This is a genomic window from Modestobacter versicolor, from assembly GCF_041028285.1.
GTDB classification, from domain to species: domain Bacteria; phylum Actinomycetota; class Actinomycetes; order Mycobacteriales; family Geodermatophilaceae; genus Modestobacter; species Modestobacter versicolor_A.
Window position 1 is genome coordinate 1 of record NZ_JABGDB010000010.1, and the last position, 57,436, is coordinate 57,436.

The window sequence follows — 57,436 nt, forward strand, 5'->3', positions numbered from 1 at the left end:
TAAGCCTTTCAGCGCCGATGGTACTGCCCGGGGGACCGGGTGGGAGAGTAGGACGCCGCCGGACATAACTCCCAGGAACGGGGTCACAGCATTCGCTGTGACCCCGTTTCTGCATTCCCGGGACAATCCCGCCGCGCTTTCGCGCGCCTTCCCACGCACGCGGTTTCGCGCGTCTTCCCACGCGTGGTTTCGCGCGTCTTCCCACGCGCGCGGTTTCGCGCGTCTTCCCACGCGCGTCTTCCCGCGCGCGGTTTCGCGCGTCTTCCCGCGCGTGGTTTCGCGCGTCTTTCCACGCGCCGTGCTGCGCTGTCGCCCGCGACGTTGGTCGGGGACCGCTCAGCGGCGCCGGTCGGGCGGGGCGGTGGTCGCCCCGACGTTGTCGGCCAGCCACTGGTTCAGCTTCGTCACCTGACGCCAGGCATCCCGCACCCGTTCCAGTGCGGTGCGCGTCTGCAGCCAGTCGGCCGGCTCCCACTGCTGCGACGCGTGCAGCACCTTGTGCTGCAGCAGGGACAGCCGCGGGTGGTCGGCGGCGTAGCCGCGGGGCGTCCGCACCAGCCGGTCGCCGTCGATGGACCACCCGCGCCGGCGCAGCCCGTCCACCTCGGCGGCCAGCCGCGGTCCCTGGAGGTCGTCGTCCACGGCGCGGCGGTAGCGTTCCACCTGGTCGGGCTGCAGCCGCCAGCAGCCACCGGACACCCGCAGCCCGTCCGCCGACACCTGGACGTACACCGACCCCAGCCCGCGCCCGTCGAGGTGGAGCACCGCTCCCTGGTGGGTCTTGTACGGCGTCTTGTCGTGGGAGAAGCGCACGTCGCGGTAGGGCCGGAACAGCTTCGGGGTGCCGAACTCCGGCGCGAGCTCGTCGGCGAGCGCCTGCACGGGGCCGCGGACGTGCGCCTCGTAGAGCGCCCGGTGCTCGGCCCAGTACGTCTTGCTGTTGTCCGCCTCGAGCCCCTCGTAGAAGACCAGGCCCTCGTCGGGGAAGCCGGCGAACGTCACTGCACTCCTCGGTCCCCGTCGATCAGCGTCTGCCAGCGGAGCTGCCGCAGCGGCGGGCCGCCGGTGTCCAGCGCACGCACCCAGCCGTCGGGCGCCCAGCCGGACCCCTCCAGGAAGCGCGCGGACACCGTGTCCTCCTCGGGGAGCCACATCTGCAACCGGACGACGCGCGCAGCGACGGCGAGGTCGACCACGGCGGCCAGCAGCCGGCTGCCGTGCCCCCGCCGTCCCCAGCGCGGTTCCACCAGCAGCGTGGCCAGCTCCGACGTCGGCCCCTCCGGCAGCGGCTCCTCGCCGGCGGCCAGCTCGGCCGGCCCGTAGGCGGCGAAGCCGGCGACCACGCCCCCGTCCAGGGCGACGAGCACGCCGTGACCCGGCGTCGGCGGGCTGGTCACCGCGGTGCGCCACGCGTCGACCGCAGCCGGGGCGTCCCAGTCGTCCAGCACGGCGGCCGGCAGCAGGGCCCGGTACGCGGTCTGCCACGTCACCAGCTGCACGTCGGCGATCGCCTCGGCGTCGTCCGGTCGGGCCGGCCGCACCGACACCTCCGCGCGGCCGGGCAGTCCGGGGCGGGGGGAGGTCACCGGGGCAGCGTAGGTGGCGCCGGCCGGAGCGCGGACCGTCGTACCCCCACGGCAGGATCGGTGCCGTGACCACGCCCGTCGAACGGCTGCCCGCCGGCCTGGCCCGGCGCATCGCCCTGGGCGCGCAGGGCTTCGCCGAACCGCGGCCCACCGGCGAGGTGGGCACCCGCCAGCTCCGCCGCACCGCCGACCGGCTCGGCGTCGTGCAGATCGACTCGGTCAACGTGCTGTCCCGGTCGCACTACGTGCCGTACTTCAGCCGCCTGGGCCCCTACCCCCGCGAGGCGCTCGACGCGCTGTCCGGACGCCGGCACGAGCTGTTCGAGTACTGGGCGCACGAGGCGTCCTTCCTGCCCGTCCGGCTGCACCCGCACCTGCGCTGGCGGATGGCCGCGGCCGAGCAGCACGCCTGGGGCAACATGGTCCGGCTGCAGCGAGAGCGGCCCGGGTACGTGAGCGAGGTGCTCGACCGCGTCCGCGAGGGCGGCCCCCTGCGGGCCAGCCAGCTGCTCGAGGCGCGCCCGGACCGGCCGGGGTCGATGTGGAACTGGCACGCCGGCAAGGTGGCCCTGGAGTGGCTGTTCTTCACCGGTGCGCTCACCGCCCGGGCCCGGACCGCCGGGTTCGAGCGGGTCTACGACCTCACCGAGCGGGTGCTGCCGCCCGCGGTGGTGCACGCGCCCACCCCGGAGCGGCCCGACGCCGTCCGGGAGCTGGTGCGCACCGCCGCCCGGGCGCTGGGGGTCGCCACCGAGACCGACCTGCGCGACTACTTCCGGCTGCCCCCCGCCGACGCCCGGACGGCGATCGCGGAGCTGGTGGAGGGCGGCGAGCTGCAGCCGGTCCAGGTGGACGGCTGGGACCGGCCGGCGTGGCTGGACCCGCAGGCCCGGCGTCCCCGGTGGGTCCGGGCCCGCGCGCTGCTCACCCCGTTCGACTCGCTCGTGTGGGAGCGCCCCCGGGTCGAGCGCATCTTCGGCTTTCGCTACCGCATCGAGATCTACACGCCGGCGGCCAAGCGGGTGCACGGCTACTACGTGCTGCCGTTCCTGCTCGGCGACCGGCTGGTCGGCCGGGTCGACCTCAAGGCCGACCGGCAGGCCGGCGTCCTGCGGGCCCAGGCGGCCCACGCCGAGCCCGGGGTGGACGTCGGGGAGGTCGCCGACGCCCTCGCCGCCGAGCTCCGGCTGATGGCCGACTGGATGGCGCTGGACCAGGTGTCGGTGACCGGCGCCGGCGACCTGGCGCCGGACCTGGCCGTCGCGGTGGCGGCCCGGTCGACGTCCGCCGTCGGCTGACTGCCGGCCGGGTGGGACGGGTGCGCCCCGTGGTGCCGGATGCGCCCGGACGGTCGGCCGGCGGGGGCCGCCGACGTAGGCTCCACCCCGTGCCCGCCATCGCCCCGCTGAAGGTGCAGGTCGTCGCGCAGACACAGTTCTCCCCGCCGGCCGACGTCCCGTGGGAGACCGACGCCGAGGGCGGCCAGGCGCTCGCCGAGTTCGCCGGCCGGGCCTGCTACCAGTCCTGGGACAAGCCCAACCCGGCGACCGCGACCAACGAGGACTACCTCCGGCACATCCGCGAGGTCGGCCACCTCTCGGTCCTCGAGCACGGCACCGTGACGATGTACCTGTCCGGGATCTCCCGCTCGCTCACCCACGAGCTGATCCGGCACCGGCACTTCTCCTACAGCCAGCTCTCCCAGCGCTACGTCCCCGAGACCGACGCCGCCGTCGTCGAGCCGGCCGTCATCGCCGAGGACCCGGAGCTGCACCGGCGGTTCCTGGCCGCCACCGACGCCGCGCTCGCCGCCTACGAGGACCTCCTGCAGGGGCTGGAGCAGCGCTTCGCCGACGTCCCCAACGCCACGCTGCGCCGCAAGCAGGCCCGGCAGGCCGCCCGGTCGGTGCTGCCCAACGCGATCGAGACGCGCATCGTCGTCACCGGCAACTACCGCGCCTGGCGGCACTTCGTGGCCATGCGCGCCAGCGAGCACGCCGACGTCGAGATCCGCGAGCTCGCGGTCGCCTGCCTGCTCGAGCTGCAGCAGGTCGCCCCGCACGTGTTCGACGACTTCCGGACCAGCCGGCTCGCCGACGGCACCACCGTCGCCGCCAGCCCGCTGGTCGCCGAGGGCTGACCGCCCACCCCCACCCACCCCGCTACCGCGACGAGGAGTCGACATGGCCGAGGTCGCCGTCCAGGAACACGCCGTCCGGGAGGACGCCGTGCCGCCGATCGACACCCAGTACGAGGACCTGCTGCGCCGGGTCCTGGAGACCGGCAGCCCCAAGGCCGACCGCACCGGCACCGGCACGCTGAGCCTGTTCGGCGAGCGGCTGCGCTACGACCTGTCGACCGCATTCCCGCTGGTGACCACCAAGAAGGTGCACTTCAAGTCGGTGGCCTACGAGCTGCTGTGGTTCCTGCGCGGCGAGGGCAACGTCGACTGGCTGCACGAGCACGGCGTCTCGATCTGGGACGAGTGGGCCGCCGAGGACGGCAGCCTCGGCCCGGTCTACGGCGTCCAGTGGCGGTCGTGGCCCACCGCCGACGGCGGCACGGTCGACCAGATCAGCCAGGTGCTCGAGACGCTGCGGACCGACCCCGACTCCCGCCGGATGGTGGTCTCGGCCTGGAACGTCGCCGCCCTGCCGGAGATGGCGCTGGCCCCGTGCCACGCGCTGTTCCAGTTCTACGTCAACGACGGCAAGCTCTCCTGCCAGCTCTACCAGCGCAGCGCCGACCTCTTCCTCGGCGTGCCGTTCAACATCGCCAGCTACGCCCTGCTCACCCAGCTGGTGGCCCAGCAGGTCGGCCTCGAGCCGGGGGACTTCGTCTGGGTGGGCGGCGACTGCCACCTTTACACCAACCACCTGCCGCAGGTGCGCGAGCAGCTCTCCCGCGAGGTGCTGCCCTTCCCGCGGCTGACCGTCGACCCGGCGCCCTCGCTGTTCGAGCAGACCTACGAGGACCTGCACCTGGTCGACTACCGGCACCACCCGGCGATCCGCGGCGCGGTGGCGGTCTGACCGTGCGCGGCACCCTCCGGATGGTCTGGGCGCAGGCCGCCGACGGCGTCATCGGCGCCGACGGCACGCTGCCCTGGCACCTGCCCGAGGACCTGCGGCTGTTCCGCGCGCTGACCACCGGCGGCACGGTGGTGATGGGACGGCGGACGTGGGAGTCGCTGCCGCCGCGGTACCGGCCGCTGCCCGGCCGGCGCAACGTGGTGCTCAGCTCCACCCTCGACCCCGCCGTCGCCGGCGTGCAGGTCGCCCGCTCGGTGGCCGACGTGCTGGCCCTGGACGGCGACGTGTGGGTGATCGGCGGGGGCGGCGTGTACGCGGCGTTCCTGCCGCACGCCGACGAGGTCGTCGTCACCGAGGTCGACACCCGGGTGGCCGGTGACACCTGGGCGCCGGAGCTGGACGGGGCCTGGCTGCGCGGCGTCCGGGTGCCCGAGGAGGGCTGGGCCGAGTCGGCGGGCGGGCTCCGGTTCCGGGTGACGCAGTGGCGTCGCGGCGGCACGGACGGCGGTCCGGTGCCCGGGATCCTGGCCGCCCAGCTGGCGGACCGGGACGGCGCCGGGCGGTGCGGCGGCAGTGTCGGCGCGGGCCGGTAGATTCCTGCCCATGACCACCGACCCCGCGCGGCCGTTCGGGCGCGTGCTCACGGCCATGGTCACCCCGCTCGCCCAGGACGGCACGATCGACCTGGCCGGCGCCCAGCAGCTCGCCTCGCACCTCGTCGACCGCCAGGCGCACGACGGGCTCGTCGTCTTCGGCACGACGGGGGAGTCGCCGACCATCAGCGACGGCGAGCAGCACGCCGTGCTGGAGGCGGTCCTCGACGCGGTGGGGGACCGGGCCACCGTGGTGGCCGGTGTCGGCACCAACGACACCGCGCACTCGATCGAGAAGGCGCAGAGCGCCGCCCGGCTCGGCGTGCACGGGCTGATGGTGGTCACCCCGTACTACAACAAGCCCCCGCAGGCCGGGCTGCTGCGGCACTTCACCGCCGTCGCCGACTCCACCGACCTGCCGGTGATGCTCTACGACATCCCGCCGCGCTCCGTCGTCCCGATCGAGGTCGAGACGCTGGTGCGGGCCGCGGAGCACCCCAACATCGTCGCGGTCAAGGACGCCAAGGCCGACCTCGGCGCGGTGGCCTGGACCATGGCCCGCACCGACCTGGCGTACTACTCCGGCGAGGACATGCTGAACCTGCCGCTGCTGGCGCTCGGCGCCGTCGGCGTGGTCAGTGTCGTCGGCCACCTCGTCGGCCCTCGGCTCGCCGAGCTCGTGGCCGCCGTCGAGTCCGGCGACCTGGTCAAGGCACGCGCGGTGAACGAGACCCTGCTGCCCGTCTACACCGGGGTGTTCCGCACCCAGGGCACGATCATGATCAAGGCGGCGCTGAGGGAACTGGGGCTGCCTGCCGGCCCGGTCCGCCCGCCGCTCGTCGACGCCACCCCCGAACAGCTGGAGCAACTGCGCATGGACCTGTCCGCCGGAGGCGTCACCCTGTGACCGCCACCCTGCAGCCGCACCTCGACCTCAAGGCGCCCCCGCCGCTGCCCAAGGGCGCGCTGCGCGTGATGGCCCTCGGCGGGCTCGGGGAGATCGGCCGCAACATGGCCGTCCTGGAGTTCGACGGCCAGCTGATGGTCATCGACTGCGGCGTGCTCTTCCCCGAGGCCGAGCAGCCCGGCGTCGACCTGATCCTGCCCGACTTCGGGGTCATCGAGCACCGGCTGCACGAGATCACCGCCGTCGTCCTCACCCACGGGCACGAGGACCACATCGGCGCGATCCCGTACCTGCTGCGGCTGCGTAAGGACATCCCGCTCGTCGGCTCCCGCTTCACCCTGGCGCTGGTCAAGGCCAAGCTGCGGGAGCACCGCATCGACCCGGTGCTGGTGGAGGTCGCCGCCGGCGACGACCACCTGGCCGGGCCGTTCCACTGCGAGTTCATCAGCGTCAACCACTCGATCCCGGACGCGCTGGCCGTCGCCGTGCACACCCCGGCCGGGACGCTGGTCCACACCGGCGACTTCAAGATGGACCAGCTGCCGCTGGACGGCGTCCTCACTGACCTGGGCGCCTTCGCCCGGCTCGGCGTCGAGGGCATCGACCTGCTGCTCAGCGACTCCACCAACGCCGAGGTGCCCGGCTTCGTCACCTCCGAGCGCAACATCGGCCCGGTGCTGGACTCCGTCTTCGAGCGGGCCGGGCAGCGACTGATCGTCTCCAGCTTCGCCAGCCACGTGCACCGGATCCAGCAGGTGCTCGACTGCGCGGTCAAGCACAAGCGCAAGGTCGCCCTGGTCGGCCGCTCGATGGTGCGGAACATGGGCGTCGCCCAGGACCTCGGGCTGCTGCGCGTGGCCCCCGGGCTGATGGTGAAGCTCGACGAGGCGACCGCGATGCCGCCGGAGCAGGTGGTGCTGATCAGCACCGGCTCGCAGGGCGAGCCGCTGTCGGCGCTGGGCCGGATGGCCCGTGGTGACCACCACCAGGTCACCATCGAGGCCGGCGACACGATCATCCTGGCGTCGTCTCTGGTGCCCGGCAACGAGACCGCCGTCTACAAGGTCATCAACGGCCTGGCCCGGCTGGGCGCCACGGTGATCCACAAGGAGACGGCGATGGTCCACGTCTCCGGGCACGCGCCGGCCGGCGAGCTGCGCACCCTGATCAACGTGGCCAAGCCGCGCTACCTGATGCCGGTCCACGGCGAGTGGCGGCACCTGCGGGCGCACGCCGCGCTGGCCGAGCAGACCGGGATGACCGGCGACCGCATCCTGCTCGCCGAGGACGGCGTGGTCGTCGACCTGGTCGACGGCAAGGCCTCGATCGTGGGCAGCGTGCCGATCGGCAACGTCTACGTCGACGGGCTCAACGTCGGCGACGTCGGCGAGGAGTCGCTGCAGGCCCGGCGGATCCTCGGCGACGAGGGCTTCGTCGCCCTGACCGTGGTCATCGAGCCGTCGACCCGGACGATCGTGCGCCCGGTGCACCTGTCGACCCGCGGCTTCTCCGACGACCCGAGCGCCTTCAACGAGGTGCTCGCGCTGGTGGAGAAGGAGCTCAAGCGGGCCATGGAGGACGAGCAGGTGGACGCCCACCGGCTCTCCCAGGTGATCCGCCGGACGGTCGGCAAGTGGGTGTCGGACAAGTACCGCCGCCGCCCGATGATCATCCCGACGGTCCTCGAGGTCTGAGCAGCCTTCGATCAGGTGCCCTGATCGAACGCCGTCCTCCCGCACCAGCGTTGGTGCGGGAGGACGGCCGTTGATCAGGGCACCTGATCAACGCTCGACCTGGATCGGCTCGATGGCCTCGGCGGGTGGCAGGTCGAAGCCGAGCACCTGGGCGTAGAACGACAGCTCGCCGTCCAGCGCCGCGCGGATGTTCTCGGCCTTGCGGAAGCCGTGCTGCTCGCCGGCGAACAGCCGGTAGGCGTGCGGCACGCCCTTCGCCCGCAGCGCGGCGACCATCATCTCCGCCTGCTCCATGGGCACCACCCGGTCCTCGTCGCCCTGGAACACCGCCAGCGGGGTGTCGAGCGCGTCGGTGTGGTGGATCGGGGAGCGCTCGGCGTAGACGGCCTCGCCCGACGGCCACGGCGCGATCAGCCCGTCCAGGTACCGGGACTCGAACTTGTGCGTGTCGGCGGCCAGCGCGGCGAGGTCGGCGACGCCGTAGTGGCTGGCCCCGGCGGCGAAGACCCCCGGCCGGAAGGTGAGCGCCGCCAGCGTCGTGTACCCGCCGGCCGAGCCGCCGCGGATCGCCAGCCGGGCGGGGTCGACGCGGCCCTGCTCGGCCAGCCAGCGGGCGCAGGCGACCACGTCGTCCAGGTCGGCGACGCCCCACTGACCCTTCAGCGCCTCACGGAAGCGCCGCCCGTAGCCGGTCGAACCGCGGTAGTCGACGTCGGCCACGGCGAAGCCGCGGGAGGTCCAGTACTGGATGCCCAGGTCCAGCGTGGACCGGGCCGCCGAGGTCGGTCCGCCGTGCACCAGCACCAGCAGCGGCGGGCGCTCGTCGGCGGGACCGCCCACCTGCGGGTTGGTCGGCGGGTAGACCAGCGCGTGCGCCTCGCGGACGCCGCTGGGTCCGGGCGCGGTGGGGAAGGTGACGTGCTCGGGGCGGGAGAACCAGGCCGGGTCCAGCCCGAGGTCGCGCGCCGGGCGCAGCACCTCCGTGGCGCCGTCCAGGTCGACCCGCAGGACGACGGGCTCGGACGCCGGCCCGCCGGCCACGCACACGACCCCGCCCGCATTGCTGCGCAGCTGGCCGAATGCCGACCACGGCAGGTCGAACTCGCGTGCCGTGCTGTCGGTGTCCAGCACGGCGAGCCGGTCGGCGCCGTCCCGGCCGTAGGCCAGCACCACCCGGCCGTCGTCGAGCAGGTCGAACCGGCTCTGCCCGAACACCCACTGGGGCCCGGCGATGTCGCTGCCGGCGTCGAAGACCAGCTCCACCTCGCCGTGCGGACGGCGTCGGTACAGCGACCAGACGTCGGTGCGGTCGCAGAGCCACCACAGCGACAGGTCCGCGCCCCACACCGGCTGGACCACCGACTCGCCCGGCCCGCCGGCCAGCACGTGCTCGGCACCGTCGGAGCCCCGGACGACGAGCTGTGCGGAGTCCCACGGCATGTCCGGGTGCTGCCACTGCAGCCAGCACAGCGTCACGCCGTCGGGCGCGCGCCGGGGGTCGGAGACGAAGTCGGGGCCGCTCACCAGCACCTCGGTCGTGCCGTCGGCGGCGACCCGCACCACCTCGGAGACGACCTCCGCCGACGACCCGGACGCGGTGTGGGTCTCCCGGACCGCCAGCACGCCGTCGCCGTCGGCGGACAGGTCGGCGAACCGGACGCCGGCCGGGACCGCCGGCTCGGGTGAGACCGCCACCGGCTCGGCGCTGCCCGCGGCCACCCGGTACAGCCGCTGGTCGGCGTGGTCGGTGAACCACACGGTGCCCCCGGCGACGGTCCAGGCGCCGCCGCCGTACTCGTGCACCCGGGTGCGGGCGTTCCACGGCGGCGGCAGCAGGTCCGTCGTCGTCCCGTCCGACCGGCGGCGCACCAGCGCGGTGCGGCCGCCCTCGCTCGGCCGGCCCTCGGCCCACCACACGTCGGCGTCGGGGCCGGCGCCGTCGACGACCACCTCGCCGAGCCGGGCCGCCGCCCGCACCACCAGCTCGGAGGTGATCGGCGTCGGCCAGCTGCCGTGGGGGAGGGTCTGCGGGGAGTCGGTCACCCGTCGCACGCTAGCCAGCCCGGCGGGCGCGGGCACGGCGCAGTTCCAGGCGGGGCCGGACACGCGGCCCCGAATGGACCACCCGGGCGGCCGACCGGATTACCGTCTGACGCATGCCTGCTCGCGCGACGACGTCGAACCGGGCGCCGGCGCGCGGTGGCGGCTCTCCGCGCCCGCGCACCGGCGCCACCGCCAAGAAGCGCCCCCCGGCGAAGCGCAGCGGCTCGACCGCCGCCCGCCGTCCGGCCGCGAAGAAGAAGCAGGGCACCCTCGCCGGCAGCCTGTGGCGCGGTGCGTCGAGCACCTGGGGGCTGTTCGCCCGCGGCGCCGGCGGGCTCGCCCGCTCGGTCGCCCGGCCCGAGGAAGCCGAGCCGCTGGGCCCCGAGCACCGCCGCGACGGGGTCGGCCTCGCCGTCCTCGGGCTGGCCATCGTGCTCGGCGCCGCCACCTGGACCAACGGCATCGGCCCGGTCGGCGCCGGGCTGAGCGACGCGGTGCGCTTCCTCATCGGGTCGCTGACCATGGCGCTGCCGGTCGTCCTCCTCCTGGTCGCCCTGCGGCTGCTGCGGCACCCGCCGCACCCGGAGGCCCGCGGCCGGCTGATGATCGGCTGGGTCAGCGTCGTCGCCGCCGTCGTCGGGGTCGCCCACGTCGCCGGTCCGGACGCCGCCCCGGCCGACCGCTCCGGTGCCGGAGGCGTGCTCGGCTGGGCGGTCGGCATGCCGCTCACGGCCGGCGTGGGCGCGGTCGTCGCCGTCCTGCTGCTGGTGCTGCTGGCCTTCTTCGGCCTCCTGGTCGTCACCGCCACCCCGGTGCACCAGGTGCCCGAGCGGCTGCGCGCGTGGGCCGACCGGCAGCTCGGTCGCGACGGCGAGGACGACGACTACGACGAGCTCTACGACGACGAGGAGGACGAGGAGCCCGCGCCGAAGACCCGCCGGGGCCGGAAGTCCGCCGTCGCCGAGGTGCAGGACACCCTTGACACCGGCCGCATCGACCTGGCCGCGATGGACGAGGCGCCGCTGGCCGTGGTGGCCGAGCCGGCCCCCGAGCCGGTGCCGGTGCGCCGTCCGATCATCGACCGCACCGCCCCGCCGGAGGACCTGCCGCCGATCGAGGAGCCCGAGCAGCTCCGCATCCAGCCGGTCGAAGGCACCTACACGCTCCCCTCGCTCAGCGTGCTGCGGCCGGGCACCCCGCCGCGGGCCAAGTCCAAGGCCAACGACGTCGCCATCGAGGCGATTACCGGCGTGCTCGAGCAGTTCAACATCGACGCCGCCGTCACCAGCTACACCCGCGGTCCGACGGTCACCCGGTACGAGATCGAGCTGGGCAACGCGGTCAAGGTCGAGAAGATCACCGCGCTCACCAAGAACCTCGCCTATGCGGTCGCCAACGACAACATCCGCATCCTGGCCCCGATCCCGGGCAAGTCCGCGGTCGGCGTCGAGGTGCCCAACACCGACCGCGAGACCGTCAGCCTCGGCGACGTCATGCGCTCGCAGGTGGCCAAGCAGGACCCGCACCCGATGCTGGTCGGCCTCGGCAAGGACATCGAGGGCGGGTTCGTCTGCGCGAACCTGGCGAAGATGCCGCACCTGCTGGTGGCCGGTGCCACCGGCGCCGGCAAGTCCAGCTGCATCAACTCGCTGCTGACCTCGCTGCTGCTGCGCGCCACCCCGGACCAGCTGCGGATGATCCTGGTCGACCCGAAGATGGTCGAGCTCACGCCCTACGACGGCATCCCGCACCTGATCACGCCGATCATCACCGACCCCAAGAAGGCCGCCACCGCGCTGGCCTGGCTGGTGGAGGAGATGGAGCAGCGCTACCAGGACATGCGGTCGACCGGCGTCCGGCACATCGACGACTTCAACCGCAAGGTCGAGCGCGGCGAGATCACCACCCCGCCCGGCAGCGAGCGGGTCTACCAGCCCTACCCCTACATCCTCACCATCGTCGACGAGCTCGCCGACCTGATGATGGTCGCGCCGCGGGACGTCGAGGAGTCGATCGTCCGGATCACCCAGAAGGCGCGCGCCGCCGGAATCCACCTGGTGCTGGCGACCCAGCGGCCCTCGGTCGACGTCGTCACCGGCCTGATCAAGGCCAACGTGCCGTCGCGGCTGGCGTTCTCCACCTCCAGCCTCACCGACAGCCGGGTCATCCTCGACCAGCCCGGCGCGGAGAAGCTGATCGGCATGGGCGACGCGCTCTTCCTGCCGATCGGCGCGGGGAAGCCGATCCGCGTCCAGGGCGCCTACGTCTCCGACGCCGAGATCGAGGCGGTCGTCGAGTTCGTCAAGCGGCAGGGCGAGCCCGAGTACCGCGAGGAGGTCTTCACCGCCGCGGCGGGGGAGAAGAAGGAGATCGACGAGGACATCGGCGCCGACCTGGAGCTGCTCGTCCAGGCCGTCGAGCTCGTCGTCACCAGCCAGTTCGGGTCGACGTCGATGCTGCAGCGCAAGCTGCGGGTGGGCTTCGCCAAGGCCGGCCGGCTGATGGACCTGATGGAGAGCCGCGGCATCGTCGGGCCCTCCGAGGGGTCCAAGGCGCGCGACGTGCTGATCAAGCCCGACGAGCTCGAGTCGGTCATGTTCACGCTGCGCGGAGGAGCGCTGGGCTGACGTCGGGGACCCGGCGCCCGCACGCCCGCGACGGGACCCTGCACGGGGGCCGTGCCTCCGGCCGGACGGCGCCTAGGATGGACCAGTGCCAGCTCTGCCCAGTCCCGTGACCAGTGTCGAAGGGCAGCCCCCCGTCCCCGCGCCCCGCCGGGTGTCGGTGGTGACCCTCGGCTGCGCCCGCAACGAGGTCGACTCGGAGGAGCTCGCCGGCCGGCTCGCCGGTGACGGCTACGTGCTCGTCGAGGACGGCGAGGACGCCGACGCGATCCTGGTCAACACCTGCGGGTTCATCGAGAGCGCCAAGAAGGACTCGGTCGACGCGATCCTGGCCGCCACCGACTCCGGCGCCGAGGTGATCGCCGTCGGCTGCATGGCCGAGCGGTACGGCGCCGAGCTGGCCGGTGCGCTGCCCGAGGCCACCGTGCTCGGGTTCGACGACTACGCCGCGATCGGCGACCGGCTGGACGACGTCCTCACCGGCCGGCCGCTGGTGCCGCACACCCCGCAGGACCGGCGAACGCTGCTGCCGATCAGCCCGGTGCAGCGCACCGCGGCGGTGCAGGCCCCCGACGCCGTGGCGATCCCCGGGCACGACTGGCTCAAGCGCAAGCGGCTGGCCTCCGGCCCGTCGGCGGCGCTGAAGATCGCCTCGGGTTGCGACCGGCGCTGCGCGTTCTGCGCCATCCCCGCCTTCCGCGGCGCCTTCGTGTCCCGCCCCGCGGGCGAGGTGCTCGGCGAGGCGCAGTGGCTGGCCGCCCAGGGCGTCACCGAGATCGTGCTGGTCAGCGAGAACTCCACCTCCTACGGCAAGGACACCGGCGACCTGCGCTCGCTGGAAAAGCTGCTCACCGCACTGGCCGAGGTCGAGGGCGTCGTCCGGGTGCGGGTGGCCTACCTGCAGCCGGCCGAGCTGCGCCCCGGCCTGCTCGAGGTCATCGCCGCGACCCCGGGGATCGCGCCTTACTTCGACCTGTCCTTCCAGCACTCCTCGCCGACCCTGCTCCGCCGGATGCGGCGCTTCGGCGGCACCGACGACTTCCTCGGCATCATCGAGCGGGCCCGCGCCCTGGCGCCGGGCGCCGGCTTCCGCACCAACGTCATCCTCGGCTTCCCCGGTGAGACCGAGGAGGACGTCGCCGAGCTCGAGCGCTTCCTGGTCGAGGGCCGGCTGGACGCCGTGGGCGTGTTCGGCTACTCCGACGAGGAGGGCACCGAGGCGCTAGGGCTGCCCGGCAAGCTGAGCCAGGACGAGATCGACGCCCGGGTGCGGCGGATCACCGACCTGGTCGAGGAGCTCACCGCCCAGCGGGCCGAGGAGCGCATCGGCAGCACCGTCGAGGTGCTGCTCACCGAGGACCTCTCCGAGGCCGAGGGCGCGGGCACCTGGGCCGGGCACGCCGCGCACCAGGACCCCGACGCCGACGGCACGACCACGATCACCGCCGTGCCCGCGGGCGCCGTCGCCGGTCAGCTGGTGACCGCGACCGTCGTCGACACCGAGGGCGTCGACCTGCTCGCCCGGGCACTGGTCCCCGCGCTCGCCGTACCGGCCGGGGCCTGAGCCGATGGGTGCGGTCGTGCCCGAGGGGGCGGCGGACCCGGCGGCGACCCCGCCCCAGTCGGTCCGCCTGCTGAACCTGCCGAACGCGCTCACCCTCCTCCGGCTCGCCGTGGTGCCGCTGTTCGCCGTCCTGCTGCTCTCCGACGGCGGCATGGACGACGGACGGCGCTGGTGGGCCACGCTCTTCTTCGCCGGCGCGATCATCACCGACCGCTACGACGGCATGATCGCCCGCCGCACCAACCAGGTGACCGAGTTCGGCAAGCTCGCCGACCCGATCGCGGACAAGGCGCTGACCGGCACCGCGCTGCTGGGCCTGTCGATCCTGGCGCTGCTGCCCTGGTGGGTGACGGTGGTGATCCTGGTCCGCGAGGTCGGGGTCACCGTCCTGCGCTTCTGGGTGATCCGGCACGGCGTGATCGCCGCGAGCCGGGGCGGCAAGGCGAAGACGGTGCTGCAGGCGCTGGCCATCGGGCTCTACATCCTGCCGCTGAGCGGGGTGCTGGCCTCGGCCCGCTGGTGGGTCATGGCGGCCGCGCTGGTGCTGACCGTGGTCACCGGCATCGACTACGTCTACCGGGCGCTGACCCTGCGCCGCACCAGTGCGCGGGCCATGGCGGCCGCCGCGGCCCGCCGCGCCGCCGCCGGCGGTGACAGCGCACCCGGCGGGACCCGCCGGGACACCGCGGCGTGAGCGCGCCCGCCGAACCTGCCGAGGTGACCGCCCGGCGCCTGCACGAGGCGCTGCTGGCCCGGGGGGAGACCGTCGCCGCCGCCGAGTCGCTGACCGCGGGGCTGTTCTGCGCCACCCTCGCCGCGGTGCCCGGCGCCAGCGCCACGCTGCGCGGCGGTGCCGTCGTCTACGCCACCGACCTCAAGACCACCCTCGCCGACGTGCCCGCGGACCTGCTGGCCGCCTCCGGCCCGGTCAGCGAGCCGACCGCGGCCGCGCTGGCCGAGGGCATCCGCCGGCGGTGCTCGGCCACCTGGGGCGTCGGGCTGACCGGCGTGGCCGGCCCCGACCCGGTCGACGGCCGCGCGCCCGGACGGGTCTTCCTCGGGCTCAGCGACGGCCTGGTCACCGTCGTGCACGAGCTCGACCTGCCCGGCGACCGGGCCCAGGTGCGCGCCGGGGCGGTGGCCGCGGCGCTGCTGCGGCTGCTGGACCGGCTCCCCGAGCACCCCCTGCCGGGGGAGTAGGCCGGGAACTCCGCGGCCCCGCGGGGTGTTACGCCATCAGCGGACGTGCCTCCACCGGATCGGTGACCAGGGTCATGGCCGCGTACGGTGGGCTCACGGCGCCCCCCGGCCCGCCCGGTCGGCGCCCGAGCTCTCGAGACCTGCTCGACAGAGTGGACAGGAGACGGCCATGACGCTGCTGCGCACCCAGCTGGGGAACACCCTGCGGGGTCACCGGCTGCGGCAGCGGCGCACGCTGCGCGACGTCTCGGGCGCGGCCCGGGTCAGCCTCGGTTACCTCTCCGAGGTCGAGCGCGGCCAGAAGGAGGCCTCCTCCGAGCTGCTGGCGTCGATCTGCGACGCCCTGGACGTCGAGCTCGCCGACCTGCTGGCCGAGGTGAGCCTGGAGATGCGGCTCGCCGAGCCCGGCCGGCACCCGGTGCGCCCCGTGGCGCTGGCCGGCGCCCGACCCGGCACCCCGGACGACGACCCCGCCGCCGCGGGGGCCGACGAGAGCGCCGACAGCGGTCCCGCCGTCGAGGTCCCGGTGGCCGAGCCCGCGCTGGCGCTGGTGGGCGCCGGTCAGCCGGCCCGGTCCGCGGCCCGCGGCGCCGTGTCCCTCGCCGCCGCCTGATCGAGGACCCCTCCGCCCCCCCACGACTCGCTCCGCTCGCCGCGGGCCTTGCGGAGGGGCCGTTCCGGCACGTCACCTGGGCGTCCCGCCTGTGGGACCGCTGGTGCGGGCGGGCCCGCTGGCGCGACACGAGACGTGCTCGGTGTCCACCTCCTTGACCCGGTGCGACCGGGAGGGCACAAAGTGTCCATGTCTTCCCCCGGATCGCGTTCCTCGCTGCCGCCGCACCCGTCGCTGCCGGTGCCGACCGCCGGACGGGGTGGGGTCACCGTCCTGGAGGCCGACGCGGCCGAGGCCGCCGCCGCCGAGGCCGCGGCGGCGGCCGGCCAGCACCTCACCACGCCCGTCCCGACCGGCTCGTTCCAGCCGCCCGCCCCGGGTCTGCACGTCACCGCCCCGGTGCCCTCGCTGAACGTCGCCGTCCCGGCGCCGCGGCCCACCGCCGCCGCGCCGCGCGACCCCCGGCGCCCGCTGGCCCGCCCGGGCGCGGCGATGAGCCGCACCCGCCGCGGCCTGCTCAGCGGCGCGCGCACCGCCTTCGCCGAGCGCGGGCTGAAGAAGACCACCATGCAGCACGTCGCGGCTGCGGCCGGCGTCGCCAAGGCCACGCTGTACAACCACTTCCGCACCAAGGACGACGTGGCGCACGCCCTCATCGCCTTCGAGCTGGACCGGCTGGCCGCGCTGGCCGCCGAGCTGCCGCTGACCGTCGCGGTGCCCGCGCTCGCCGAGGAGGTCGGCGCGCACCCGGTGCTGCGCCGGCTGGCCGAGACCGAGCCCGAGGTCCTCGTGCAGATGATGGCGCTGGACAGCGACCGCTGGGGCGACGTCGTGCTGACCCTGGGCTCGTCGCTGCGGATCAGCCGTCCCGAGGCCGAGCTCGTCTGCCGCTGGCTGCTGGGCCTGGTGCTGCAGCCGGGCACCGCGCAGGAGCGCGCCGCGCAGGCCGCCGTCGTCACCGGCCAGGTCCTCGGCTGAGGCCGGGAGCATCGCAGGGAGCGCCAGCGACCGAGGAGCGGACCGAGGATGATCGGTCCTCGGCTGACCGACGCCGACGTCGACGGCCGCCCGGCCCACCTCGGTAGACCGGGCGGCTGTCGGGTGTCCGGTCCCGTCCGGCCGGGTGACGTGACAAGGTGACGTCACGCGCCGTCAGCGCCGACGGACCCGGGCGGACCGACCTCCGGAGCGTGCGATGCGGTACCTCTTCCGACCCCCGGCCGCCGAGGCCGCCGGGCTGCTGTCGCTGCCGTGGGACCAGCCGCTGGAGCAGTGGGACCCCGAGCTGCTGCTCGAGGTGCCGCAGCGCGGCATCTCGCGGCACGTCGTCCGGTTCACCGTGTGCGGCGGCCGCGTCTACGCGCTGAAGGAGATCTCCGAGTCCCTCGCCCGGCACGAGTACGCCCTGCTCGGCGAGTTCGAGTCCGAGGGGCTGCCGGCGGTGTCGGTGCTGGGCATCTGCGTCGACCGCCCCGGTGACCAGGACGCCATCCTGGTCACCCGGTACCTCGAGTACTCGATGTCCTACCGCTACGTGTTCTCCGGGCCGCGGGCGACGCACTCGCCGGACCGGCTGATGGACACCCTCGTGCAGCTGCTCGTCCGGCTGCACCTGGCCGGCGTCTACTGGGGCGACTGCTCGCTGTCCAACACCCTCTTCCGGCCCGACGCCGGCACCTTCGCCGCCTACCTCGTCGACGCCGAGACCGCCGAACGGCACCCGTCGCTGTCCGCCCGGCTGCGCGAGTACGACGTCGACCTGGCCCGGGAGCGGGTGGGGGCCGAGCTGATGGACCTCGCGGCCGGCGGGCTGCTGCCCGCGGAGATCGACCCGATCGAGGTCGCCGACAGCCTCGCCGGCCGGTACGAGGCGCTGTGGGACGAGGTGACCCGCGAGGAGGTCATCCGTCTGGACGAGCAGGCGCTGCGGGTCGCCGAGCGGCTGCAGCGGATCAACGACCTCGGCTTCGACGTCGGCGAGATCGAGCTGGTCACCTCCGCCGACGGGGCCCGGCTGCGGGTGGAGACCCGCGTCGCCGAGCCCGGCCAGCACCGCCGCGAGCTGTTCCGGCTCACCGGCCTGGAGGTGCAGGAGGGCCAGGCCCAGCGGCTGCTCAACGACCTGCGCTCCTACCGGGCCTACCTGGAGCAGCGCGGGGGCCGGCCGGTGCCGGAGGAGGTCGCCGGCCGCCGGTGGCTCACCGAGGTGTACCAACCGGTCGTGGCCACCGTGCCGGCCGAGCTCGCCGGTCGGCTGGAGCCCGCAGAGGTCTTCCACGAGGTGCTCGAGCACCGCTGGTTCCTCTCCGAGCAGGCCGGTTTCGACGTCGGGACCTGGACCGCGGCGCGCTCCTACGTCCAGCACGAACTGCCCCGCACGCCCCCCGAACTGACCACGCCGTCGGTGATCGCCGACCGCTCCTGAGCGACGCCTCGGGGCAGGTCAAGGGCCGGTCACGCTGGGTTTGACAGCCGATGTGGGCTGGGCCACTCTCCAAGATCCGCGGCGACGTCGAAGTCGCCGCTCGGCAGCGGAGGCGGTTTGACGTGCCGAAGGCGAGCAGTCCCGGACGACTCGGACCACTGCGGAGGCGGCGGCGGCGAGGGCTGGCCGGTGCGGCCGCGGTCGCCGTCCTCAGCTCGATGCTGGCGGCGTGCGGGAGCGGCGACGGGGGCACCCCGACGCTGACCTGGTACACCAACCCCGACTCGGGGGGCCAGGCGGAGATCGCCTCGCGGTGCACCGAGGCGGCCGAGGGCAGGTACCGCATCGAGACGGCCACCCTGCCGCGCGAGGCGTCCGCGCAGCGCGAGCAGCTGGTCCGCCGGCTCGCGGCGAACGACTCCTCGATCGACATCATGAGCCTCGACCCGCCGTTCATCCCGGAGTTCGCCCAGGCCGGCTTCCTGGCGCCGATCCCCGAGGACGTCGCCGAGCGGGTCACCGAGGACGTCGTGGAGAGCGCCATCGAGGGCTCCACCTGGGACGACGAGCTGGTCGCCGTCCCGTTCTGGGCCAACACCCAGATCCTCTGGTACCGCACGTCGGTGGCCGAGGCCGCCGGGCTGGACATGACCCAGCCGGTCACCTGGGACCAGCTGATCACCGCGGCCCAGGACCAGGAGAAGCTGCTCGGCGTCCAGGGCATCCGGGCCGAGGCGCTGACGGTCTGGTTCAACGCGCTCATCGAGTCCGCCGGCGGCTCCATCATCGCCGAGAACAGCACCGACCCCGAGCAGATCGTGCTGGGGCTGGACAGCCCCGAGGGGGTCCGGGCCGCCGAGGTCATGCGGCAGATCTCCGACAGCGGGGTCACCGGCCCGGCGCTGTCGACGGCGAACGAGGACTCCACGGCCACCGGCTTCGAGAGCGAGGACGGCGGCTTCGTCGTCAACTACCCGTTCCTCTGGCCGCGCGCGCTGGCGGCCGTCGAGGCCGGGACGATGGACCAGTCGGTGCCCGACGACTACGGCTGGGCGGTCTACCCGCAGGTCGACGAGGGCAACGAGAGCGCGCCGCCCTACGGCGGGATCAACCTCGGCATCGGCGCCTTCAGCGAGAACGTCGACTTCGCCTACGAGGCGAGCGAGTGCATCACCTCCACCGAGAACCAGGCCTACTACTTCGTCAGCAACGGCAACCCGGCCTCGGACACCACGGTGTACGAGGACCCGGCGGTGCTGGAGGAGTTCCCGATGGCCCCGGTCATCCAGCAGTCGCTGGAGCAGGCCGCCCCGCGCCCGCAGACGCCGTACTACAGCGAGGTCTCCGGCGGCCTGCAGCGCGAGTACCACCCCACCACCTCCGTGGACCCGGAGTCGACGCCCCAGTCGGCGACGGACTTCATCACCGCCGTGCTCAAGAAGGAGCAGCTGCTGTGAGCGAGCGAGCGAGACGACCAGTCGGCACGGCAGGACGGCGATCGCGGCCGGCGAGCGCGGGGGAGGGAGACGCGTGAGCACCACGACGCTCCCACCGACGGAGAAGGCCGCCCCGGTCTCCGCGCCGCGCGGCACCACCAGCGACCGGGCACGCAGCGAGCGCAAGCTCGGCTGGCTGCTGGCCGGGCCGGCGCTCGCGGTGATGCTGCTGGTCACCGCCTACCCGATCCTCCAGGCGGTCTACGACTCGCTGTTCGACTACCGGCTCACCGACCCGGACAACCGGTCGTTCACCGGGCTGTCGAACTACGGGGTCATCCTCACCGACCCGACCTGGTGGACCTCGATCCTGGTGACGGTCTTCATCACCGTGGTGACCGTCGCCGTCGAGCTGGTGCTCGGCTTCGCGCTGGCGTTCGTGATGGCCAAGGCGCTGTCGTCGATCCGGCCGGTGCTGCGGGCGGCGATCCTCATCCCGTACGCCGTCATCACCGTCGTCTCGGCCTTCGCCTGGCAGTTCGCCTTCGACATCAACACCGGGTTCGTCAACAGCTGGTTCGCCTGGCTGCCCGGCGTCGGGGCCGACACCGACTGGTTCGGCGACACCGGCACCTCGCTGCTGGTCGTCTGCCTGGCCGAGATCTGGAAGACCACGCCGTTCATCTCGCTGCTCCTGCTGGCCGGCCTGGCCCAGGTGCCCGAGGTGCTGCAGGAGGCGGCCAAGGTCGACGGCGCCACCTGGTGGCAGCGGCTGCGCAAGGTGACGCTGCCGAACATGAAGGCCGCGATCATGGTGGCCCTGCTGTTCCGCACCCTGGACGCCTTCCGGGTCTTCGACAGCATCTTCATCATGACCGCGGGGGCGAACAACACCGAGTCGGTGTCGTTCCTGGCCTACCGGCAGACCATCTCCCGGCTGGAGATCGGGCTGGGCTCGGCGGTCTCGGTGCTGCTGTTCCTGGCCGTCGTGCTGATCGCCTTCGGCTTCATCAAGGGCTTCAAGGTCGACCTGGCCCAGGCGAGGGGTGAGGGCTGATGTCCCGCAACGAACGCATCGGCTGGATCGTCGCCGGCGTCCTGATCGTCGTCTACTGCCTGGCGCCGATCGCCTGGATCGTCTCGCTGTCGTTCAAGGCGCCCAGCGACCTGGCCAACGGGCAGTTCCTGCCGTCGGACCCCTCGACGGCCAACTACGGCCTGATCCTGACCGGCGACGCCAGCGACCTGTTCCTGCCGGCGCTGCGCAACTCGTTCGCGATCTGCCTGATCGCGACGTTCATCTCGTGCCTGCTGGCGATGTTCGCCGCCTACGCGATCGCCCGGCTGGACTTCCCCGGCAAGAAGGTCATCCTCGGCACCGCGCTCGGGGTGGCGATCTTCCCGGTCATCTCGATCGTCACGCCGCTGTTCAACCTGTGGCGCAACATCGGGCTGTACGACACCTGGCCCGGGCTGATCATCCCGTACCTGTCGCTGACCCTGCCGATCTCGATCTGGACCATGTCGGCGTTCTTCCGGGAGATCCCCTGGGAGATGGAGCAGGCCGCCCAGGTCGACGGCGCGACGACGTGGCAGGCGTTCCGCAAGGTGATCGTGCCGCTGGCCGCCCCCGGTGTCTTCACCACGGCGATCATCGCGTTCTTCATCGCCTGGAACGACTTCGTCTACGGCATCTCGCTGACCTCGACCAGCGCCGCCCGCCCCGTCCCGGCGGCCCTGGGCCTGTTCTCCGGTGCCTCGCAGTTCGAGGACCCGACCGGGGCGATCGCCGCAGCCGCGGTGATCGTGACGATCCCGGTCGTCGCCCTGGTCCTGCTGTTCCAGCGGCGCATCGTCGCCGGCCTCACCAACGGCGCTGTGAAGGGCTGACCCCGTGCGCACCCGAACCGACCTCCCGAGGGGGAAGAACTGATGGCCGAGATCGAGATGAAGCACATCGTCAAGCAGTACGGCGACGGCTTCCCGGCGGTGAACGACGTCAGCCTGGACATCGCCGACGGCGAGTTCATGATCCTGGTCGGGCCCTCCGGCTGCGGTAAGTCGACGCTGCTGCGGATGATCGTCGGGCTGGAGGACATCACCAGCGGCGACATGGTCATCGGCGGCAAGCGGGTCAACGACAAGGCGCCCCGCGAGCGCAACCTGTCGATGGTCTTCCAGAACTACGCGCTCTACCCGCACCTCACGGTCTTCGAGAACATCGCGTTCCCGCTGCGGCTGTCCAAGATGGACGACGGCGAGGTGCGCCGCCGGGTGAACGAGGCCGCCGACGTCCTGGAGCTGCACGAGCACCTGGAGCGCAAGCCGGCGAACCTCTCCGGTGGCCAGCGGCAGCGGGTCGCGATGGGCCGGGCGATCGTGCGGCAGGCCGAGGCCTTCCTCTTCGACGAGCCGCTGTCCAACCTCGACGCCAAGCTGCGCGGCCAGATGCGCACCGAGATCTCCCGGCTGCAGCGCCGGCTCGGCATCACCACCGTCTACGTCACCCACGACCAGACGGAGGCGATGACGCTGGGCGACCGGGTCTGCGTGCTCCGCAAGGGCAAGATCCAGCAGGTCGCCTCGCCGCGGGAGCTCTACGAGCAGCCGGTCAACCTGTTCGTCGCCGGGTTCATCGGCTCCCCGCCGATGAACTTCCTGCCGGCCCGGCTGGAAGGGCGCAGCCTCACCACGCCGTTCGGGCCGATCGAGCTCGACGAGCGCCGCGCGTCCGCCGTCACCGGCCGCGACCTCCTGCTGGTGGGCATCCGGCCGGAGTACTTCGAGGACGCATCGCTGGTCGACGAGGCGAAGCTGCCGCTGGGCTCGGTCTTCCGCGCCCGGGTCGACGTCACCGAGTGGCTCGGCGACCAGCAGTACGCCTACATCCCCTACGAGGCGCCGGCGGAGATCACCACCCAGCTGCGGGAGCTCTCCCGCGAGCTGGACTCCGAGGAGCTGCGCACCCAGGCCATCGTGTCCATCGACTCGACCAGCCGGATCCGCGAAGGCCGGGAGGCCGAGTTCTGGCTGGACAGCCGCAAGGTGCACGTCTTCGACCCGTCGACGGGGGAGAACCTCACCCGCGACGCCGAGGCGGGTGCGGCGCTGACCCGGATGGCGACCGAGGACCGTGAGGAGCAGATCGCCGAGTCGACCGGCGGACCGGCCGGCCGCAGCGGCGCCGGCGGGGCGCACACCGCAGGCGCGGCCTGAGCACCGGCCGCCGGCCCGTCCACCCCGGGTCGGCGGCCGCCGGACCCCCGGGCATGATCATGCCCGGGGGTTTGTGCTGTGCGCGTGCTGCGCACCTGACCCCGTGAGAGCCACCCGTGGACAGCGGAGCCCGACCCTGGAGGCAGCATGGACATCACCGCGACCGACGAGTGGGCCGCACTGGTCGACCACCACCGCGAGGTCACCGCGCGCACGCTGCGCGAGCTGTTCGCCGAGGACCCGGAGCGCGCGCACCGGCTGGCCGGCACGGCCGGTGACCTCTACGTCGACTGGTCCAAGCACCGGGTGACCGACGAGACGCTGCGGCTGCTCGTCGCGCTGGCCGAGAAGGCCGGGGTGCCGGCGCGGATCGAGGCGATGTTCCGCGGCGAGCACATCAACGCCACCGAGGACCGCGCCGTCCTGCACGTCGCGCTCCGGGCCCCGGCGTCGGTGCCGCTCACCGTCGACGGCCAGGACGTGACCGCCGACGTGCACGCGGTGCTGGCGAAGATGCGCGACTTCGCCGACCGGGTGCGGTCGGGGGAGTGGCGGGGGCACACCGGCGAGCGGATCACCGCGGTGGTCAACATCGGCATCGGCGGCTCCGACCTCGGCCCGGCGATGGCCTACACCGCGCTGCAGGACTACAGCGACCGCGGCCTCACCGCCCGCTTCGTCTCCAACATCGACCCGACCGACTTCGCCGAGAAGACCCGCGACCTCGACCCGGCGACGACGCTGTTCATCGTCTGCTCGAAGACCTTCACCACCCTGGAGACGCTGACCAACGCCACCGTCGCCCGCGACTGGCTGCTGGCCTCCGGCGCTGACGAGTCCGCCGTCGCCCGGCACTTCGTGGCCGTCTCCACCAACACCGACGCGGTCGCCGAGTTCGGCATCGACACCGACAACATGTTCGGGTTCTGGGACTGGGTCGGCGGCCGCTACTCCTTCACCTCCGCCGTCGGGCTGTCGCTGATGGTGGCCATCGGGCCGGCCGCCTACGACGAGATGCTGGCCGGCTTCCACACCGTCGACGAGCACTTCCGCACCGCCCCGCTGGCGGAGAACCTGCCGCTGCTGCACGGGCTGCTCAACGTCTGGTACACGAACTTCTTCGGTGCGCAGACCCACGCCGTGCTGCCCTACAGCCAGTACCTGTCCCGGCTGCCGGCCTACCTGCAGCAGCTGACGATGGAGAGCAACGGCAAGTCCGTCCGCTGGGACGGCGAGCCGGTGACGACGGCGACCGGCGAGGTCTGGTGGGGCGAGCCGGGCACCAACGGCCAGCACGCGTTCCACCAGCTGCTGCACCAGGGCACGTCGCTGGTCCCGGCGGACTTCATCGGGTTCGGCGAGCCCAACCACGACATCGGCGAGATGCACGACCTGCTGATGGCCAACCTCTTCGCGCAGAGCGCGGTGCTCGCCTTCGGCCGGACCGCCGAGGAGGTGCAGGCCGACGGGACGCCGGCCGACGTCGTCGCGCACAAGGTGATGCCGGGCAACCGGCCCTCGACCACCGTGCTGGCACCGAAGCTGACCCCGGGCACGCTGGGCCAGCTGATCGCCTTCTACGAGCACACCGTGTTCACCGAGGGCGCGATCTGGCAGATCGACTCCTTCGACCAGTGGGGCGTGGAGCTGGGCAAGGTGATGGCCCGCCAGCTGGGCCCGGCGCTGACCAGCGAGGCCCCGCCGGAGATGGACCAGGACGCCTCGACCGTGGCGCTGGTGCAGCACTACCGCCGCCTGCGCGGCCGCACCGCCTGACCCCTGCCTTCCGGGGCTTCGATCAGGTCACCTGATCAAAGGCCGTCCTCCCGCACCGACGTTGGTGCGGGAGGACAGCCTCTGGTGCAGGGGGACGGCATCTGGTGCAGGGGGGAGACACCTGGTGCGGGGGACGGCGCCGGGTGCGCGGGACGGCGTCCGGCGGACGCCGAGGGCCATTGCGGACCCTTCGCGCGTGCGCGGTGGCTGGCCGGGGCGGTCGCCTGGGACGATGATCGGGACAGCGTCGCCCGTGTCGCACCCCTCGCCGCCCGGCGGGGTGGCTGCGCCGGACTTGGAGGAGCCATGCCGAACCCGTTCGTGAAGCTGTGGAAGTACCTGACGGCCTCGGCCAACTCGCAGATCGACCAGCGCGCCGACCCGAAGATCCAGATCCAGCAGGCCATCGAGTCCGAGCAGCAGCGGCACCAGGCGCTGGCCAACCAGGCGGCCGCCGTCCTGGGCAACCAGCGGCAGCTGGAGATGCGGCTCAACCGCCAGCTCGGCGAGGTCGAGAAGCTGCAGGCCTCGGCGCGCCAGGCGCTGAACCTGGCCGACCAGACCCGCGGGTCCGGTGACGCGGCGAAGGCGTCGGAGTACGAGCAGGCCGCGGTCGCCTTCGCCACCCAGCTGGTCAGCGCCGAGCAGGCCGTGGAGGACCTCAAGCGGAGCCACGACGAGGCGCTGCAGGCCGCCGAGCAGGCCAAGGGCGCGGTGGAGACCAGCCGGATGCGGCTGCAGTCGACGCTGGCCGAGCGCACCAAGCTGATGTCGCAGCTGGAGCAGGCGAAGATGCAGGAGCAGGTCTCCGCGTCGCTGCGCCAGGTCAACGAGCTGTCGGCGCCGGGCAACACCCCGTCGCTCGGCGAGGTGCGCGACAAGATCGAGGCCCGCTACGCCAACGCGCTGGGGCAGGCGGAGCTCGCCCAGAACTCCGTCGAGGGCCGCATGCTCGAGGTGCAGAAGGCGACCATCGACGTCGCCGGCGCCTCCCGGCTCGCCGAGATCCGCGCAGCCATGGGCGGCGGCACCCCGGCGATCAGCGGCACCCAGGCCGCCGGCGCCATCGAGGCGGGCAACCCCGGGGTCGCCGGCACCGGTCTGGGCGCCGAGACCCCGGTGGCCCAGCCCGCCGAGCGTCCCGAGCAGTAGCAACCAGCACCCCGCGACGCGCACGTCCGGCAGCGGGGAGCCGGCCGGAGCCCCGTCGTCCCCCGGGACGGCGGGGCTCCTGCGTCAGCTGGCCGCGAGGGACGCCGGGCGGCCGGGCTCGCCGGTGCGCGCCAGCGGGTCGATCGGGCTGCGCGCCGCCTGGCACGCCGGGCACCAGTAGGTCACCCGCTCCTGCGTGTCCGGCCCCTGGTCGCCCAGCAGGATCGTGGTCCGGCAGCGGCGGCACGGGCGGCCCTTGCGGCCGAACACCCAGTGGTCCTCCCCGCGCCGGGTGGAGCCGGTGGTGCTCTGCTCGGGGCGGTCGCGGTTGGCCAGCATCAGCGTGCGGGCCCGCTCCACCAGCGCCGGCAGGTCGGGGACGTCGGCGACCCGGGTCCACGGGTGGGTGCGGGTCATGAAGAGCGTCTCGACCTTGTAGAGGTTCCCGATCCCGGCCAGGTTGCGCTGATCGAGGATGGCGACGCCGATCTGCTCGTCGGGGTGCGAGCGGAGCCGGCGCAGCGCCTCGTCGAGGTCCCAGTCCGGGCCGAGCACGTCGGGACCCAGGTGGCCGACCAGGTCGCCCTCCGCGCTGGTCGGCACGATCGTCATGTCGTGCAGCCGGTAGCCGACCACGTCCCACTGGTCGGTGGCCAGGACCGCCCGGATGCTGTGCGCCGGGCCGCCCTTCCACGGCGTGCCCTTGCGGTAGATGTGCCAGCTGCCGTCCATCCGGTAGTGCGTGCGCAGCGTCCGGCCGTCGGCGAACCGGGTGAGCATGTGCTTGCCGCGCGGCACCACCTCGGTGACCGTCGCGCCGGCGAGGTCGACGGTGGCCAGCTGGGGCACCCGCAGCTCGCCCTTCGTCAGCACGGCGCCGGCCAGCGCGGTGTTCATCCGGTTGGCGGCCAGCCAGACCGTGTCTCCTTCGGGCATCCCCCCATGATCCCCGGCTGCGGCGGTCCGCGCCTCAGTACGAGGCGCGGCGGGGCTCGGTCCCGGGCAGGCCGGTGCGGGCCCGCGGGTCGACCGGTGCGGGCGCGGCCTGGCACTGCGGGCACCACCAGGTGACCCGCTCCTGCAGGTCCGGGCCCTGGTCGCCGAGCAGGATGGTGCTGCGGCAGCGGCGGCACGGCCGGCCCTTGCGGCCGGCGACCCAGTGGTCCTGCCCGCGGCGGGTGATGCCGGTGGTGCTCTGCTCGGGGCGGTCGCGGTTGGCCAGCATCAGCGTGCGGGCCCGCTCCACCAGCGCCGGCAGGTCGGGGACGTCGGCGACCCGCGCCCAGGGGTGCACGCCGGTGAGGAACAGCGACTCGACCTTGTAGAGGTTCCCGATCCCGGCCAGGTTGCGCTGGTCGAGGATCGCGACGCCGATCTGCTCGTCGGGGTGCGATCGGAGCCGGCGCAGCGCCTCGTCGAGGTCCCAGTCCGGGCCGAGCACGTCCGGGCCGAGGTGGCCGACCAGCTCGCCCTCCCCGCTGGTGGGCACCAGGCGCATGTCGTGCAGCCGGTAGCCGACGCACACCCATTCGTCGGTGGCCAGGACCGCGCGGACGGCGTGGCCGGGGCCGCCCCGCCACCGCGAGCCCGGTCGGTAGATGTGCCAGCTGCCGTCCATCCGGTAGTGCGTGCGCAGGGTCCGGCCGTCCGCGAGGCGGGTGAGCATGTGCTTGCCGCGCGGCACCACCTCGCTCACCGTCGCACCGGCCAGGTCGACGGCCGCGAGCTGGGGCACGCGCAGCTCACCCCGGCGCAGCGTGGCGCCGGCCAGCGCGGTGTTCATCCGCTGGGCGGCCAGCCAGACGGTGTCTCCCTCGGGCACGACACCCATGGTCCCCGGGCCGGGGGCGCCGTGCACCGGGCACGTCGACCTCGGTGCGCTGGGCTGCGCCGACCGCTGGGCGGACCTGGCGGTCGCGGCTCGGCCCACCGAGTGGGACGACGGGCCGGGTGGGACGGGCACCTGCTCCACGCCTGCGGCGTCGACCCGGACCCGCTGCGGCAGGCCTGGCACCGGCTGCTCTGGGACGCCGGTCCCTGACCTCCCGGCCGGACCGGCGCCGACGATCCGGCGGGCCACCAGGCCGGGTGACCTGAGGTGAGGGTGCTGACACCCGGGAACAGGCTGGGATCCGTCGGCGCTGAGAGCACCGTGACCATCCCGACGCGTCTGCGCAGCCTCACCGGCGGCCCCGTCCAGCAGCCGGCCGCGGAGCCGGTGACGGTGACCGTCGCCCGGGTGGTCCGCCCGGAGCTGCAGGCGGACTTCGAGCGCTGGGCCGCCGACGTCCAGCAGCGGCTGACGACGTTCCCGGGCAACCTGGGGTCGTCGCTGCTGCGGCCGGGCCCGGGCAGCGACGAGTTCCACCTGGTCTTCCGGTTCGTCGACGACGAGGCGCTCAGCGCCTGGGAGCGGTCGCCGGAGCGCGCCGACGCCCTGGCCCGGGTGCACCGGCTGACCGAGGACACCCGCACGGCCCGCGCGGTGGGCCTGGAGACGTTCTTCGCGGTGCCCGCCCGCCCTGGACCGGCCTGGCGCAGCTGGCTGCTCACCGTGGTCGTCGTGCTCGCGGTGACCACCAGCTTCCAGCTGGTCGCCGTGCCGTTCGTCGGCTCGTGGCCCTGGGGCCTGCGGCTGGTGCTGTCGGCGACCTACGTCGTGTCGGCGCTGCGCGTGCTGATGCCGCTGCTCAGCCGGAAGCTCGGCCCCTGGCTGCAGGGCGAGCGGCGCCGCTGACGTCACGGCCCCGACGGCGCGAGCCCGGGGTCGTCAGCCGCGCAGCCGCAGGCCCCGGGGGGTGGCGGTGAAGCCGGCGGCCTGCAGGGCCGCGGTCAGCGGCCCGGACTCGTGCACCGAGGCGCCGTCGGCCTTCTGCACCGTCATCCGGCCCAGCGCGCCGGAGGCCACCGCGGTGGACAGCGCGGTCGCCGCCTCCTTGAGCGCCGTCTCGTCCTCGGTCCAGGACAGCAGGGTCTTGCCGCCGCGCTCCACGTAGAGCACCAGCTGCCCGTCGACCAGCACCACCAGCGCCCCGGCCTTGCGCCCGGCCCGGTGCCCGGTCTTGCGCGACCCGGTGCCCTCCCCCAGGTCGACCGCCCCGCCCTCGACGGGGCCCTCAGCGGAGGCCACCGGCCGCTCCGGCCAAGGCAGAGCCGCGCCGTAGACGTTGGCCGGGTCGGTGGCGGCCAGGACGACCGGCCCGGCCGGCACCCGGTCGGGGCTGGCGAAGGTGCGCAGCCGGTCGATCGAGCCCGGCGTGCCGAACTGGGCGGCGCCCAGCGTCTCGACGAAGTAGCCGCGGCGGGCCCGGCCGTTCTCCTCGAACGCGCGCAGCACCGGGTAGACCGCGGAGAAGCCACCGGTGACCTGCTCGGCCTGCACCGCACCCCGGGTGAGCACCCCGTGCCGCTCCAGCAGCGCCTCGGCCCGCGCGGTGGTGCGCTTGGTGGTGTTGCCCTCCAGCTCCGGCAGCCGCGACCAGCGGCCGGCCATCGCCGGCGGCCCGGTGCGGCTGGGCATCGCCGGGCGACCGAGCCGGGTGCGGCCGTAGCCGTACCGGGTGCGGTCCAGCCGGGCGCGCGGCGCGGCGGGCTGGCGCTTGTGCGTGCCGCCACCGGACAGCCGCACCCGCAGCGGGGCGAGGGTGTCGTTGGTGAGCGCGCCGGCCCACACCAGGTCCCAGATCTCCTCCGCCAGCGCGGTGTCGTCGGTGGCGCCGACCCGGTCGGACAGCGACCGGAAGAACATCGCCTGCCCGCCGGCCAGCTCCTCGAGCAGGGCGGCGCCGTGGCCGCCCTCGACGGAGGCGGCGCCCGGCGGCTCCGGCAGCAGCAGCGGGGCCAGGTCGGCCGGCACCAGCGTGACCCAGCCGTCGCCGCCGGAGAGCCCGCCGGCGCCGGCCCACAGCACCTCACCGGCGCTGGTCAGCTCGTCGAGCAGCGCCGGGGAGTAGCCCTGCACCCGGGACGGCAGCACCAGCGACTCCAGCGCCGACGCCGGCACCAGCGCCCCGGCCAGCTGCTCGACGACGGCGAGCACGCCGTCGACCCCGCGCATCCGGCCGCCGACCGACTGCCACGAGGGCGTGAACCGGGCCAGCGTGTCGATCGGGACCGGCTCCACCTCCTGGCGCAGCTTGGCCAGCGACCGCCGCCGGATGGAGCGCAGCACCTCGGCGTCGCACCACTCCTGACCGGTGCCGCCGGGCCGGAACTCGCCGGTGACCAGCCGCCCGGTGCCGACCAGCCGCTGGACGGTGGCGGTGACCACCGCGACGCCGAGCCCCAGCCGGGCGGCGACCTCGGGCGGGGCGAACGGGCCGTGCGTGCGGGCGTAGCGGCCGATCAGGTCGCCCAGCGGGTCGGCGACCGGCTCGGTGAAGACCTCGGGCACCCCCACCGGCAGCGCCGTGCCCAGCGCGTCCCGGAGCCGGCCGGCGTCCTCGATGGCGACGTGCCGCTCCTCGCCGGCGATCCGGACCACCAGGGCCCGGCGGGAGACGACCAGCTCGGCCAGCCAGTCCGCCGGCACACCGCGGGCGGCGGCCTCGGCGACGGTCAGGTCGCCGATCCCGCGGAGCAGGTCGCTGGCGCCGTCGACGTCACGCGGGTGCCGCTGCTCGGGCAGCCGCTGCAGCTCCGCCTCGACCTCGGTCATCGCGTCGCCGTCGAGCAGCTCGCGCAGCTCCGAGCGGCCCAGCAGCTCGGCCAGCAGCCCGGTGTCCAGGGCGAGGGCCTGCGCCCGGCGCTCGGCCATCGGGGCGTCGCCCTCGTAGATGAACTGGCCGACGTAGCCGAACAGCAGCGACTGGGCGAAGGGCGAGGCGGTCTGGGTCTGCACGTCGACGACCCGCACCCGGCGGGCCCGGACGTCGCTCATCAGCTCGACGAGGCCGGGCACGTCGTACACGTCCTGCAGCACCTCCCGGACCGCCTCGAGGGTGATCGGGAAGGACGAGAACTCGCTCGCCACCGACAGCAGCTGGGCGGCCCGCTGGCGCTGCTGCCACAGCGGGGTGCGGCGGCGCGGGTCGCGGCGGGGGAGCAGCAGGGCGCGGGCGGCGCACTCGCGGAACCGGCTGGCGAACAGCGCCGAGTTGCCGACCTCGGCGGTCACCTCGCGCTCCACGTCGTCCGGGTCGAGCACGGCCAGGTCGGACTCCGGCGCCTCGCCGGTGGTGTCCGGCAGCCGGAGCACGATGCCGTCGTCGGAGTGCATGGAGGCGACGTCGACGCCGTAGCGCTCGCGGAGCCGGGCGGCCAGGACCAGCGCCCACGGCGCGTTGACCTGGGCGCCGAAGGGGGAGTGCACCACCAGCCGCCAGTCGCCGAGCTCGTCGCGGAACCGCTCGACCAGCAGCGTCCGGTCGTCGGGCAGGTGGCCGGTGGCCGCCTTCTGCTCGGCCAGGTAGGCGAACAGGTTGGCCGCGCCCCACTCGTCGAGCCCGGCCGCGCGGGCCCGCTCGGTGCCGGCCTCGGGGGTGGCCGAGCCGACCTCGCGGAGGAAGGCGCCCAGCGCCCGGCCCAGCTCGAGCGGCCGGCCGAGGGTGTCGCCGTGCCAGAACGGCATCTTCCCGGGCAGCCCGGGGGCCGGGCTGACCAGCACCCGGTCGTGGGTGATCTCCTCGATCCGCCAGGACGACGACCCGAGCAGGAACACATCGCCCACCCGGGACTCGTAGACCATCTCCTCGTCCAGCTCACCGACCCGCCGGCCGCCGTTCTCGCCGGCACCGGAGACCAGGAAGACGCCGAACAGCCCGCGGTCGGGGATGGTGCCGCCGCTGGTGACCGCCAGCCGCTGGGCACCGGCCCGGGCGGTGAGGGTGTCGGTGACCCGGTCCCAGGTGAGCCGCGGGCGCAGCTCGGCGAAGGCGTCGGAGGGGTAGCGGCCGGCGAGCATGTCGAGCACCGCGTGCAGCGCGGAGTCCGGGAGACCGGCGAAGGCGGCCGACCGGCGCAGCACGGACGCGACGTCCTCGACGGTGCGCGGCCGCTCGGAGACCATCGCGACGATCTGCTGGGCCAGCACGTCCAGCGGGTTGCGCAGGTAGCGGGTGGACTCGATCGCCCCGGCGCGCATCCGCTCGGCCACCACGGCGCTCTGCACCAGGTCGCCCCGGAACTTCGGGAAGATGACGCCCTCGCTGACCGCGCCGACCTGGTGCCCGGCCCGGCCGACCCGCTGCAGCCCGGAGGCGACGTTCGGCGGCGACTCGACCTGCACCACCAGGTCGACCGCCCCCATGTCGATGCCCAGCTCCAGGGACGACGTCGCCACGACCGCGGGCAGCTGGCCGGACTTGAGCGCCTCCTCGACCACGGCCCGCTGCTCGCGGGAGACCGAGCCGTGGTGCGCCGAGGCGACCGGCTTGACCTCGACCGGCAGCCCGCCGCCGACACCGGCCTGCGCCATCAGCTGGGCCGGGTTGGCGCCGTGCGGCATCGGCTCGCCGGTGGCCCGCTCGTAGGCGAGCTCGTTGAGCCGGCTGGTGAGCCGCTCGGCCAGCCGGCGGGAGTTGGCGAAGACGATGGTGCTGCGGTGGGACTCGATGAGGTCGAGCACCCGCTCCTCGACCGCCGGCCAGATCGACGTCCGCGGCTGGTTGCCCGCCGCGGAGCCCTCCAGCTCGCCGGTCGGCTGGCCGAGCTGGCTCATGTCCTCGACCGGGACGACGACCGACAGGTCCCACTTCTTCTCCGAGGGCGGCGCGACGACCTGCACCGGGCGGCCGCCGGCGAGGAAGGTGGACACCTCCTCGATCGGGCGCACGGTCGCCGAGAGCCCCACCCGCTGCGCCGGGCGTTCCAGCAGCTCGTCGAGCCGGTCCAGCGAGACGGCCAGGTGCGCGCCGCGCTTGGTGCCGCAGACGGCGTGCACCTCGTCCAGGATGACCGTCTCCACCCCGCGCAGGGACTCCCGCGCCTGGCTGGTGAGCAGCAGGAACAGCGACTCCGGGGTGGTGATCAGGATGTCCGGCGGGCGCCGGGCGAACAGCCTGCGCTCGTCGGCAGGGGTGTCACCGGAGCGGACCCCGACGGTGATCTCGGGCCGGGTCAGGCCCAGCCGCGCGGCGGCCTGGCCGATGCCGGTCAGCGGCGCGCGCAGGTTCCGCTCGACGTCCACGGCCAGCGCCTTGAGCGGGGACACGTAGAGCACCCGGCAGCGGGCCAGCGGGTCCTCCGGCGGCGGGCTGGCGGCGAGCCGGTCCAGCGACCAGAGGAACGCCGCCAGGGTCTTGCCCGAGCCGGTGGGGGCGACGACGAGGGCGTGGTCGCCGCTGCTGATGGCCGACCAGGCGCCCTCCTGGGCCGACGTCGGCTGCTCGAAGGCGCCGGTGAACCACGCCTGGGTGGGCGGTGAGAACCGCTCGAGGGCCGACACGCCGTCCAGTGTCCACGCGGGTCCGACAGTTCGCCGGGAGTCGATCCGGCGACGAGTCGACCTGTCGACCTGTCGACGTCCGGCCCAGGGCGAATCACACTGGTGTGGTTCGCACCGCCGTCGGGCTGGAGGAACCGTGCTGCGCACCAGGGTCGACTCGTCGAACATCGCCACGGTCGGCTACGACGAGGAGCAGCGGGTCATGGAGATCGTCTTCCGGGACGGCCGCGTCTACCACTTCCTCGAGGTCCCGCCCGAGCGCGTGCTCTCGCTGCTCCGCGCGGAGAGCAAGGGCCGCTTCTTCAACTCCGAGATCAAGGACGCCTTCGCGTACCGGGCTGTCGGCCGGCGCTGGCGCTGAGCCACACTGCGTGGCATGCGTCACAGCCTGTACGAGGCCGACCACGAGGCCTTCCGGGAGAGCGTCCGCGCGTTCCTGGACAAGCAGGTCGTCCCCTTCCACGACCAGTGGGAGGTGGACGGCATCGTGCCGCGGGAGCTGTGGACCGCGGCGGGCGCCCAGGGGCTGCTCGGCATGGAGATGCCCGTGCAGCACGGTGGCGGCGGGGTGCGCGACTTCCGCTTCTCCTGCGTGCTCAACGAGGAGCTCACCCGGATCGGGGCCAGCGGCGTCGGGTTCGGCCTGCACAACGACGTGGTGGGCCCCTACCTGCGCGACCTGGCCACCGACGAGCAGCAGCAGCGCTGGCTGCCGCGGTTCTGCGCCGGTGAGCTGATCACCGCCATCGCGATGACCGAGCCCGGGGCCGGCAGCGACCTGCAGGGCATCCGGACCACCGCCCGCCGGGACGGCGACGGCTGGGTGCTCAACGGCGCCAAGACGTTCATCACCAACGGCATCAACGCCGACCTGGTCGTCGTGGTGGCCCGGACGGCGACCGAGGGCCCGGCCTCCCGCGGGCTCAGCCTGCTCGTCGTCGAGCGCGGCATGCCCGGGTTCAGCCGGGGCCGGAACCTGGACAAGGTCGGGCTCAAGGCGCAGGACACCGCGGAGCTGTTCTTCGATGACGTCCGGGTGCCCGACGGGCAGCTGCTCGGCACCCGGGACGCCGGTTTCGCGCACCTGATGCAGAACCTCCCGCAGGAGCGGCTGCACATCGCGGTCTCCGCGGTGGCGAGCGCGGAGACCGTGCTGGCGCTGACCGTCGAGTACGTCACCGACCGGACGGCGTTCGGCCGGCCGGTCGGCTCGTTCCAGCACTCCCGGTTCGTCCTGGCCGAGCTGCAGACCGAGGTGACCGTCGCCCGCACCTTCGTCGACGAGTGCGTCCGGCAGCTGGACTCCGGCGAGCTCACCGCGACCGACGCGGCGATGGCCAAGTGGTGGACGACGGACCTGCAGCACAAGGTGGCCGACCGCTGCCTGCAGCTGCACGGCGGCTACGGGTACATGAGCGAGTACCGGGTCGCCAAGGCCTGGCGGGACTCCCGGGTGCAGTCGATCTACGGCGGCACCAACGAGATCATGAAGGAGATCATCGGCCGCTCGATGGGCCTCTAGCAGGCCAGCAGGCCGAACCGCTCCTTGAGCGCCAGCACCCGGCCGGCGGCCTCGGTCACCCGGCCGGCGAACGCCTCGTCCGCCGTCGCGCGGTCGGTGAGGGCCTGCGCCAGGGGCGCGGCGTCGGCGGGGCTGACGGTCAGCACGACGTCCACGCCGGCGGCCACCGAGTCGACCCCGCGCTGGGCCAGCGGCGTCTCGGCCAGGGCCGCCGCGTTGCCCACGTCGTCGCTGATCACCACCCCGTCGAAGCCCAGCTGCCCGCGCAGCAGGTCCAGGACGGCGGGGGAGAACAGCGCCGGGGCCGCCGGGTCCAGCTGCGGGTAGGTGGCCGAGCTGACCATCACCGCGCCGGCACCCGCGTCCACGGCGGCGGCGAACGGCGCCAGGAACGGGTCGTCCGGGGTGGTCTCCGGGTCGGTCGCGCCCAGGTCGGTGTCGGTGTTCACCTGCACCCGGCCCAGCCCCGGGAAGTGCTTGGCGGTGGCGACCACCCCGGCGTCCTGCAGGCCGCCGACGACGGCGGTCACGGACGCGGCGACCGCCTGCGGGTCGCTGCCGAACTGCCGGTCGACCGCGCCGATCGGCGGGTTCTGCGACTCCGTGCCGGCCGGCACGGTGTCGGCGACCGGGCCGAGGTCCATGGTGATGCCGGCTGCGCGCAGCTGGCCGGCCCAGCCCTCGGTGGCCGACCGCAGCGCCGCAGGGTCCAGCCGGCCCTGCTCGACGGCGGAGGGCACCCGGTCGAAGCCCGGTCCCTGCAGCGTCTGCACCAGCCCGCCCTCCTGGTCCACGGCGATCTGCAGCGGCAGCGCCGCCGCCTCCTGCAGCTGGGCGACCGCGGCGCCCACGGTCGCGGCGTCGGCGGAGCTGCGGCCCTGCAGGAACAGCCCGCCCACCGGGACGCCGCCCAGCTCGGCCGTGCCGCCCACCGGGTCGCCGGCCGGGACGCCGACCATCAGCAGCTGGCCGACCTGCCGGTCGAGGGGGAGGCCGGCCAGCGTCTGCTCCGCGCAGGTCGGCGGCGGCGCCGACGACGACGGCTCGGCGGACGACGACGCAGCCGGCCCGGACGTCGTCCCGGCGGACCCGCAGGCGCTGAGCCCGAGCAGCGCCACGGCGACGAGCAGCCCGTCCCGGGTACGCACCAGCGGTCCCACCTCCTGCGTCCTCGTGTGCCGTCGTCGTGTTCCGTGGTCGAGCCGCTCCGGGAGCCGCCCGGGGGCCGCCCGCCGTCCGGCACACTCGCCCGGTGACCGGACCCGCACCGACCGCGCCGGACCTGGCGGCGGTCCAGCGTCGCACCCTCGTGGTGCTGTCCTCCGCGGTGGCCCTCGGCGGGCTGGGCGTGACGGTGGGGATCACCGTCGGCGGGCTGCTCGCCCGTGAGGTGGCCGGCAGCGACGCCGCCGCAGGGCTCGGCCAGACCGCCAGCGTGCTGGGCTCGGCGCTGGTCGCCGTCCCGCTGGCCCGGGCCAGCGACCGGTGGGGCCGGCGGGCCGGGCTCGCCTGCGGCTACGGCGTGGCGGCCGTCGGTGGCGCCGTCGTGGTCGGCGCGGCGGCGCTGTCGTCGCTGACGCTGCTGCTCGTCGGGCTCTTCCTGTTCGGCGCGGCCACCAGCAGCGGCCTGCAGGCCCGCTACGCCGCCGCCGACCTGGCCGAGCCGGAGCACCGCGGTCGAGCGCTGTCGCTGGTGGTGTGGGCGACGACGATCGGCTCGGTGCTCGGCCCCAACCTGGCCGACCCGGGCGGGGCGCTGGGCAGCGCCCTCGGCCTGCCCGAGCTCGGCGGTGCGTTCGTGCTGTCCATCGCGGCCTTCGCCGTCGTCGTGCTGGGCGCACTGCTGCTGCTCCGCCCGGACCCGCTGCTGCTGGCCCGCCGGCTGGCCGTCGGCTCCGGGCCGGCCGGGCCGCCGCCGCGCACCGGGGCCGGTACGGCCCTGCGGGCGGTGTGGGCCTCACCCGGTGGACGGCTGGGGCTCACCGCCGTCGTCGTGTCGCACGCGGTGATGGTCGGCCTGATGGTGATGACGCCGGTGCACATGGGCGCCGGGCACAGCACCACCGACGGGACGACGCTGCGGGTGATCGGCCTGGTGATCAGCGTGCACGTCGCCGGGATGTACCTGTTCTCCCCGGCGGTCGGGTGGCTGGCGGACCGGGCCGGGCGCTCGGCCACCGTGGCGCTGGGCGGGGTGCTGCTCCTGCTGGCCGCCGTCGTCGCCGGCACCGCCCCGGCCGGGGCGGCCCTGCAGCTGGGCGCCGGCCTGCTGCTGCTCGGCCTCGGCTGGTCCTGCGGGCTGGTCGCCGGGTCCACGCTGGTGACCGAGTCGGTGCCGGCGTCGCTGCGGCCCACCGCCCAGGGCGCCACCGACCTGCTGATGGGGCTGGGTGCGGCCGTCGCCGGCGCGGTGGGCGGTCCGCTGCTGGCCTGGGGCGGTTTCGGCCTGGTCGCGGTGGTCTCGGCGGTCTTCGTCGTCCCGCTGGTGGTCGTCTGGGCCGGTGCCCGGACGGCGCCGGTCGGGTCGCGCGGCTGAGCGTCGCGCCGGTCCGCTCGGCCGGTGGGTACGGTCGTCGGCGTGCGGTTGCAGGACTTCTGGTCTCGGATGGAACGTCAGTTCGGCTCGGCCCGGTCGGAGACCGTGTTCCGGGACCACGTCTTCGGTCCGTTGGGCGGGCGGACGGCGGCGGAGGCCATCGAGGCCGGGGTGCCGGTCCGCACCGTCTGGCTGGAGATCTGCAAGGAGTACGACGTCCCGCCGAAGGAGCGCTGAGCCGCCTCCGGCGGGACCACCGGCTCAGGCGGCCGAGCGCGCCGCGAGCGCCGTGCGGACGTACTCGGCCAGCGTCGTGGTGGGCCGACCGGCCAGCTGGGACAGCGTGGTGCTGCCGGTGTCCAGGGCGCCCTGGGCGATCGACTGGTCCAGCCCGACCACGAACTGCGCCGTCCCCTCGGGCAGGCCGGCCCCGACCAGCGTGCTCAGGTGCTCCTCGGCGCTCAGGTCGCGGAAGGTGACCTCGCGGCCGGTCTCCGCGGCGACGGCGGCGGCCAGCTCGGCCATGGTGAAGGCCTCGTCGCCCCCCAGCTCGTGGACGCCGACCGGGGGCTGCTCGGCGGTGAGCACGGCCACCGCACCCGCGGCGAAGTCGGCCCGGGTGGCGGCGGCGATCCGGCCGGCGCCGGAGCTGCCGCTGAGCTCGCCGGTGTCGGCGGCCTGCCCGATCGGCGCGGCGTAGTTCTCCAGGTACCAGTTGTTGCGCAGCACGACGGCGGGGATGCCGAAGTCGGCGATCAGCCGCTCGGTGGCGATGTGCTCGGGGGCCAGCGGCAGCGAGGTGTCGTCGGCCTTGGGGGCGCTGGTGTAGACGACCAGGCCGACTCCGGCGGTCTTCGCCGCCTGTAGCACGTTGGTGTGCTGGGGGACGCGCTGGCCGACCTCGTTGCCGGAGACCAGCAGCAGCCGGTCGACGCCCTGCAGCGCGCTGACCAGGGCGGCCTCGTCGGTGTAGTCGGCCTGGCGGACCTGCACGCCGCGGCCGGCGAGGTCGGCGGCCTTCTCCGGCGTGCGGACGACGGCGACGACCTCCCCGGCGGGCACGCCGGCGTCGAGCAGGCCGGTGACGACGAGGCGGCCGAGTTGGCCGGTGGCTCCGGTGACGGCGATCATGGGGCTCCTTAGAGTGCTCTCTGTCCGATGGGTACTAACGAATCGTTAGTACCGGTCCGGCGGACGGTACCCTCGATCAGGACGGCGCGCGAGAGGGGTTGCGGGATGGCGGAACAGACGGTCGAGGAGCTGGTGGCCGACGTCTTCAGCCGGGCCTGCACCTCCCGCGAGGCGCTCGAGCACGTCACCGGCAAGTGGTCGCTGCTGGCCCTGTCGGCGCTGGCGGAGAGCCCGCGGCGGTTCGGTGAGCTGCGCCGCCGGATCGAGGGGGTCAGCGAGAAGATGCTGGCGCAGAGCCTGCAGACCCTGGAGCGCGACGGCTGGGTGCACCGCGAGGTCCGCTCGACGATCCCGCCGCACGTGGAGTACCGGCTCACCGCGGCCGGCGCCGACCTGGTGCCGCACCTGCTGGGCCTGATCGGCTTCGTCGAGGACCGGATGCCCGGCGTCCGGGCCGCCCGCGCGGCCGCCGACGGACTGCCGCGGCCGGGGGCCGGCGAGGGCTCCACCGGGCGCTGACGGCTGCGCCCCCGGCCGCCGCGCGCCGCCGGGGTCGGTGGCCACGACGCCTCCGGCGTGTCGCTGGAATCGAACAGGTGTTCGGCATACCGTGTCCACAGGTCCGGTCCCCGTCCACAGACGGGCCCGGTCCGCGGAAAGTGTCAGACCCCCGCCCTAGCGTCGGCGACGACCCGCTACAGCGACATCCGAAGGTGGCCACCATGGCAACGCTCGACCGCGACAAGGCCCTCGACATGGCCCTCGCCCAGATCGACAAGCAGTTCGGCAAGGGCTCCGTCATGCGCCTGGGCGACTCGCCCGAGGTGGCCATGAAGGTCATCCCGACCGGCTCGATCGCCCTCGACATCGCCCTCGGCGTCGGCGGCCTGCCCCGCGGCCGGGTCGTCGAGGTCTACGGCCCGGAGGCCTCGGGCAAGACGACGGTCGCCCTGCACGCGGTGGCCAACGCGCAGGCCGCGGGCGGCATCGTCGCCTTCATCGACGCGGAGCACGCGCTCGACCCCGACTACGCCCGGGCGATCGGCGTCGACACCGACGCCCTGCTGATCAGCCAGCCCGACACCGGTGAGCAGGCGCTGGAGATCGCGGACATGCTGATCCGCTCCGGTGCGCTCGACCTGATCGTCGTCGACTCGGTGGCCGCCCTGGTGCCCCGCGCCGAGATCGAGGGCGAGATGGGCGACAGCCACGTCGGCCTGCAGGCCCGGCTGATGAGCCAGGCGCTCCGCAAGATCACCGGTGCGCTGAGCAACTCCGGCACGACCTGCATCTTCATCAACCAGCTGCGCGAGAAGGTGGGCGTCGTCTACGGCTCGCCGGAGGTCACCACCGGTGGCCGGGCGCTGAAGTTCTACTCCTCGGTCCGGCTCGACATCCGCCGCATCGAGACCCTCAAGCAGGGCACCGACGCGGTCGGCAGCCGGGTGCGGGTCAAGGTCGTGAAGAACAAGGTCGCCGCCCCGTTCAAGCAGGCCGAGCTCGACCTCATCTGGGGCACCGGCTTCAGCCGCGAGGGCGGCCTCATCGACATCGGTGTCGAGCAGGGCTTCGTCCGCAAGTCCGGCGCCTGGTACACGTACGAGGGCGACCAGCTCGGCCAGGGCAAGGAGAACGCCCGCAACTTCCTGCGGGACAACCCCGACCTCGCCGACGAGATCGAGAAGAAGATCAAGGACAAGCTGGGCATCGGCGTCGCCAAGGTCGACCCGGCCGCCGTCGCCGCCGAGCCGGCCGACTTCTGATCCCGCCGGTGTCCGACACGCTGTCCGACGGCGGTCCGGGCGGGGGCTCCGACGCGGACGCGGCGCCGGCCGACGACGAGGGTCGTCGGTCTGGCGGCCGCGGCCGCCGCGGCGGGGCTCGCGGCGGCTCCCGCGGCTCGGGCGGCGGTGGGTTCGGCGACCGCTCCGGGCGCCGCACGGCGAGCGGGCCGCAGTGGAGCTCCCGGTCCGCCGACCCCGACGCCCCGGCGGCGGAGATGGAGGACCCGGAGTCCGTCGCCAAGGGCATCTGCCTGCGCGCGCTCACCGGCACCGCGAAGACGCGCAAGCAGCTGGCCGAGCTGCTGGCCAAGAGGGACGTCCCGGCTGAGGTGGCCGATGCCGTGCTCGACCGGTTCGCCGAGGTCGGGCTGATCGACGACGCCGCGTTCGCGGCCGCCTGGGTCTCCACCCGGCAGTCCGGCCGCGGGCTGGCCCGCCGGGCGCTCGCCTCCGAGCTGCGGGCCAAGGGCGTCGACGGCGAGGTGGCCGCGGCGGCCGTCGCCGAGGTCGACCCGCAGGACGAGTGGGACTCCGCCCGCCGGCTGGTCGAACGCAAGATGCCGTCGATGCAGCGGCTGGACCGGGTGACCGCCGAGCGCCGTCTGATGGGCATGCTGGCCCGGAAGGGCTACGGCGGTGGGCTGGCCGGCTACGTCGTCCGCGAGGCGCTGGACGGCGCCGGTGCGGCCGAGGACGCCGCCGCGGAGGCCGAGGACCCGGCGCTGGATGCCGGCCCGCCCGAGGACGCACCGGTCTGGACGCCGGCACGGTCCGCTGCCCGAGCCGCCGCACGTGCCGCCGCAGCTCCCGAGGAGCTGGACGAGGCCGGGGTGGGGGTCGAGGTGGGGGAGGGGCGCGCCCGGCCGATCGGCGGGAGCCGCCAGGCCCCGCCGCACATCTGGGTCGACGACCTGCCCTGACCGGGCGGGTCGCCCACTGGCTCCGACCGCACCGGTCGGCGTGCCGCGCCCCACCGACAGATCAGCCGATGCGACGACGGTCGCATCGGCTGATGGTCGTGCCCGGGGCGATCGCGCCTCGCCCGGTCGGGCGGCGCCAGGCCGCCCGGGGTCCTGCAGGTCGTCCTCGCAGATCGTCCTCGCAGATCGTCCTCGCGGGCCGGCCCGTGCTGCCCCTCCCCGTGGCCGGGGCAGCGCCGTCCCGGGCCCGGCCGGCCACGAGGTGGCTCGGCGGGCCTCAGGCGACCACAGGACGGCTCAGCGGTTGAGCCAGGCGGTGATGTCGATGGCCACGCCGCCGGAGGCCTCCTCGTCGGGGGTCAGCCAGCGGCGGCTGCGCTCCTGGCCGGCGCCCAGCCACAGCTCGATGGCCGTGTCGAACTGCGACATGGTGATCTCCTTGCCGGCGATGGCGCTGGCCGGGCCCAGGAACGTCACGTCGGCCTCGTGGCCACCGGGGTAGAGCAGCACCACCCGGCAGCGGGCGCGGCGGTGCCGGGCAGGCGGCACGGCCTCGCGGACGATCGCGGACTCGGCACCGGCGGCGGCAGCGAAGCGGCGTGCGCTGGCGCGCAGCTTCCCGACGAAGATCTGGGTCGTCGTCTCCAGGTCGTTGTGCTCGGGGATGTCCAGGTGCATGTGGCGCGGCGCGGCAGCGGTGGAGGTCACGTCCCTACTCTCGGCAGGACCGGGCCGGGGGGTCATCGGCTAGATGTGCCAAGCCCTGCGCCTGACTCGGGCACTCCGCCCGCCGACGGGTGACCCAGGGGCCCGTGGGACGGCGGGGACGGGTGGAACCCCAGGCGTCCCACCGCGCAGGTGCGACGCGGGTCACGCCGGCGCCCCCGACGGGTGGACGCGGCACAGCGAACGGCCCCGGTGTCCAATGGACACCGAGGCCGTCAGCGGGGGCCCGCTGGAAGCGGGGAGGGGACTCAGGGACGCTGCGGCGCGTCCAGGGTCACCCCGGTGACCGCGGCGGAGTCCGCGGGCAGTTCCACCTTCGTCGTCCCGGCCGTCTTGGCGTTCTGGCTGGTGCGCTTCTCGATGTACTTCGCCAGCTGGGACAGCAGCACGTTGACCAGGATGTAGATCAGCCCGGCCGCGACGTAGAGCTGGAAGGTGTACCGCGGCCCGAAGCTGAAGTTCAGCGTCTCGACCAGGCTGCGGGAGGTCCGCAGCAGCTCCATGTAGCCGACGATGAAGCCCAGCGAGCTGTCCTTGAGCAGGACGACGAGCTGCGCCACCAGCACCGGCAGCATCCGGCGCACGGCCTGCGGTACCAGCACGAAGCTCATGACCTGCCACTTGCGCATGCCCAGCGCGTACGCCGACTCGCTCTGCCCGCGGTCGACCGACAGGATCCCGGCCCGGATGATCTCGGCGAGCACGGCCATGTTGTAGAGCGTGAGCCCGAGCGCCAGCGCGCCGAACGCGCTGAGCGAGAGGCCGACCTGGGGCAGGAACAGGAAGCAGAAGAGGATCAGCACCAGCAGCGGCACCGCGCGGAAGAACTCCACGACGGCCACCACCGGGACGCGCAGCCAGGCGTGCTCGGAGAGCCGGCCGACCGCGAGCAGGGCGCCCAGCACGGTGGCCGCCACCATGCCGACCGCGGCCACCTGGAGGGTGTTGACCAACGCCTCCAGCAGCCGCTGCGGCACGTTGGTGGCCGGGTCGAACAGGATGGCCCAGCGCTCGCCCTCGAGCTGCCCGTTGGCGCCCAGCCGCCACAGCGCCAGCCCGACCAGCAGCAGCACCAGCAGCACGCCCAGGGCGCTGCCGATCCGCTGACGGCGGCGGGCGCGGGGGCCGGGGAGGTCGAAGAGGACCCGGGGTCCGGTCATCGGGTGATCGCCAGTCGTCGCTCGAGGATGCCGATGAGCCACGCCGAGGTCAGCGTGATCACCAGGTAGGCCAGCACCACGGCGGCGAAGACCATGGCCAGCTGGTCGGCGTTGGCGTTGGCCAGCCGCTGCAGGACCGCGGTCAGGTCGGTGACGGCGAACCCGGCGGCGATAGAGGTGTTCTTCGCCAGCGCGATCCACACGTTGCCCAGCGGCGGGACGACGGTGCGGAACGCCTGCGGGAGGACCACCGTCGACAGCGACTGGCGGAAGTCCAGGCCCAGCGCCCGGGCCGCCTCGGCCTGACCGGAGGGGACGGCGTTGATGCCCGAGCGCACCGCCTCGCAGACGAAGGCGGCGGTGTACAGCGACAGCGCCGCGACCGCGGTCAGGAACCGGGTCGGGAACTGCAGGTCGATGTAGACGATCCCGAACGCCAGGAAGAAGAAGACCACCGTCAGCGGGGTGTTGCGGAAGGTCTCGACGTAGAAGGTGGCCAGCGCCCGCAGGGCGGGGATCGGGCTCACCCGCATCGCGGCGAGCACGGTGCCCAACACCAGCGCGACGATGCCGCTGACGACCGCCAGGCTGAGCGTGGTCAGGAACGCGTCGCGCAGCAGGTCGAAGTTGTCGGCCAGGAACGACATCGGGCCTCCTCTCGGGGAGTCGGGGTCGGAGGGGTCGGGTCACGCCACCCGCCGGCACCCGGGTGCGGGCGCCGGCGGGGGAGGCGTGGGGGTCAGTAGCGGTCGACCGTGGGCGGCTCGGGGGCCTCGGTGTCGGTGATGGCACCGGCGGTGGCGTCCCAGGCCTCGGCCCAGCTGCCGTCCTCGAACGACTCCTCGAGGACGTCGTTGATGAAGGTCCGGAAGTCGTCCTGGCCCTTGGGGACCCCGATGCCGTAGGGCTCCTCGGTGAACGGGTTGCCGACGAGCTCGAGCTCCTCCGGCGACCCGGCGACCAGGCCGGTGAGGATCACGTTGTCGGTGGTCACCGCCTGCACGTTGCCGTTGCGCAGGTCGTCGGCGCACTTGGAGTACACGTCGTAGAGGACCAGGCTGGCCTCGGGGTAGTTCGTCCGGATGTTCTCCGCGGGCGTGGAGCCCTCGACCGAGCAGACGGTCTTGCCGGCGAGGTCGTCGGGGCCCTGGATGTCCTCCGGGTTGCCGGCCGCGACCATGATGTCCTGGCCCGCCTCGTAGTACGGCCCGGCGAAGTCGATGACCTCCTTGCGCTTGTCGTTGATGGTGTACGTGGCCACCACCATGTCGACCTGGCCGTTCTGCAGGAAGGGCTCGCGGTTCGCCGACACCGTCTCGGTGAAGGTGATCTGGTCCTCGCTCAGCCCCATCTTGGCGGCGACCAGCTTGGCCATCTCCACGTCGAAGCCCTCGGGCTCGCCGGCGGTGTTGGCCAGGCCGAAGCCGGGCTGGTCGATCTTCGTGCCGACGCGCAGCTCACCGGCCTCGACGATGGCGGCCATCGTGCTACCGGGCTCGAACTCGACGTCGGTCTCGACCGCAGCGGTGGTGTCGGCCTCCTCGGTGGTCTCACCGGCGTCGCTGGAGCAGCCGGCCAGCACGACGCCGGCGGCCGCGAGGGCGGCGGCGTATCGGGTGATGCGCATGGGATGTCCTCTCGTGGGTGTGCGGTGGGTCAGTGGTTCAGGATCTTGGAGAGGAAGTCCTTGGCCCGGTCCGAGCTCGGCCGGGTGAAGAAGGTCTCCGGGTCGGCGGACTCGACGATCCGGCCGGCGTCCATGAACACGACCCGGTTGGCGGCCCGGCGGGCGAAGCCCATCTCGTGGGTGACCACGACCATCGTCATGCCGTCGCGGGCCAGCGCGGTCATCACGTCCAGGACCTCGTTGATCATCTCCGGGTCCAGTGCGGAGGTGGGCTCGTCGAAGAGCATCACCTTCGGGTCCATCGCCAGCGCGCGGGCGATCGCCACCCGCTGCTGCTGACCGCCGGACAGCTGGGCCGGCACCTTATCGGCCTGGGCGCTGACGCCCACCCGGTCCAGGAGCTCGCGGGCGCGCTTCTCGGCGTCCGCCTTCGACTGCCGCCGCACCTTGACGGGCCCGAGCATGACGTTCTCCAGCACCGTCTTGTGCGCAAAGAGGTTGAAGCTCTGGAACACCATGCCGACGTCGCTGCGCAGCCGGGCCAGCTCCTTGCCCTCGTCGGGCAGCCGCTGGCCGTCGATGGTGATCTCACCCTGCTCGATGGACTCGAGCCGGTTGATGGTGCGGCACAGCGTCGACTTGCCCGAGCCCGAGGGCCCGATGACGACGACGACCTCGCCGCGGTCGATCGACAGGTCGATGTCCTGCAGCACGTGCAGTTCGCCGAACCACTTGTTGACGCCGCTGAGGCGGACGAGAGGCTCTCCGGTCACAGACGGGGACCCTAGGTGCGCCAGCGGTCCCCGACGAAGCCCGGCGATCACGAAGCTGTAACGAACCTGCCGGTCAGCCCAGAGTTTCCGGTGCGGGTGTCGTCCCGGTCACCGTCCGGTGGCGGGCCGCCGACCCGCCGGGGCCGCCGCAACGGGGTCCGTACGATCAGGTGGTGGACGGCAGGACCTATCTCGTGCGCACCTACGGCTGCCAGATGAACGTGCACGACTCCGAGCGCCTCTCCGGGCTGCTCGAGTCGGCCGGTTACACGGCGGCCCCCGAGGGCACCGACGCGGACGTCGTCGTGCTCAACACCTGCGCCGTCCGGGAGAACGCCGACAACCGGCTGTACGGCAACCTCGGCCACCTGCGGCCGGTCAAGGCCGCCCACCCGGGCATGCAGATCGCGGTCGGCGGCTGCCTGGCCCAGAAGGACCGCGGCGAGATCGTCGAGCGCGCGCCCTGGGTCGACGTCGTCTTCGGCACCCACAACGTCGGCTCGCTGCCGGCCCTGCTCGACCGGGCCCGGCACAACGCCGAGGCGCAGGTGGAGATCGTCGAGTCGCTGGAGGTCTTCCCCTCCACGCTGCCGGCGAAGCGGGACAGCGCCCACTCCGGCTGGGTGTCCATCAGCGTGGGGTGCAACAACACCTGCACGTTCTGCATCGTCCCGGCGCTGCGCGGCAAGGAGAAGGACCGCCGTCCGGGTGAGATCCTGGCCGAGGTGCAGGCGCTGGTCGACCAGGGCGTGCTGGAGGTGACCCTGCTCGGGCAGAACGTGAACGCCTACGGCGTCGAGTTCCGCGAGCGCGGCGCGTTCGCCGACCTGCTGCGCGCCGCCGGCCGGATCGACGGGCTGGAGCGGATCCGGTTCACCAGCCCGCACCCGCGCGAGTTCACCGACGACGTCATCGACGCGATGGCCGAGACCCCGGCGGTCTGCCACCAGCTGCACATGCCGCTGCAGTCCGGCTCCGACGACGTCCTGCGCCGGATGCGCCGCGGGTACCGCCGGGACCGCTACCTCGGGATCATCGACCGGGTGCGGGCCGCGATGCCCGACGCCGCGATCACCACCGACGTCATCGTGGGCTTCCCCGGGGAGACCGAGCAGGACTTCGCCGACACCCTGGACGTCGTGCGGCAGGCCCGGTTCGCCAGCGCCTTCACCTTCCAGTACTCCAAGCGCCCGGGCACGCCGGCCGCCGACATGGACGGCCAGCTGCCCAAGGCGGTCGTCCAGGAGCGCTACCTGCGGCTGACCGCGCTGCAGGACGAGATCAGCTGGGCGGAGAACACCGCGCTCGTCGGCCACCGGGTCGAGCTGCTCGTCGCCGCCGGCGAGGGCAGCAAGGACGCCGCCCGCGGCCGGCTCTCCGGGCGGGCCCGCGACGGCCGGCTGGTGCACTTCACCGCGGCCGAGGGCATCCGCCCCGGTGACGTGGTGGAGACGATCGTTACCGCCGCGAAGCCGCACTTCCTCGTCGCCGACGGCGAGCTGGTGGCCCGCCGCCGCACCCGGGCCGGGGACGCGGCCGAGGCCGGCACCCGCCCGACCACCCCCGGCGTGCTGCTGGGCATGCCCGTCGTCGGCGCCCCGGCGCCGCTGCCCGCGGCCGTCCCCGCCTGCAGCTGAGGCACGACGGGCCCCCGACCTGCCGGTCGGGGGCCCGTCGTCGTGTCCTGCGTCAGCGGCGGGAGGAGGACTTCTCCGCCTCGGCCAGCCACTCGCGGCGGGTCGCCAGGTTGGCCTCGGCCTCACGGACCCGCTTGGCGTCGCCGGCCGCCTGCGCCTTGGCCAGCTGCTCCTCTGCCTTGGTCACCGCGGCCCGCATCGAGGTGAGCAGCGGGTTCTCCGGCTGGACCCGCGGCCGGGCGGACTCGGCGACCCCGCGGAACTTCTCCTCCACGGTGCGCATCCGGTCCTCCAGCTCGCGCATGGCGCCGCGCGGCACGTGGCCGATGGCGTCGTAGCGCTCCTGCAGCTTGCGCAGCTGGGTCTGCGAGGCGCGGTTGCCCGGGTCGAGCGCCTCCGCCTCGACCAGGATCTCCTCCTTGGCCTTCTGGTTGGACAGCTCGTCGGAGCTGCGCGCCTGGTCGGAGGCGGTGCGGGCGGCGAAGAAGACGTCCTGGGCGGCCCGGAACTTCTTCCACAGGTCGTCGTCGGTGTCCCGGCCGACGCGCGGCACGGCCTTCCAGCGGTCCATGAGCGAGCGCATGGCCGCGCTGGTCGGACCCCACTCGGTGGACGACGACAGCCGCTCGGCCTCGGCGATCAGCTCGCTCTTGGCGCCGCGGGCCTCCGAGCGCTGCTTGTCCAGCTCGGCGAAGTGCGCGCCGCGGCGACGGCCGAAGGCGTCCCGGGCGGCCGCGAAGCGCTGCCACAGCGCCTCGTCGGTCTTCCGGTCGATGCCCTTGATCGTCTTCCACTCCTCGACGATGGCCTTGAGCCGGTCGCCGGCGGCCTTCCACTGCGTGGACTCGGCGGCGATCTGCTCGGCCTCGGCGGCGAGCTCCTCCTTGCGGGCGACCTGGCCGGCGCGGGCCTTGGCCTTCTCCGCCCGGTTCGCCGCGACCGCGGTCTCGGCCATGCTGACCATCGCCCGGGCCCGCAGCGCGAGGTGGTCGAGGTCGCCGACCGCGGCGGCGGTGAGGATCTGGTCGGCCAGCTCCTCGGCCTTGGTCTTGATCTCGCCGGGGTTGCCGGTGTGCGCGGCCAGCCGGGCCTCGAGCAGGGCGACCTCGGTGGCGAGGTCGTCGAACCGGCGGCCGTAGTGGGCCAGGCCCTCGGCGGGCTCGCCGGCCTGCCAGGAGCCGACCGGGCGCTCGCCGGCGGCGGTGCGGACGTAGACCGTGCCCTCCTCGTCGACCCGGCCCCACTCGGTCGGGTCGGAGGCCGGGACCACCGGGACGACGTCGGCGGCACCGGGGTGCGGGTCGGCCGGGACGGCGTTGCGGGCCGGCCGCTGCTTGCCCGGGCGCGGCTTGCCCGGGCGGGGGCGCGGGGTCGCGACGGCGGTGAGCTCGCCGACGGACTCGGGGACGGTGTCGGTCAGCGCGGCCGGCGTGGCGTCGGCGGCCGGGCTGGCGTCGGCGGCCGGGCTGGCGTCGTCGGCCGTCGCCGGGGCGGCGGGCACCTCCGCGGCGGGGGCGTCCGGCACGGTCGTCGCGTCCGCGGCCGGCTCGGCCTCGGAAGGCACGGCCTCGGAAGGCACGGCCGCGGCGGCGGGGGCCTCGGAGGCGGTGCTGTCGGAGGCGGTGCTGTCGGAGGCGGTGCTGTCGGCGGCGGTGCTGTCGGCGGCGGGCGCCTCGGTGGCGGGTGCCTCGGTGGCGGTGCTGTCGGCGGTGGGGGCCTGGTCGGCCGGGGCGGGCTCGCCGGCCGCGTCCGCACTCGGGTCGGCGGCGGGAGCGTCGTCCGCGGGGGCGGCGGCGCCGGTCGTCAGGCTGGAGAAGTCACCCGCCGCCGCGGCGGCGGCCAGCGCAGCAGCCTCCTGGGGCGTGGCAGGGGCCGCGGGCTCCGGCGTCGTCCCGTCCGTGCTCTCCGCGCTCGGCGCATCGCTGGTCACCCCCTGCGGCGAGTCCTCCTCGGGGGTGGTGGCGGCCTGCTGCGCCCGGTCTCCGGTGTTCTCCGTGCTCGACACGCCAGCAGTCTCCCACGCGCCATCGGCGACACTGCCTGGCGTGAGACCTCCCCGGCCGGTCACGGTGGCCTTCTGCCCGCAGCCGCCGCTGCTGCTGCCCGCGGTGTCCGGTGCGCCGGGCACCGCGCTGTCGCTCGTGCGGGCCGCGGTGGCCGCCGCCGTGCAGGCGGTCCTGGCCGACCGGCCGGACGTGGTGGTGGTGGTCGGCGACGGCGTGGACGGCGTCCGGTTCGGCCCGGGTGACGCCGGTGACCTGCGCGGCTTCGGCGTCGACCTGGAGCTGCCGTTCGCCGGCCGGGTGCGCCCGGGCGGGCGGCGGGTGCCGCTCCCGCACCTGGTGGCGGCCTGGCTGCTGGACCAGGCCGGGTACCTCGGCACCCGGCTCGGCGTGGGCCCGGACGACCTGGCGTGCGCGCTGGACGACGTCCCCGGCGGGGTCGGCGTGCTGGCCATGGGCGACGGGTCGGCCCGCCGCACCGAGAAGGCCCCGGGGGCGCTCGACCCGGCCGCCGGCCCGTTCGACGCCGCGGTGGCTCGGGCCCTGGCCGCCGGGGACGCCGGCGCCCTGGCCGCCCTCGACCCCGCGGAGGGCCGCCGGCTGCTCGCCGCCGGCGTGCCGGTGTGGCGCGCGGTGGGGGCCGCGCTCGCCGCGCGGCCGGTCGAGGCGCGCCTCCTCTGCGACGACGCGCCCTTCGGCGTCGGCTACCTGGTCGCCACCTGGCGGACCCGTTGAGCGGACTGCCGCCGGTCGTGGCCGTCGTCGGCCCCACGGCCACCGGCAAGACCGCGCTGGCCGTCGCGCTGGCCCGGCGGATCGGCGGCGAGGTGGTGAACGCCGACTCGATGCAGCTCTACCGCGGCATGGACATCGGCACGGCCAAGCCCACCGAGGCCGAGCGGGACGGCGTGCCGCACCACCTGCTGGACCTGTGGGACGTCCGGGAGCCGGCCTCGGTCGCCGAGTACCGGCAGCGGGCCCGTGCCGAGGTCGACCGGCTGCGCGCCGCCGGCGTCGTCCCGCTGCTGGTGGGCGGGTCCGGGCTGTACGTGCGGGCGGTGCTGGACGAGCTGGACTTCCCGGGCACCGACGCCGCCCTGCGGGCCCGGCTCACCGCCGAGCTGGACGCGACCGGTCCGGCTGCGCTGCACGACCGGCTGGCCGCGCTGGACCCCGCCGCCGCCGCGTCCATCCTGCCCAGCAACGGACGACGGGTGGTCCGGGCGCTGGAGGTGATCGAGCTGACCGGCGGGCCGTTCACCGCCCGGCTGCCGGACCCGGCGCCGCACTACCCGGCGGTGACCGTGGGCCTGGACCGCGCGGTCGGTGAGCTCGACGAGCGGGTGGCCCGGCGGGTCGACGCGATGTGGGCCGCCGGCTTCGTCGACGAGGTGGCCGCCCTGGACGCCGCCGGGCTGCGCGAGGGGCCGACTGCCTCCCGGGCGCTGGGCTACGCGCAGGTGCTGCAGCAGTTCGACGGCACGCTCAGCGCCGCCGAGGCCCGGGAGCGGACGGTGACGACCACCCGCCGGTTCGTCCGCCGGCAGCGCTCCTGGTTCCGCCGCGACGCCGCCACCTCCTGGTTCGACGCGGGCCGCGCCGACCTGCTGGAGGCGGTGGTCGCCGCGCTCGCCGACCGTACGATCGGCCGGTGATCGACAGCGCGAGCCCGCGGGTGCTCCTGGGCCACGGCACGGAGAACGACTTCGTCGTCCTGCCCGACCCCGACGGCGAGGTGTGGCCGGGGTCCCGGCTGGACGCCGAGCTGGTGCGCCGGCTCTGCGACCGCCGGGCCGGGCTCGGCGGCGACGGCGTGCTCCGTGTCGTCCGCAGCGAGCACGTGCCCGACGCCCCCGCCGTGCTGGGCGGGGCGCTGGCGGACTGCGAGTGGTTCATGGACCACCGCAACGCCGACGGGTCGCTCGCGGAGATGTGCGGCAACGGCATCCGGCTGTACCTGCACGTGCTGCTGGCCGAGGGCCTGCTGGACCGGGCGACCGCCGAGGCCGGCGTGCTGGTCGGCACCCGGGGCGGGCCCCGCCGGGTCGGTGCCCGCCCGGACGGCGGCTACTGGGCCGACATGGGCGCGGCCGTGCCGCTGGGGCCGGGGGAGGCCCGGGTCTCCGGCGTGACCTACCCGGGGCTGGGCGTCTCGATGGGCAACCCGCACCTGGCCTGCCTCACCGACGTCGAGGTCGACACGCTGGACCTGTCGGTGCTGCCCGGCGTCGACGCGGGCATGTTCCCCGACGGCGTCAACGTGGAGCTGGTCAACGTGCTGGCCGCGGAGGACGCGCCGGCCGGCGCCTCGGCGCACGTCCGGCTGCGGGTCTACGAGCGCGGGGTGGGGGAGACCCGGTCCTGCGGCACCGGCGCCTGCGCCGCCGCCTACGCCGCGCTGCAGGCCGGCGGCCGGACCGCCGGGACCGTCGCGGTGGACGTCCCGGGCGGCCGGCTGTCGGTGGAGTTCGACGGGACGACGACGGTGCTGTCCGGGCCTGCGGTCGTCGTCGCCACCGGCGTCCTCACCGGGGAGTGGCTGGCCGGCTGACCGCTCAGGGCCGGTCGGGCTCGTCGGCGCGCGTCTCCGGCTCGTCGGTCGGGGCCTCGGGCTTGTCGCCCGGTCCCACGTTGCCGGTGCCGCGGGGCGCGCGCTGGCCGGTGTCCTGGTCCGCGCCGCCGAAGAGGTTGCGCGGCGGGTCCAGCCCGGCGGGGTCGCGGCCCGGGTCCTCGAGCTCGCCGTCGGCGTTGCGAACGGGGTCGGTCATCGTCGTCCTCCCTGGGTGGGGTGCGTCCTCCCGGCCCTACCCGCCGGCCGCCGGGGCAACCGGGTCGGCGTCGGGCACCCGGCCGCCGTCCCACTCGTCGGGGAGGTCGCGCATGCCCAGCAGTGGGGAGAAGACCACCGGCAGGGCGGCCAGCAGCGCCCCGCCGACCGCGATCGACAGCGCCGGGACCAGGCCGAGCCAGGTGCCCAGCACGCCGCCCAGCAGGGCGCCGACCGGCATCGTGCCGAACACGATGAACCGGACCGAGGCGTTCATCCGGCCGAGCAGGCGCGGCGGGCACAGCCGCTGCCGGAAGCTGACCTGGGTGACGTTGTAGGCCACGATCGCCCAGCTCACCCCCGCGGTGCCCAGGACCAGCAGCGGCACCGCCGGGCCGACGGCGGCCAGCGGGACGAGCGCGGCGAACGGGACCATGGTCAGCGCGGCCAGCGGGATCGCCCGTCCCTCGCCCACCCAGCGGGCGAAGCGCGCGGCGGTGGCCGCGCCCAGCAGCCCGCCGGCCGCGCCCGCCGACAGCACCAGGCCCAGCGTGCTCTCCGACAGGCCCAGCTCGCGCAGCGCGAAGAGCACCAGCAGCGTGCTGGTCAGCGAGCCGAAGAGGTTGCCGGTGCCGGTGCAGGCCACGATCCGCCGCAGCAGCGGGTGCCGGACGACGAAGGACAGCCCCTCGCCGATCTCGGTCCGCAGCGGCCGGCGGGTCGCCGGGTCCGGCACGACGTCGGGCGTGCGGATCCGGCCGATGAACCAGGCGGACACCAGGAAGGAGACCGCGTCGGCGACCACCAGCAGCGGGGCACCCACCACCCGGAGGGCGACGCCGGTGAGCCCGGGCCCGGCCACCTGCGCGACCGCCCGGCTGGCCTCGAGCTTGCCGTTGCCGTCGACGAGCTGGTCCCGGTCGACGAGGGCGGGCAGGTAGCTCTGGTAGGCGACGTCGAAGAAGACCGTGGCGGCCCCGGTCACCGCAGCGACGACGTACAGCTGGCCGAGGGTGAGCAGGTCCAGCAGGTGGGCCACCGGGAGGGTGGCCAGCGCGGCGGCCCGGACCAGGTCGGCGGTGACGAGCACCCGCCTGCGGCGCCAGCGGTCGACCCAGGCGCCGGCGGGCAGCCCGATCAGCAGGAACGCGGCGGTCTCCAGCGCGGTGAGCACGCCCATCTGCAGCGGGGTCGCCGACAGCACCGTCACCGCCAGGACCGGCAGCGCCAGCAGCGTCACCTGGGTGCCGACCTGGCTGACGGTCTCGGCGGCCCAGAGCTGGCGGAAGTCGCGGTGCCGCAGCAGGCTCCGGTCGGCGCTCACCGGGTCAGCGTGGACCGACTGATCGGGAAGTGTCAATCACTCACCGCGGGTCGCCCGTAGGCTGGCCGCATGACCGGCCCCGAGGGCGTGCCGCGGGTCGCCGGGGAGCGACGTCCGGCCACCGACGCGGAGGCCCGCGCGCTCGCCTCCGCCGTCCGGCTGCGGATCCTGCGGCTGTGCCTGGACGGGGCGCTGACCAACAAGGAGCTCGCCGCCCGGCTGGACCGGAACCCGGCCACCGTGCTGCACCACGTGCGCACCCTGCTCGACACCGGCTTCCTGGTCGCCGAGCCGGACCGGCGGGGGGCGCGGGGAGCCCGGGAGGTGCCCTACCGGGCCACCGGGAAGAGCTGGCTGATGGAGGGCGCCGGTGGCCCCGCCGCCGGGCGCGACCCAGCGCTGGCCGCCTTCCTGGAGGAGGTGGGCGCGGTGGGGGAGCAGCGGCTGGAGAGCACCCGGCTGGGGCTGCGGCTCACCCCGGCGCACAAGGCCGAGCTCGAGTCGCGGCTGCACGACCTGCTCGACGAGTTCGCCCGCCGTCCGGCCGATCCCGACGGCGAGAAGTGGTCGGTCTACCTCGGGATGCACCCGGAGGTCTGAGGCGCGTCAGCGGGCGCGTTCATCAAGAGGCGCAGGTAGTCGATGAGGACGCCCGCCGCGGTCTGTGCCGGAGGGGTTGCGGCCCAGCCGGCCGAGCTGACGGCGGCCGCTGCCGTGGTCACGGTCTCCCGACAGTCCCCGACCGCGGTCCCTGGTCGGCTGTGGGCGAGCGGTCCTGCGTCGGGGACGTCGAGCGCTGCGGCTGCCGGCATGGCGGGCGGCGCGGCCAGCTCGCCCCGTGACGTGGTGGCGACCGGGGCCGGATCGGCGTCCCGCCGTCCCGGCCCCTGGCCCAGGGCATGGCTCAGGACGACGCCCTCGGCCGAGACGAGGAAGAACTCCCGGCCGTCGGGCGACGTGAACAACCGACCGCCGGGGACTGCGGCCACGATCCAACTCCCTCCGGCAGCGCCGTTCACGACGGTGACGGGTGCGCTCGAGGGGCTGGTACCGCTGCCGTTGGCAGCCGTCACGGTGAAGGACGGGGACGTACCTGGCGCCACCCTGAACAACACGGCCGAACTGTCGGCCGGTGCGGTCACGGACGACCCCGTCGCGGACATCGACACGGTGAAGCGGGTGACGGGGGAGCCGCCGTCGGTGGGAGGGGGTTGCCACGACACCACGACCCAGACGTCGAGACGACGGGCCGTGACGCCCGTGGGCGCGGCCGGTGCGACGGCAGGCGGGAAGGCTCGACGTAGGTCCGTCAGCGTGACACCTCCGCCCGAGGTGAGGCTCCCAGCTGACATCCAGGTGACCCGGGTGATGGGGAGTGCAGCGGCCTGGGCGACCACTCGGTCGAGCGCCGCCTGACCGCCCCCTCCCGTGTTCTCCCCGCTGATGGGCAGCCCGTGCTGCGCGGCAAGGCGAGCTAGGTGGTCGGCCGGCGACTCGTCCCGGGCAGAGCTCCCGTAGCTGGGCGCGTCCAACCACGTCGTCACCAGGGTGATGTCGAGTCCTGTCGCGGCCAGCGCCGCTGTCTGGCGCGCCCAGTCCAGGCCAGGTCCGACTTCTGCGACCACGCGACCGGGCGACCCGGTGACCGCCAGTGCGTCGATGGCCGTCTGGGTATCACCTGGGCGCATGCCCCACCCAGGCATCAGGACGTCCAGGGGGGTGCCGGGGAAGGAGTCGGCCACCGTACGGGCGAGCCACACCTCGAAGTCGGCGAGCGACCCGAGGTAGAAGTCGACCCAGGCGGCCGCATCCGAAGGGGTGCCGGTGCCGGGCGACCATCCGGAGACCGGGGATGCGGCCCGGGCGCGCGGGTCGAAGCCCCACATCGAGTCGCTGTGCCCTGCCGAGGTCGGTGGAGGCAGCCGGACCTCCCCGGACAGGAGCCCTCCCACTCGGACGGAGACGAACGGGATCCCCGTGAAGTCGGTTGCCACCTGGCGCACGTAGGCGGCTTCGGCCTGCCGGGCGAGGGGCTCCCACACGGCGTTCAGCACGTCCGTGCCCGTGTCCCCGTGCCATGCCGTGCCGTACTGGTCGACGAAACGGGTCGCGGACGAGAGGTCGAAGGCCCATGCCGGGGGGTACTGGACGCCGAGGTCCAGGACGACGCCCAGACCGGCTGACCGGAACGCCTCGGCGGTGCGTACCTGGCGCGCCACGTAGTCCCGATCGGTCGTTCCCGGTGCGGGCTGGTAGGCGTCCCATCCCAGCTCGAGCGTCACCATGTCGATGCCGGCTGCACGGTAGACCGAGGCCTTCGAGACGTCCGGCTGCAGCAGTGAGAGCCGCACGGGAGCGATGGTCCCGCCGCCGGAGTCCGCCGTGGCCGTGGTCGTGAGCAGAGCGCTGACCAGGGCGCTGACCAGGGCGAGGAGCGCGCCCAGGCGGAGGCGTCGCCGCCCAGCGGCGGTCAGTCGGTGCAGCACGTCAACGACATCGGCATCGTGGGTCGACACCTTGAGACGACGCCCGATCTCGCCATGCGCAGTGCCTCACGACCGACCGGTCCTCAGCGGGTGGCTCCCTGGACGTCGAGGAGGACGAGGCGGCCCAACGTCGGTACCTCTCGTTCGAACACGGGATCCCCGATCCGCTCGACGTCGGCGAGGAAGCCGGGCCGCGCCGAACCGTACCCGCGCTGGACGAGCGCTTCCGCCACCAACACGTACTGCACCTGGTTCTCGCGCAGTTCGGCCAGGGACGTCCAGTTGCCGACGTCGTAGTCCGGCAGGGTGAACTGCGCCGTCTCCTCGGTCACCGAGATCCGACTGCCGTCCGGGACCTCGTCGTCCAGGAAGTCGCGTAGCTGCGCATATCCGTCATCGGTGCGCTGGTGCAGGACGACCCAGCTCAGGCCGTTGGCCACCACCATGGCCGTCAGCAGCACCGCGAACGCGCGCGCGGGGTTCGGCCCGCTCGTCCGGGACGCGGAGGTCCTGGTGGTCGCGATGACGCACAGGCAGAGGGCGGTCGGCGCCACCACCATGTAGAAGGCCTGCTCCTCCAGGGTGCCGAGGAGCACCGCGTAGGCGACGTAGGTGTAGGAACTCGCCGCCCAGGCGACCGCCACCACTCGTGCGGGTTCGGCTGCCCGGACGCCGAGCAGGACGGTGCTGCGCGACCAGTACCGAGCCGAGGCCCAGCCCCGCACCACCAGGACGCCCAGCGTCACTCCGCCCGCGGCCAGGAGGAGGTACGTGCCCGCGAACTGTTCGACGAGTTCCGTGATGCGACTGGCGAGGCTCGGGCTCCCGGGGGCGTTGAACCCGGTCTCCTGACTGACGCCGATCAGGCGCGAGAAGCCGCTCGTCTTGGCCGTCCACCACAGCGACAGTTCGTCGCGGGCAGCGAGGGAGCCCAGGTAGGTCGCGTAGACGGCCACCGTGGTCACCATGGCAGGGACGAGGACCCGGCGGCCGGGTGGTGCGCCGACGAGGGCCATCACGGCGACCGGCAGTGCCGTGATGAGCGCGTAGGGCTCTTTGGTCAGGATGGCGCCGGCCATCAGCACCCCGGCAGCGATCCCTTGCCGACGCGCGCCCTGGGACGACCGTGGGGCACGCGCGAGCACGAGCACCGCTCCTGTCGTCAGGACCATCGCCTGGCTCTCGAGCAGGAAGCGGCTGTCGAACTTGACCAGGAACGGGTCGAGAGCCAGCGCGACGCCGATGAGCAGCGGGATGGCCTTCCGGTCCGTCAGCCGGCGTAGCACGAGGACCGTGAGGGCGACCGTGATCGAGCCGAGGACGGCGTTGACCGGTCGGAGTGCCATGGCGACCTGGTCGAGACGCTCGTCGGCGAGTTGGCCCCGGAAGGCCAGCCCCGTGCTCACGAACCAACCGGGCGGGTGGAGGAAGAACAACTCGCCGTGCAGCAGGACTCCGCGGCCCTCACTCACACTCTGTGTCAGCGCGGCGTAGGTCACCTCGTCCAGGAAGAGCTCGTAGGTCCGGCTGATGCCGAGGAGCCGAGCCACCAGCGCCACCGCGAAGAGACCGATGGCGAGAAGTGCCGTGACAGCCGCCTGACGCCGCTGAGGAGCCCCAGGGACGACGTCCGCCGGTGCGGCATCGACGCCCGTGGTCGCAGCGACCGGCCAGACCATCCGCGGTCGCGCTCGATGGCGGCGTCGAGGGGTCGGAGCCTGCTCAACCACGCGACCCGCGCATGGCCGTCAGGTAGGCGCGCGCCTGCTGCGCGGCGATACCGTCCCAGCCGTAC

51 protein-coding genes (1 of these 51 cut by a window edge) are annotated in these 57,436 nt (G+C 74.2%); 32 read left to right on the forward strand and 19 right to left on the reverse strand.

The features are described from left to right. Window positions 1-336 precede the first annotated feature (336 nt). Both HL054_RS20895 and HL054_RS20900 read right to left on the reverse strand, forming a co-directional pair. Entirely contained in the window at window positions 337-1,002 is a 666-nt protein-coding gene (locus tag HL054_RS20895) for a DUF2461 domain-containing protein (RefSeq protein WP_369141041.1), read from the reverse strand. Next, window positions 999-1,586, reverse strand: coding sequence for a GNAT family N-acetyltransferase (locus tag HL054_RS20900; protein ID WP_369141042.1), 588 nt, complete (start codon window positions 1,584-1,586; stop codon window positions 999-1,001). Before HL054_RS20900 ends, HL054_RS20895 begins: the two co-directional genes overlap by 4 nt. Window positions 1,587-1,651: 65 nt before the next feature. Between HL054_RS20900 and HL054_RS20905 the strand changes: the two genes are divergently transcribed. The 6 genes from HL054_RS20905 (at window position 1,652) to HL054_RS20930 (ending at window position 7,812) form a co-directional block, all read left to right on the forward strand. Next, on the forward strand, window positions 1,652-2,884 hold the full coding sequence (locus HL054_RS20905; protein WP_369141043.1) for a winged helix-turn-helix domain-containing protein: 1,233 nt from the start codon (window positions 1,652-1,654) through the stop codon (window positions 2,882-2,884). A gap of 89 nt (window positions 2,885-2,973) precedes the next feature. Further along, entirely contained in the window at window positions 2,974-3,726 is a 753-nt protein-coding gene (gene thyX, locus HL054_RS20910) for an FAD-dependent thymidylate synthase (protein ID WP_369141044.1), read from the forward strand. Between the two features lie 43 nt (window positions 3,727-3,769). Continuing rightward, the gene (locus HL054_RS20915) at window positions 3,770-4,618 is read left to right on the forward strand and encodes a thymidylate synthase (RefSeq protein WP_440347960.1); all 849 of its coding nucleotides are present in this window, start codon (window positions 3,770-3,772) and stop codon (window positions 4,616-4,618) included. Between the two features lie 2 nt (window positions 4,619-4,620). After that, the gene (locus tag HL054_RS20920; RefSeq protein WP_369141045.1) at window positions 4,621-5,211 is read left to right on the forward strand and encodes a dihydrofolate reductase; all 591 of its coding nucleotides are present in this window, start codon (window positions 4,621-4,623) and stop codon (window positions 5,209-5,211) included. A gap of 10 nt (window positions 5,212-5,221) precedes the next feature. After that, the gene (gene dapA / locus HL054_RS20925; RefSeq protein ID WP_369141046.1) at window positions 5,222-6,118 is read left to right on the forward strand and encodes a 4-hydroxy-tetrahydrodipicolinate synthase; all 897 of its coding nucleotides are present in this window, start codon (window positions 5,222-5,224) and stop codon (window positions 6,116-6,118) included. After that, entirely contained in the window at window positions 6,115-7,812 is a 1,698-nt protein-coding gene (locus HL054_RS20930) for a ribonuclease J (protein WP_369141047.1), read from the forward strand. The genes dapA and HL054_RS20930 overlap by 4 nt, the downstream gene beginning before the upstream one ends. A gap of 87 nt (window positions 7,813-7,899) precedes the next feature. Here the strand turns inward: HL054_RS20930 and HL054_RS20935 are convergent, their stop codons facing one another. Continuing rightward, the gene (locus HL054_RS20935) at window positions 7,900-9,855 is read right to left on the reverse strand and encodes a S9 family peptidase (protein WP_369141048.1); all 1,956 of its coding nucleotides are present in this window, start codon (window positions 9,853-9,855) and stop codon (window positions 7,900-7,902) included. Between the two features lie 113 nt (window positions 9,856-9,968). Between HL054_RS20935 and HL054_RS20940 the strand changes: the two genes are divergently transcribed. From HL054_RS20940 to HL054_RS21000, 13 genes are all read left to right on the forward strand, one after another. After that, the gene (locus HL054_RS20940) at window positions 9,969-12,482 is read left to right on the forward strand and encodes a DNA translocase FtsK (protein WP_369141049.1); all 2,514 of its coding nucleotides are present in this window, start codon (window positions 9,969-9,971) and stop codon (window positions 12,480-12,482) included. Between the two features lie 106 nt (window positions 12,483-12,588). Then, window positions 12,589-14,043 (forward strand): 30S ribosomal protein S12 methylthiotransferase RimO, encoded by a 1,455-nt coding sequence (gene rimO, locus HL054_RS20945; RefSeq protein ID WP_369141050.1) that lies wholly within the window; start codon window positions 12,589-12,591, stop codon window positions 14,041-14,043. Between the two features lie 16 nt (window positions 14,044-14,059). Next, window positions 14,060-14,737, forward strand: a complete 678-nt coding sequence (pgsA, locus tag HL054_RS20950; RefSeq protein ID WP_369141051.1) for a CDP-diacylglycerol--glycerol-3-phosphate 3-phosphatidyltransferase — start codon at window positions 14,060-14,062, stop codon at window positions 14,735-14,737. A gap of 23 nt (window positions 14,738-14,760) precedes the next feature. Beyond that, window positions 14,761-15,243: a CinA family protein gene (locus tag HL054_RS20955; RefSeq protein ID WP_369141052.1), complete on the forward strand. Its 483-nt coding sequence runs from the start codon at window positions 14,761-14,763 to the stop codon at window positions 15,241-15,243. Between the two features lie 169 nt (window positions 15,244-15,412). After that, a complete protein-coding gene (locus HL054_RS20960) occupies window positions 15,413-15,856 on the forward strand; it encodes a helix-turn-helix domain-containing protein (protein WP_369141053.1) in 444 nt (147 codons plus the stop codon). A gap of 189 nt (window positions 15,857-16,045) precedes the next feature. After that, on the forward strand, window positions 16,046-16,834 hold the full coding sequence (locus tag HL054_RS20965; protein ID WP_369141054.1) for a TetR/AcrR family transcriptional regulator: 789 nt from the start codon (window positions 16,046-16,048) through the stop codon (window positions 16,832-16,834). A gap of 217 nt (window positions 16,835-17,051) precedes the next feature. Further along, window positions 17,052-18,281: a DUF4032 domain-containing protein gene (locus HL054_RS20970; protein ID WP_369141055.1), complete on the forward strand. Its 1,230-nt coding sequence runs from the start codon at window positions 17,052-17,054 to the stop codon at window positions 18,279-18,281. Window positions 18,282-18,499: 218 nt separating this feature from the next. Then, window positions 18,500-19,738, forward strand: coding sequence for an extracellular solute-binding protein (locus tag HL054_RS20975; RefSeq protein ID WP_369141056.1), 1,239 nt, complete (start codon window positions 18,500-18,502; stop codon window positions 19,736-19,738). Between the two features lie 73 nt (window positions 19,739-19,811). Then, window positions 19,812-20,774: a carbohydrate ABC transporter permease gene (locus HL054_RS20980; RefSeq protein ID WP_369141057.1), complete on the forward strand. Its 963-nt coding sequence runs from the start codon at window positions 19,812-19,814 to the stop codon at window positions 20,772-20,774. After that, a complete protein-coding gene (locus tag HL054_RS20985) occupies window positions 20,774-21,607 on the forward strand; it encodes a carbohydrate ABC transporter permease (RefSeq protein ID WP_369141058.1) in 834 nt (277 codons plus the stop codon). The genes HL054_RS20980 and HL054_RS20985 overlap by 1 nt, the downstream gene beginning before the upstream one ends. Before the next feature lie 42 nt (window positions 21,608-21,649). Next, window positions 21,650-22,933, forward strand: a complete 1,284-nt coding sequence (locus HL054_RS20990; RefSeq protein WP_369141059.1) for an ABC transporter ATP-binding protein — start codon at window positions 21,650-21,652, stop codon at window positions 22,931-22,933. Window positions 22,934-23,080: 147 nt separating this feature from the next. Next, window positions 23,081-24,709, forward strand: a complete 1,629-nt coding sequence (pgi, locus tag HL054_RS20995; RefSeq protein ID WP_369141060.1) for a glucose-6-phosphate isomerase — start codon at window positions 23,081-23,083, stop codon at window positions 24,707-24,709. 306 nt (window positions 24,710-25,015) lie between these two features. Beyond that, window positions 25,016-25,861, forward strand: coding sequence for a PspA/IM30 family protein (locus tag HL054_RS21000; RefSeq protein ID WP_369141061.1), 846 nt, complete (start codon window positions 25,016-25,018; stop codon window positions 25,859-25,861). Between the two features lie 84 nt (window positions 25,862-25,945). Here the strand turns inward: HL054_RS21000 and HL054_RS21005 are convergent, their stop codons facing one another. Next, the gene (locus HL054_RS21005) at window positions 25,946-26,797 is read right to left on the reverse strand and encodes a DNA-formamidopyrimidine glycosylase family protein (RefSeq protein ID WP_369141062.1); all 852 of its coding nucleotides are present in this window, start codon (window positions 26,795-26,797) and stop codon (window positions 25,946-25,948) included. 34 nt (window positions 26,798-26,831) lie between these two features. After that, window positions 26,832-27,692 (reverse strand): DNA-formamidopyrimidine glycosylase family protein, encoded by an 861-nt coding sequence (locus HL054_RS21010; RefSeq protein WP_440347961.1) that lies wholly within the window; start codon window positions 27,690-27,692, stop codon window positions 26,832-26,834. A 321-nt stretch (window positions 27,693-28,013) separates the two neighbouring features. Between HL054_RS21010 and HL054_RS21015 the strand changes: the two genes are divergently transcribed. Continuing rightward, the gene (locus tag HL054_RS21015) at window positions 28,014-28,598 is read left to right on the forward strand and encodes an antibiotic biosynthesis monooxygenase (protein ID WP_369141064.1); all 585 of its coding nucleotides are present in this window, start codon (window positions 28,014-28,016) and stop codon (window positions 28,596-28,598) included. Between the two features lie 33 nt (window positions 28,599-28,631). Here the strand turns inward: HL054_RS21015 and HL054_RS21020 are convergent, their stop codons facing one another. Then, a complete protein-coding gene (locus HL054_RS21020) occupies window positions 28,632-33,245 on the reverse strand; it encodes an ATP-dependent helicase (RefSeq protein WP_369141066.1) in 4,614 nt (1,537 codons plus the stop codon). A gap of 136 nt (window positions 33,246-33,381) precedes the next feature. Here HL054_RS21020 and HL054_RS21025 point away from each other — a divergent pair, with 136 nt between their 5' ends. Further along, entirely contained in the window at window positions 33,382-33,606 is a 225-nt protein-coding gene (locus tag HL054_RS21025) for a KTSC domain-containing protein (protein ID WP_369141067.1), read from the forward strand. 15 nt (window positions 33,607-33,621) lie between these two features. Beyond that, window positions 33,622-34,767: an acyl-CoA dehydrogenase family protein gene (locus tag HL054_RS21030; protein WP_369141068.1), complete on the forward strand. Its 1,146-nt coding sequence runs from the start codon at window positions 33,622-33,624 to the stop codon at window positions 34,765-34,767. On the opposite strand, the gene HL054_RS21035 is transcribed toward HL054_RS21030, so the two are convergent. Beyond that, window positions 34,764-35,927, reverse strand: coding sequence for a glycoside hydrolase family 3 N-terminal domain-containing protein (locus HL054_RS21035; RefSeq protein WP_369141069.1), 1,164 nt, complete (start codon window positions 35,925-35,927; stop codon window positions 34,764-34,766). The genes HL054_RS21030 and HL054_RS21035 overlap by 4 nt on opposite strands. Before the next feature lie 92 nt (window positions 35,928-36,019). On the opposite strand from HL054_RS21035, the gene HL054_RS21040 reads away from it, so the two are divergent. Continuing rightward, entirely contained in the window at window positions 36,020-37,303 is a 1,284-nt protein-coding gene (locus HL054_RS21040; RefSeq protein ID WP_369141070.1) for an MFS transporter, read from the forward strand. Window positions 37,304-37,345: 42 nt separating this feature from the next. After that, entirely contained in the window at window positions 37,346-37,540 is a 195-nt protein-coding gene (locus HL054_RS21045; protein ID WP_369141071.1) for a DUF3046 domain-containing protein, read from the forward strand. Between the two features lie 24 nt (window positions 37,541-37,564). Here the strand turns inward: HL054_RS21045 and HL054_RS21050 are convergent, their stop codons facing one another. Continuing rightward, window positions 37,565-38,434: an NmrA family NAD(P)-binding protein gene (locus HL054_RS21050; RefSeq protein WP_369141072.1), complete on the reverse strand. Its 870-nt coding sequence runs from the start codon at window positions 38,432-38,434 to the stop codon at window positions 37,565-37,567. Window positions 38,435-38,539: 105 nt separating this feature from the next. On the opposite strand from HL054_RS21050, the gene HL054_RS21055 reads away from it, so the two are divergent. From HL054_RS21055 to HL054_RS21065, 3 genes are all read left to right on the forward strand, one after another. After that, the gene (locus HL054_RS21055; RefSeq protein WP_369141073.1) at window positions 38,540-38,953 is read left to right on the forward strand and encodes a winged helix-turn-helix transcriptional regulator; all 414 of its coding nucleotides are present in this window, start codon (window positions 38,540-38,542) and stop codon (window positions 38,951-38,953) included. 203 nt (window positions 38,954-39,156) lie between these two features. Beyond that, complete coding sequence (gene recA, locus HL054_RS21060) at window positions 39,157-40,197, forward strand: recombinase RecA (protein ID WP_369141074.1); 1,041 nt, start codon at window positions 39,157-39,159, stop codon at window positions 40,195-40,197. An 8-nt stretch (window positions 40,198-40,205) separates the two neighbouring features. After that, window positions 40,206-41,138 carry a regulatory protein RecX gene (locus tag HL054_RS21065; protein WP_369141075.1) on the forward strand — a complete coding sequence of 311 codons (933 nt, stop codon included), beginning with the start codon at window positions 40,206-40,208 and terminating at the stop codon, window positions 41,136-41,138. Between the two features lie 297 nt (window positions 41,139-41,435). Here HL054_RS21065 and HL054_RS21070 read toward each other — a convergent pair whose 3' ends face one another. The 5 genes from HL054_RS21070 to HL054_RS21090 all read right to left on the reverse strand — a co-directional run bounded on the left by HL054_RS21070 (window position 41,436) and on the right by HL054_RS21090 (window position 45,424). Continuing rightward, a complete protein-coding gene (locus tag HL054_RS21070; RefSeq protein WP_369141076.1) occupies window positions 41,436-41,846 on the reverse strand; it encodes a hypothetical protein in 411 nt (136 codons plus the stop codon). A 266-nt stretch (window positions 41,847-42,112) separates the two neighbouring features. Then, entirely contained in the window at window positions 42,113-43,024 is a 912-nt protein-coding gene (locus HL054_RS21075; RefSeq protein WP_369141077.1) for an amino acid ABC transporter permease, read from the reverse strand. Beyond that, entirely contained in the window at window positions 43,021-43,671 is a 651-nt protein-coding gene (locus tag HL054_RS21080) for an amino acid ABC transporter permease (RefSeq protein ID WP_369141078.1), read from the reverse strand. Before HL054_RS21080 ends, HL054_RS21075 begins: the two co-directional genes overlap by 4 nt. Before the next feature lie 92 nt (window positions 43,672-43,763). Next, window positions 43,764-44,651 carry a glutamate ABC transporter substrate-binding protein gene (locus HL054_RS21085; RefSeq protein WP_369141079.1) on the reverse strand — a complete coding sequence of 296 codons (888 nt, stop codon included), beginning with the start codon at window positions 44,649-44,651 and terminating at the stop codon, window positions 43,764-43,766. Window positions 44,652-44,680: 29 nt separating this feature from the next. Continuing rightward, complete coding sequence (locus HL054_RS21090) at window positions 44,681-45,424, reverse strand: amino acid ABC transporter ATP-binding protein (protein WP_369141080.1); 744 nt, start codon at window positions 45,422-45,424, stop codon at window positions 44,681-44,683. 173 nt (window positions 45,425-45,597) lie between these two features. Between HL054_RS21090 and miaB the strand changes: the two genes are divergently transcribed. Beyond that, the gene (miaB, locus tag HL054_RS21095; RefSeq protein WP_369141081.1) at window positions 45,598-47,061 is read left to right on the forward strand and encodes a tRNA (N6-isopentenyl adenosine(37)-C2)-methylthiotransferase MiaB; all 1,464 of its coding nucleotides are present in this window, start codon (window positions 45,598-45,600) and stop codon (window positions 47,059-47,061) included. Window positions 47,062-47,113: 52 nt separating this feature from the next. On the opposite strand, the gene HL054_RS21100 is transcribed toward miaB, so the two are convergent. Further along, window positions 47,114-49,066 (reverse strand): DUF349 domain-containing protein, encoded by a 1,953-nt coding sequence (locus tag HL054_RS21100; protein WP_369141082.1) that lies wholly within the window; start codon window positions 49,064-49,066, stop codon window positions 47,114-47,116. A 40-nt stretch (window positions 49,067-49,106) separates the two neighbouring features. On the opposite strand from HL054_RS21100, the gene HL054_RS21105 reads away from it, so the two are divergent. The 3 genes from HL054_RS21105 to dapF are packed head-to-tail and all read left to right on the forward strand — an operon-like array spanning window position 49,107 to window position 51,615. Continuing rightward, window positions 49,107-49,799: a hypothetical protein gene (locus HL054_RS21105; protein WP_369141083.1), complete on the forward strand. Its 693-nt coding sequence runs from the start codon at window positions 49,107-49,109 to the stop codon at window positions 49,797-49,799. Continuing rightward, the gene (gene miaA, locus HL054_RS21110) at window positions 49,796-50,719 is read left to right on the forward strand and encodes a tRNA (adenosine(37)-N6)-dimethylallyltransferase MiaA (RefSeq protein WP_369141084.1); all 924 of its coding nucleotides are present in this window, start codon (window positions 49,796-49,798) and stop codon (window positions 50,717-50,719) included. Before HL054_RS21105 ends, miaA begins: the two co-directional genes overlap by 4 nt. Next, window positions 50,716-51,615: a diaminopimelate epimerase gene (gene dapF, locus HL054_RS21115; RefSeq protein WP_369141085.1), complete on the forward strand. Its 900-nt coding sequence runs from the start codon at window positions 50,716-50,718 to the stop codon at window positions 51,613-51,615. Before miaA ends, dapF begins: the two co-directional genes overlap by 4 nt. Window positions 51,616-51,619: 4 nt before the next feature. Here the strand turns inward: dapF and HL054_RS21120 are convergent, their stop codons facing one another. Then, on the reverse strand, window positions 51,620-51,832 hold the full coding sequence (locus HL054_RS21120) for a hypothetical protein (RefSeq protein WP_369141086.1): 213 nt from the start codon (window positions 51,830-51,832) through the stop codon (window positions 51,620-51,622). Between the two features lie 36 nt (window positions 51,833-51,868). Then, window positions 51,869-53,155, reverse strand: coding sequence for an MFS transporter (locus HL054_RS21125; protein WP_369141087.1), 1,287 nt, complete (start codon window positions 53,153-53,155; stop codon window positions 51,869-51,871). A 69-nt stretch (window positions 53,156-53,224) separates the two neighbouring features. Here HL054_RS21125 and HL054_RS21130 point away from each other — a divergent pair, with 69 nt between their 5' ends. Further along, window positions 53,225-53,755, forward strand: a complete 531-nt coding sequence (locus HL054_RS21130) for an ArsR/SmtB family transcription factor (RefSeq protein WP_369141088.1) — start codon at window positions 53,225-53,227, stop codon at window positions 53,753-53,755. Here HL054_RS21130 and HL054_RS21135 read toward each other — a convergent pair. The 3 genes in view from HL054_RS21135 to HL054_RS21145 are tightly spaced (at most 53 nt apart) and all read right to left on the reverse strand, a layout consistent with a single transcriptional unit that may run on beyond the window. Continuing rightward, on the reverse strand, window positions 53,728-55,671 hold the full coding sequence (locus HL054_RS21135; RefSeq protein ID WP_369141090.1) for a fibronectin type III domain-containing protein: 1,944 nt from the start codon (window positions 55,669-55,671) through the stop codon (window positions 53,728-53,730). The two genes, HL054_RS21130 and HL054_RS21135, sit on opposite strands and share 28 nt — an antisense overlap. A 53-nt stretch (window positions 55,672-55,724) precedes the next feature. After that, window positions 55,725-57,320, reverse strand: a complete 1,596-nt coding sequence (locus tag HL054_RS21140) for an ArnT family glycosyltransferase (protein WP_369141091.1) — start codon at window positions 57,318-57,320, stop codon at window positions 55,725-55,727. A gap of 43 nt (window positions 57,321-57,363) precedes the next feature. After that, window positions 57,364-57,436 carry the end of a glycosyltransferase gene (locus tag HL054_RS21145; RefSeq protein ID WP_369141092.1) on the reverse strand. 2,333 nt of this gene lie beyond the right edge of the window, so only the last 73 of its 2,406 coding nucleotides appear in the window; the start codon falls outside the window, past its right edge — the gene reads right to left on this strand; the stop codon is at window positions 57,364-57,366.

Bases quoted from the DNA above. Each gene is read 5' to 3' on its own strand.
- HL054_RS20915 (WP_440347960.1), top strand. From the start codon at position 3,770: ATGGCCGAGGTCGCCGTCCAGGAACACGCCGTCCGGGAGGACGCCGTG.
- dapA (WP_369141046.1), top strand. From the start codon at position 5,222: ATGACCACCGACCCCGCGCGGCCGTTCGGGCGCGTGCTCACGGCCATG.
- HL054_RS20940 (WP_369141049.1), top strand. From the start codon at position 9,969: ATGCCTGCTCGCGCGACGACGTCGAACCGGGCGCCGGCGCGCGGTGGC.
- HL054_RS20960 (WP_369141053.1), top strand. From the start codon at position 15,413: ATGACGCTGCTGCGCACCCAGCTGGGGAACACCCTGCGGGGTCACCGG.
- HL054_RS20965 (WP_369141054.1), top strand. From the start codon at position 16,046: ATGTCTTCCCCCGGATCGCGTTCCTCGCTGCCGCCGCACCCGTCGCTG.
- HL054_RS20970 (WP_369141055.1), top strand. From the start codon at position 17,052: ATGCGGTACCTCTTCCGACCCCCGGCCGCCGAGGCCGCCGGGCTGCTG.
- HL054_RS20975 (WP_369141056.1), top strand. From the start codon at position 18,500: ATGCTGGCGGCGTGCGGGAGCGGCGACGGGGGCACCCCGACGCTGACC.
- HL054_RS20985 (WP_369141058.1), top strand. From the start codon at position 20,774: ATGTCCCGCAACGAACGCATCGGCTGGATCGTCGCCGGCGTCCTGATC.
- HL054_RS20990 (WP_369141059.1), top strand. From the start codon at position 21,650: ATGGCCGAGATCGAGATGAAGCACATCGTCAAGCAGTACGGCGACGGC.
- pgi (WP_369141060.1), top strand. From the start codon at position 23,081: ATGGACATCACCGCGACCGACGAGTGGGCCGCACTGGTCGACCACCAC.
- HL054_RS21000 (WP_369141061.1), top strand. From the start codon at position 25,016: ATGCCGAACCCGTTCGTGAAGCTGTGGAAGTACCTGACGGCCTCGGCC.
- HL054_RS21005 (WP_369141062.1), bottom strand. From the start codon at position 26,797: ATGCCCGAAGGAGACACGGTCTGGCTGGCCGCCAACCGGATGAACACC.
- HL054_RS21010 (WP_440347961.1), bottom strand. From the start codon at position 27,692: ATGGGTGTCGTGCCCGAGGGAGACACCGTCTGGCTGGCCGCCCAGCGG.
- HL054_RS21030 (WP_369141068.1), top strand. From the start codon at position 33,622: ATGCGTCACAGCCTGTACGAGGCCGACCACGAGGCCTTCCGGGAGAGC.
- HL054_RS21050 (WP_369141072.1), bottom strand. From the start codon at position 38,434: ATGATCGCCGTCACCGGAGCCACCGGCCAACTCGGCCGCCTCGTCGTC.
- HL054_RS21055 (WP_369141073.1), top strand. From the start codon at position 38,540: ATGGCGGAACAGACGGTCGAGGAGCTGGTGGCCGACGTCTTCAGCCGG.
- recA (WP_369141074.1), top strand. From the start codon at position 39,157: ATGGCAACGCTCGACCGCGACAAGGCCCTCGACATGGCCCTCGCCCAG.
- HL054_RS21075 (WP_369141077.1), bottom strand. From the start codon at position 43,024: ATGACCGGACCCCGGGTCCTCTTCGACCTCCCCGGCCCCCGCGCCCGC.
- HL054_RS21080 (WP_369141078.1), bottom strand. From the start codon at position 43,671: ATGTCGTTCCTGGCCGACAACTTCGACCTGCTGCGCGACGCGTTCCTG.
- HL054_RS21085 (WP_369141079.1), bottom strand. From the start codon at position 44,651: ATGCGCATCACCCGATACGCCGCCGCCCTCGCGGCCGCCGGCGTCGTG.
- HL054_RS21120 (WP_369141086.1), bottom strand. From the start codon at position 51,832: ATGACCGACCCCGTTCGCAACGCCGACGGCGAGCTCGAGGACCCGGGC.
- HL054_RS21130 (WP_369141088.1), top strand. From the start codon at position 53,225: ATGACCGGCCCCGAGGGCGTGCCGCGGGTCGCCGGGGAGCGACGTCCG.
- HL054_RS21140 (WP_369141091.1), bottom strand. From the start codon at position 57,320: ATGGTCTGGCCGGTCGCTGCGACCACGGGCGTCGATGCCGCACCGGCG.